At 56.5% G+C, this 57540-nt stretch carries 55 protein-coding genes and 2 pseudogenes (1 of these 57 only partly in view); 43 read left to right on the top strand and 14 right to left on the bottom strand.

Translation table 11 applies throughout. The features are described 5' to 3' along the window. Together GV764_RS19630 and murJ are read left to right on the top strand one after the other, a co-directional pair. Positions 1 to 379, top strand: partial view of a Gfo/Idh/MocA family protein gene (locus GV764_RS19630; RefSeq protein WP_161661567.1) — the final stretch only. It extends 545 nt beyond the left edge of the window; 379 of the gene's 924 nt are visible here — the last part of the coding sequence; its start codon lies beyond the left edge, outside the window; it ends in the stop codon at positions 377 to 379. A gap of 108 nt (positions 380 to 487) precedes the next feature. Then, positions 488 to 2023 carry a murein biosynthesis integral membrane protein MurJ gene (murJ, locus tag GV764_RS19625; RefSeq protein WP_161661566.1) on the top strand — a complete coding sequence of 512 codons (1536 nt, stop codon included), beginning with the start codon at positions 488 to 490 and terminating at the stop codon, positions 2021 to 2023. Positions 2024 to 2070: 47 nt separating this feature from the next. On the opposite strand, the gene flgN is transcribed toward murJ, so the two are convergent. From flgN to flgA, 3 genes are all read right to left on the bottom strand, one after another. After that, positions 2071 to 2493 carry a flagella biosynthesis chaperone FlgN gene (gene flgN / locus GV764_RS19620; RefSeq protein WP_161661565.1) on the bottom strand — a complete coding sequence of 141 codons (423 nt, stop codon included), beginning with the start codon at positions 2491 to 2493 and terminating at the stop codon, positions 2071 to 2073. A gap of 4 nt (positions 2494 to 2497) precedes the next feature. Continuing rightward, a complete protein-coding gene (gene flgM / locus GV764_RS19615) occupies positions 2498 to 2794 on the bottom strand; it encodes a flagellar biosynthesis anti-sigma factor FlgM (protein WP_144129210.1) in 297 nt (98 codons plus the stop codon). Positions 2795 to 2994: 200 nt separating this feature from the next. Further along, complete coding sequence (gene flgA / locus GV764_RS19610) at positions 2995 to 3651, bottom strand: flagellar basal body P-ring formation chaperone FlgA (protein ID WP_161661564.1); 657 nt, start codon at positions 3649 to 3651, stop codon at positions 2995 to 2997. A 153-nt stretch (positions 3652 to 3804) separates the two neighbouring features. Here flgA and flgB point away from each other — a divergent pair, with 153 nt between their 5' ends. The 11 genes from flgB to flgL all read left to right on the top strand — a co-directional run bounded on the left by flgB (position 3805) and on the right by flgL (position 13655). Next, the gene (flgB, locus tag GV764_RS19605; RefSeq protein WP_161661563.1) at positions 3805 to 4221 is read left to right on the top strand and encodes a flagellar basal body rod protein FlgB; all 417 of its coding nucleotides are present in this window, start codon (positions 3805 to 3807) and stop codon (positions 4219 to 4221) included. Positions 4222 to 4223: 2 nt separating this feature from the next. Further along, positions 4224 to 4628 (top strand): flagellar basal body rod protein FlgC, encoded by a 405-nt coding sequence (flgC, locus tag GV764_RS19600; protein WP_125292124.1) that lies wholly within the window; start codon positions 4224 to 4226, stop codon positions 4626 to 4628. A gap of 10 nt (positions 4629 to 4638) precedes the next feature. After that, complete coding sequence (gene flgD, locus GV764_RS19595; RefSeq protein WP_161661562.1) at positions 4639 to 5325, top strand: flagellar hook assembly protein FlgD; 687 nt, start codon at positions 4639 to 4641, stop codon at positions 5323 to 5325. Positions 5326 to 5349: 24 nt separating this feature from the next. Continuing rightward, the gene (gene flgE / locus GV764_RS19590; RefSeq protein WP_161661561.1) at positions 5350 to 6567 is read left to right on the top strand and encodes a flagellar hook protein FlgE; all 1218 of its coding nucleotides are present in this window, start codon (positions 5350 to 5352) and stop codon (positions 6565 to 6567) included. Between the two features lie 19 nt (positions 6568 to 6586). Beyond that, a complete protein-coding gene (locus GV764_RS19585) occupies positions 6587 to 7342 on the top strand; it encodes a flagellar basal body rod protein FlgF (protein WP_161661560.1) in 756 nt (251 codons plus the stop codon). Between the two features lie 12 nt (positions 7343 to 7354). Then, the gene (flgG, locus tag GV764_RS19580) at positions 7355 to 8137 is read left to right on the top strand and encodes a flagellar basal-body rod protein FlgG (RefSeq protein ID WP_125292120.1); all 783 of its coding nucleotides are present in this window, start codon (positions 7355 to 7357) and stop codon (positions 8135 to 8137) included. 55 nt (positions 8138 to 8192) lie between these two features. Beyond that, positions 8193 to 8891, top strand: a complete 699-nt coding sequence (gene flgH / locus GV764_RS19575) for a flagellar basal body L-ring protein FlgH (RefSeq protein WP_125292496.1) — start codon at positions 8193 to 8195, stop codon at positions 8889 to 8891. An 11-nt stretch (positions 8892 to 8902) separates the two neighbouring features. Continuing rightward, a complete protein-coding gene (locus GV764_RS19570; protein WP_161661559.1) occupies positions 8903 to 10000 on the top strand; it encodes a flagellar basal body P-ring protein FlgI in 1098 nt (365 codons plus the stop codon). 9 nt (positions 10001 to 10009) lie between these two features. After that, positions 10010 to 10957, top strand: coding sequence for a flagellar assembly peptidoglycan hydrolase FlgJ (gene flgJ, locus GV764_RS19565; RefSeq protein ID WP_161661558.1), 948 nt, complete (start codon positions 10010 to 10012; stop codon positions 10955 to 10957). Positions 10958 to 11033: 76 nt separating this feature from the next. Further along, on the top strand, positions 11034 to 12677 hold the full coding sequence (gene flgK / locus GV764_RS19560; RefSeq protein WP_161661557.1) for a flagellar hook-associated protein FlgK: 1644 nt from the start codon (positions 11034 to 11036) through the stop codon (positions 12675 to 12677). A 15-nt stretch (positions 12678 to 12692) separates the two neighbouring features. Next, positions 12693 to 13655 carry a flagellar hook-associated protein FlgL gene (gene flgL / locus GV764_RS19555; protein WP_161661556.1) on the top strand — a complete coding sequence of 321 codons (963 nt, stop codon included), beginning with the start codon at positions 12693 to 12695 and terminating at the stop codon, positions 13653 to 13655. Between the two features lie 91 nt (positions 13656 to 13746). Here flgL and GV764_RS19550 read toward each other — a convergent pair whose 3' ends face one another. From GV764_RS19550 to GV764_RS19540, 3 genes are all read right to left on the bottom strand, one after another. After that, positions 13747 to 14394, bottom strand: a complete 648-nt coding sequence (locus tag GV764_RS19550; RefSeq protein ID WP_161661555.1) for a ParB N-terminal domain-containing protein — start codon at positions 14392 to 14394, stop codon at positions 13747 to 13749. Beyond that, positions 14379 to 15623 carry a DUF3440 domain-containing protein gene (locus GV764_RS19545; RefSeq protein WP_161661554.1) on the bottom strand — a complete coding sequence of 415 codons (1245 nt, stop codon included), beginning with the start codon at positions 15621 to 15623 and terminating at the stop codon, positions 14379 to 14381. Before GV764_RS19545 ends, GV764_RS19550 begins: the two co-directional genes overlap by 16 nt. A gap of 661 nt (positions 15624 to 16284) precedes the next feature. Continuing rightward, positions 16285 to 17502 carry an MFS transporter gene (locus GV764_RS19540; protein ID WP_161661553.1) on the bottom strand — a complete coding sequence of 406 codons (1218 nt, stop codon included), beginning with the start codon at positions 17500 to 17502 and terminating at the stop codon, positions 16285 to 16287. Between the two features lie 114 nt (positions 17503 to 17616). On the opposite strand from GV764_RS19540, the gene GV764_RS19535 reads away from it, so the two are divergent. Continuing rightward, positions 17617 to 18564: a LysR family transcriptional regulator gene (locus GV764_RS19535; protein ID WP_161661552.1), complete on the top strand. Its 948-nt coding sequence runs from the start codon at positions 17617 to 17619 to the stop codon at positions 18562 to 18564. 19 nt (positions 18565 to 18583) lie between these two features. Here the strand turns inward: GV764_RS19535 and rne are convergent, their stop codons facing one another. Continuing rightward, positions 18584 to 21871 carry a ribonuclease E gene (gene rne, locus GV764_RS19530; protein ID WP_161661551.1) on the bottom strand — a complete coding sequence of 1096 codons (3288 nt, stop codon included), beginning with the start codon at positions 21869 to 21871 and terminating at the stop codon, positions 18584 to 18586. Between the two features lie 570 nt (positions 21872 to 22441). Between rne and rluC the strand changes: the two genes are divergently transcribed. Continuing rightward, complete coding sequence (gene rluC / locus GV764_RS19525) at positions 22442 to 23395, top strand: 23S rRNA pseudouridine(955/2504/2580) synthase RluC (protein ID WP_161661721.1); 954 nt, start codon at positions 22442 to 22444, stop codon at positions 23393 to 23395. A gap of 35 nt (positions 23396 to 23430) precedes the next feature. On the opposite strand, the gene GV764_RS19520 is transcribed toward rluC, so the two are convergent. Continuing rightward, complete coding sequence (locus GV764_RS19520) at positions 23431 to 24012, bottom strand: Maf family protein (RefSeq protein ID WP_161661550.1); 582 nt, start codon at positions 24010 to 24012, stop codon at positions 23431 to 23433. Positions 24013 to 24152: 140 nt separating this feature from the next. Between GV764_RS19520 and yceD the strand changes: the two genes are divergently transcribed. From yceD to ptsG, 14 genes are all read left to right on the top strand, one after another. Beyond that, positions 24153 to 24674, top strand: coding sequence for a 23S rRNA accumulation protein YceD (gene yceD, locus GV764_RS19515; RefSeq protein ID WP_125292109.1), 522 nt, complete (start codon positions 24153 to 24155; stop codon positions 24672 to 24674). A 50-nt stretch (positions 24675 to 24724) separates the two neighbouring features. Beyond that, complete coding sequence (rpmF, locus tag GV764_RS19510) at positions 24725 to 24898, top strand: 50S ribosomal protein L32 (protein ID WP_002435125.1); 174 nt, start codon at positions 24725 to 24727, stop codon at positions 24896 to 24898. Positions 24899 to 24971: 73 nt separating this feature from the next. After that, positions 24972 to 26069 carry a phosphate acyltransferase PlsX gene (gene plsX, locus GV764_RS19505; protein ID WP_201743270.1) on the top strand — a complete coding sequence of 366 codons (1098 nt, stop codon included), beginning with the start codon at positions 24972 to 24974 and terminating at the stop codon, positions 26067 to 26069. Positions 26070 to 26075: 6 nt separating this feature from the next. Continuing rightward, positions 26076 to 27029 carry a beta-ketoacyl-ACP synthase III gene (locus GV764_RS19500; protein WP_125292107.1) on the top strand — a complete coding sequence of 318 codons (954 nt, stop codon included), beginning with the start codon at positions 26076 to 26078 and terminating at the stop codon, positions 27027 to 27029. Positions 27030 to 27048: 19 nt separating this feature from the next. Further along, positions 27049 to 27978 (top strand): ACP S-malonyltransferase, encoded by a 930-nt coding sequence (fabD, locus tag GV764_RS19495; RefSeq protein ID WP_161661549.1) that lies wholly within the window; start codon positions 27049 to 27051, stop codon positions 27976 to 27978. A 13-nt stretch (positions 27979 to 27991) separates the two neighbouring features. Continuing rightward, positions 27992 to 28726, top strand: coding sequence for a 3-oxoacyl-ACP reductase FabG (gene fabG / locus GV764_RS19490; protein ID WP_161661548.1), 735 nt, complete (start codon positions 27992 to 27994; stop codon positions 28724 to 28726). A gap of 275 nt (positions 28727 to 29001) precedes the next feature. Further along, positions 29002 to 29238: an acyl carrier protein gene (gene acpP / locus GV764_RS19485; RefSeq protein WP_000103754.1), complete on the top strand. Its 237-nt coding sequence runs from the start codon at positions 29002 to 29004 to the stop codon at positions 29236 to 29238. Between the two features lie 83 nt (positions 29239 to 29321). Beyond that, the gene (gene fabF, locus GV764_RS19480; protein ID WP_161661547.1) at positions 29322 to 30563 is read left to right on the top strand and encodes a beta-ketoacyl-ACP synthase II; all 1242 of its coding nucleotides are present in this window, start codon (positions 29322 to 29324) and stop codon (positions 30561 to 30563) included. A 105-nt stretch (positions 30564 to 30668) separates the two neighbouring features. Beyond that, positions 30669 to 31475, top strand: a complete 807-nt coding sequence (gene pabC, locus GV764_RS19475) for an aminodeoxychorismate lyase (RefSeq protein WP_161661546.1) — start codon at positions 30669 to 30671, stop codon at positions 31473 to 31475. Positions 31476 to 31479: 4 nt separating this feature from the next. Beyond that, positions 31480 to 32514 (top strand): cell division protein YceG, encoded by a 1035-nt coding sequence (yceG, locus tag GV764_RS19470; protein ID WP_161661545.1) that lies wholly within the window; start codon positions 31480 to 31482, stop codon positions 32512 to 32514. Next, on the top strand, positions 32492 to 33127 hold the full coding sequence (tmk, locus tag GV764_RS19465; RefSeq protein ID WP_161661544.1) for a dTMP kinase: 636 nt from the start codon (positions 32492 to 32494) through the stop codon (positions 33125 to 33127). Before yceG ends, tmk begins: the two co-directional genes overlap by 23 nt. Next, positions 33127 to 34134 (top strand): DNA polymerase III subunit delta', encoded by a 1008-nt coding sequence (gene holB, locus GV764_RS19460; RefSeq protein ID WP_161661543.1) that lies wholly within the window; start codon positions 33127 to 33129, stop codon positions 34132 to 34134. The genes tmk and holB overlap by 1 nt, the downstream gene beginning before the upstream one ends. An 8-nt stretch (positions 34135 to 34142) precedes the next feature. Further along, positions 34143 to 34931, top strand: a complete 789-nt coding sequence (locus GV764_RS19455; RefSeq protein WP_161661542.1) for a metal-dependent hydrolase — start codon at positions 34143 to 34145, stop codon at positions 34929 to 34931. Between the two features lie 305 nt (positions 34932 to 35236). Continuing rightward, on the top strand, positions 35237 to 36670 hold the full coding sequence (gene ptsG / locus GV764_RS19450; protein WP_161661541.1) for a PTS glucose transporter subunit IIBC: 1434 nt from the start codon (positions 35237 to 35239) through the stop codon (positions 36668 to 36670). A 115-nt stretch (positions 36671 to 36785) separates the two neighbouring features. Here ptsG and fhuE read toward each other — a convergent pair whose 3' ends face one another. Further along, entirely contained in the window at positions 36786 to 38981 is a 2196-nt protein-coding gene (fhuE, locus tag GV764_RS19445) for a ferric-rhodotorulic acid/ferric-coprogen receptor FhuE (protein ID WP_161661540.1), read from the bottom strand. Between the two features lie 378 nt (positions 38982 to 39359). Here fhuE and GV764_RS19440 point away from each other — a divergent pair, with 378 nt between their 5' ends. The 9 genes from GV764_RS19440 (at position 39360) to GV764_RS19400 (ending at position 46667) form a co-directional block, all read left to right on the top strand. After that, positions 39360 to 40409: an NAD(P)-dependent alcohol dehydrogenase gene (locus GV764_RS19440; RefSeq protein ID WP_161661539.1), complete on the top strand. Its 1050-nt coding sequence runs from the start codon at positions 39360 to 39362 to the stop codon at positions 40407 to 40409. 186 nt (positions 40410 to 40595) lie between these two features. Next, on the top strand, positions 40596 to 40955 hold the full coding sequence (gene hinT / locus GV764_RS19435) for a purine nucleoside phosphoramidase (protein ID WP_125292095.1): 360 nt from the start codon (positions 40596 to 40598) through the stop codon (positions 40953 to 40955). 1 nt (position 40956) lies between these two features. Beyond that, entirely contained in the window at positions 40957 to 41331 is a 375-nt protein-coding gene (locus GV764_RS19430; protein ID WP_161661538.1) for a YcfL family putative periplasmic lipoprotein, read from the top strand. A gap of 12 nt (positions 41332 to 41343) precedes the next feature. Continuing rightward, a complete protein-coding gene (gene lpoB, locus GV764_RS19425) occupies positions 41344 to 41991 on the top strand; it encodes a penicillin-binding protein activator LpoB (protein ID WP_161661537.1) in 648 nt (215 codons plus the stop codon). Next, the gene (gene thiK / locus GV764_RS19420) at positions 41969 to 42793 is read left to right on the top strand and encodes a thiamine kinase (protein ID WP_161661536.1); all 825 of its coding nucleotides are present in this window, start codon (positions 41969 to 41971) and stop codon (positions 42791 to 42793) included. Before lpoB ends, thiK begins: the two co-directional genes overlap by 23 nt. A gap of 12 nt (positions 42794 to 42805) precedes the next feature. Continuing rightward, positions 42806 to 43831: a beta-N-acetylhexosaminidase gene (gene nagZ / locus GV764_RS19415; protein ID WP_161661535.1), complete on the top strand. Its 1026-nt coding sequence runs from the start codon at positions 42806 to 42808 to the stop codon at positions 43829 to 43831. Between the two features lie 33 nt (positions 43832 to 43864). Further along, entirely contained in the window at positions 43865 to 44407 is a 543-nt protein-coding gene (ycfP, locus tag GV764_RS19410; protein ID WP_161661534.1) for an alpha/beta hydrolase YcfP, read from the top strand. Positions 44408 to 44630: 223 nt separating this feature from the next. Beyond that, a complete protein-coding gene (locus tag GV764_RS19405) occupies positions 44631 to 45935 on the top strand; it encodes an NAD(P)/FAD-dependent oxidoreductase (RefSeq protein WP_161661533.1) in 1305 nt (434 codons plus the stop codon). A 192-nt stretch (positions 45936 to 46127) separates the two neighbouring features. Continuing rightward, entirely contained in the window at positions 46128 to 46667 is a 540-nt protein-coding gene (locus GV764_RS19400) for a glycine zipper 2TM domain-containing protein (protein WP_125292088.1), read from the top strand. Positions 46668 to 47357: 690 nt separating this feature from the next. Here the strand turns inward: GV764_RS19400 and GV764_RS19395 are convergent. Next, positions 47358 to 48890 (bottom strand): SpoVR family protein, encoded by a 1533-nt coding sequence (locus GV764_RS19395; protein ID WP_161661532.1) that lies wholly within the window; start codon positions 48888 to 48890, stop codon positions 47358 to 47360. A 324-nt stretch (positions 48891 to 49214) separates the two neighbouring features. Here GV764_RS19395 and GV764_RS19390 point away from each other — a divergent pair, with 324 nt between their 5' ends. After that, positions 49215 to 50513 carry a D-amino acid dehydrogenase gene (locus tag GV764_RS19390; RefSeq protein WP_161661531.1) on the top strand — a complete coding sequence of 433 codons (1299 nt, stop codon included), beginning with the start codon at positions 49215 to 49217 and terminating at the stop codon, positions 50511 to 50513. Positions 50514 to 50526: 13 nt separating this feature from the next. Beyond that, a pseudogene (dadX, locus tag GV764_RS19385) lies at positions 50527 to 51596 on the top strand (catabolic alanine racemase DadX). Between the two features lie 88 nt (positions 51597 to 51684). On the opposite strand, the gene GV764_RS19380 reads toward dadX, so the two are convergent. Beyond that, positions 51685 to 52536 carry a hypothetical protein gene (locus GV764_RS19380; RefSeq protein WP_161661530.1) on the bottom strand — a complete coding sequence of 284 codons (852 nt, stop codon included), beginning with the start codon at positions 52534 to 52536 and terminating at the stop codon, positions 51685 to 51687. A 30-nt stretch (positions 52537 to 52566) separates the two neighbouring features. Here GV764_RS19380 and GV764_RS22430 point away from each other — a divergent pair. Next, positions 52567 to 52722 (top strand): annotated as a pseudogene (locus tag GV764_RS22430) (hypothetical protein); the annotation flags it as partial. On the opposite strand, the gene GV764_RS19375 reads toward GV764_RS22430, so the two are convergent. Together GV764_RS19375 and ldcA are read right to left on the bottom strand one after the other, a co-directional pair. Beyond that, the gene (locus tag GV764_RS19375; RefSeq protein ID WP_161661529.1) at positions 52663 to 54393 is read right to left on the bottom strand and encodes a potassium/proton antiporter; all 1731 of its coding nucleotides are present in this window, start codon (positions 54391 to 54393) and stop codon (positions 52663 to 52665) included. The pseudogene GV764_RS22430 and the gene GV764_RS19375 overlap by 60 nt on opposite strands. A 96-nt stretch (positions 54394 to 54489) precedes the next feature. Continuing rightward, a complete protein-coding gene (gene ldcA, locus GV764_RS19370; RefSeq protein ID WP_161661528.1) occupies positions 54490 to 55425 on the bottom strand; it encodes a muramoyltetrapeptide carboxypeptidase in 936 nt (311 codons plus the stop codon). Between the two features lie 139 nt (positions 55426 to 55564). Here ldcA and emtA point away from each other — a divergent pair, with 139 nt between their 5' ends. Then, positions 55565 to 56176, top strand: coding sequence for a membrane-bound lytic murein transglycosylase EmtA (gene emtA / locus GV764_RS19365; RefSeq protein ID WP_161661527.1), 612 nt, complete (start codon positions 55565 to 55567; stop codon positions 56174 to 56176). On the opposite strand, the gene ycgR is transcribed toward emtA, so the two are convergent. Next, positions 56177 to 56908: a flagellar brake protein YcgR gene (gene ycgR, locus GV764_RS19360; protein ID WP_161661526.1), complete on the bottom strand. Its 732-nt coding sequence runs from the start codon at positions 56906 to 56908 to the stop codon at positions 56177 to 56179. It lies immediately after the preceding gene. Positions 56909 to 57128: 220 nt separating this feature from the next. On the opposite strand from ycgR, the gene GV764_RS19355 reads away from it, so the two are divergent. Continuing rightward, a complete protein-coding gene (locus GV764_RS19355) occupies positions 57129 to 57383 on the top strand; it encodes a GlsB/YeaQ/YmgE family stress response membrane protein (RefSeq protein ID WP_125292080.1) in 255 nt (84 codons plus the stop codon). Positions 57384 to 57540: the final 157 nt, after the last annotated feature.

Here is a 57540-nt window from a genome sequence, read left to right as displayed (position 1 = left end):
GCAAAGCGGCGTCCTGCAAACCAGCGATCGGGGCGAAATGCTGTATGCCGAGCACCACTTCGCCCATCAACAATTACAGATCACCACCAGCATGCATCGCCGGGCGGGCAGTCAGCGCGAGTGGGTGCAGGCGGTCACCGACGGCGGGCTGTATCAGGTCACCGATATGCGCGACTGGCGGGAAGAGCGTGGGGCAGGGGTGGTCACCCAGCCCATTCCCGGCTGGCAGAGTACGCTTGAACAGCGCGGATTTGTTGGTTGCGCGCAGCATTTTATCGACTGCGTGGCAAATCAGACCATTCCCGAAACCGCAGGCGAACAGGCGCTGCTGGCCCAGCGGGTGGTGGAAAAACTCTGGCGCGAGGCGATGGAAGAATAACCGCCTGTAACATCTGCCGCTAGAATTTCATCAGCGCTCGGGTAGACTAGGCGCTCGCTGAATACCTGACGCCTGCTTTGCAGGCGTCAGTGTTTGTGGAACGGAATAATGAACTTATTAAAATCGCTGGCTGCGGTCAGCTCGATGACCATGTTTTCCCGCGTGCTGGGTTTTGCGCGCGACGCCATTGTGGCACGGGTGTTTGGCGCAGGGATGGCGACCGACGCCTTTTTTGTGGCGTTCAAACTCCCCAATCTGCTGCGCCGTATTTTCGCAGAAGGGGCGTTTTCCCAGGCGTTTGTGCCGATCCTGGCGGAATATAAAAGCAAGCAGGGAGAAGAGGCCACGCGGCTGTTTATCTCCTATGTCTCGGGCCTGTTGACCCTGGCGCTGGCGATTGTCACGGTGCTGGGGATTATTGGTGCCCACTGGGTGATCCTGGTTACCGCGCCGGGCTTTGTGGACACCGCCGATAAGTTCGCGCTGACCGAACAGCTGCTGCGCATCACTTTCCCGTACATCCTGCTGATATCGCTGGCTTCGCTGGCCGGGGCGATCCTCAATACCTGGAACCGCTTCTCGGTCCCGGCGTTCGCGCCGACGCTGCTCAATATCAGCATGATTGGTTTTGCGCTGTTTGCCGCGCCGTATTTCCATCCGCCGGTGCTGGCGCTGGCCTGGGCGGTGACGGTTGGCGGCGTGCTGCAACTGCTGTATCAACTGCCGCACCTGAAGAAAATCGGCATGCTGGTGCTGCCGCGCATTAATCTGCGCGATGCTGGCGCGATGCGGGTGGTGAAGCAAATGGGCCCGGCGATCCTCGGCGTGTCGGTGAGCCAGATTTCCCTGATTATCAACACCATTTTCGCCTCCTTTCTGGTATCCGGTTCAGTGTCCTGGATGTACTACGCGGACCGCCTGATGGAATTCCCGTCCGGCGTGCTGGGCGTGGCGCTGGGCACCATCCTGCTGCCGTCGCTGTCGCGCAGCTTCGCCAGCGGCAACCATGATGAATACAACCGTCTGATGGACTGGGGGCTGCGGCTGTGCTTTTTACTGGCGCTGCCGAGCGCCGTGGCGCTGGGCATTCTGGCCGAACCGCTGATCGCCGCGCTGTTCCAGTACGGTAAATTTACCGCTTTCGATGCTGATATGACCCAGCGCGCGCTGATTGCCTATTCGGTGGGGCTGATGGGGCTTATCGTGGTGAAGGTGCTGGCGCCGGGGTTCTACTCCCGTCAGGACATCAAAACCCCGGTAAAGATCGCCATCGTGACGTTGATTATGACCCAGGTAATGAACCTGGCGTTTATCGGTCCGCTGAAGCACGCCGGGCTGTCGCTGTCTATCGGTCTTGCCGCCTGCTTAAACGCCAGCCTGCTTTACTGGCAGCTGCGTAAACAGAAAATCTTCCAGCCAGAGCCGGGCTGGGCGCGCTTTTTAATCCGGCTGATTATTGCGGTGCTGGTTATGGCGGGCGCGCTGATCGGCATGATGATGATAATGCCCGCATGGGACGTCGGCACCATGCCGTACCGTATTCTGCGTCTGCTGGCAGTGGTGATCGTTGGGGTAGTGGCCTATTTCGCGACCCTGGCGGCGCTGGGGTTCAAAATGCGGGATTTCGCGCGGCGAACGGTGTGAGTTGATTTAAAAACGGGCCCGACAGGGAGTCTGGCCCGGAAAACGGATTAAATAGAAATCTTCTTCCCGCCGCGCACGGAGTTCGCCGTCTGGCCATCCGCGCCGTACAGGGTGGGTTCCTGGTGCGGTTTCAGCACCTCCAGCGCCTGCTGATTACGGGCGATTTGCCCCTCCAGCAGCCAGCCGTTGTGCTGGTTCTGCGTGCGCAGCTGTTGCGTCGTCTCGGTTATCGCCTGCCAGCGTCCCGGCGCATCGTCATTGGCGCTGCGTCCGGCGTTCTGCTCCGCGCGGCGCTGTTGCTCCAGGTAATCCAGCGTGGCCAGCAGCGAGCTTTTTTGCTCGGTAATACGTTGCAACGCGCTGCCATTCACGTGGCCTGCTGATAATTGAAGTTGCTCGGCGTCCATCACCTCTTTCAGCGAGTTGAGGACAGCCGTCATTTGATCCAGCACTTCTGACAGACGACTCATACCATTATTTACTCTGCAGGAAACTCTGAGCTTCGTTAATTAGCGCATCGGCAATTTTGCCTGTGTCCATTTTGAGCTCGCCGTTTCGAATAGCGGTTTTGAGCGCTTCGACACGCTCCATATTGATATCACTGCTTCCAGCCTGCATCAGACGCGCCTGCGCGCCGCTGAAGGTCACGCTGGTGCTGGTGGCGGACGCGGTTTTATCCAGGCGATTAACGGGAACTTGTGCAGGCTCGGCCGCCTCGCGCGGTTGGACAGTGCCGATTGGTTTTAATGGCGATGTGCGTTCTATGCTCATGTTCAATCCTCATCGAGGGGGCTCGTGGCTGTGAGCCTGTCTTATCATTTGTTGATATTCTATCGGCAGCCGCAGCAAAATCTTTACACCCATCATTACGCTTACCCGCGAATAAATGACCAGAAAGAATGCTTTACTCTACGGTCCCGGCTACCGGCGCCAGCGATTACCCGCGCCTGGATGAGTGTAGAGGCAAGAGATTATAGCGTTATCAGAATATTCCCATCATTATCTACCGTTCCGCTGACCACCTGGCCGTTGGCCATGCGCACCCGGGCATTTTGCGTCACGGCGGCGTTATTTAACGCCTGGCCTTCACTGTTGACGCTGAACCCCTGGCCGTTGGCAATCACCATGACGCGCTGACCGGCTTTCACCCGCCAGGGCTGGCGCACCATTGACATCGTCAGGGTTTGCCCCGGCGCTAAATCGCGCAGCGTCTGGGACTGACGCGCCTGATCGAGCGACAGCATCGCCCGCGGCGGCAGTTGGTCCAGCCGACCGCGTTGCAGGCGCAGATTCCCGTCATTCAGCTCGCTGCCGCGAGCAACCGGCGCGCTCGCCACCACGTACTCGCCGTAAGCCTGAACCGTCACCTGTAAATAACGCTTATCGTTTCCGCAGCGCGCCAGCACGCTCAGGTTGCCCCACAGCCTGGCGTTGCCGGGCAGGCTGTAAGCCGGATTGTCACAGGCGGGCCAGTTGCTTTGCGGCGACTTGACCGTGACCTGAACCTCGTCGCTGATACCCGCCAGTCGTTGGGCGAAAAAATCCGTCAATCCTGCCGTCACATCGGCGTGAACCGATGCGCTAAGCAGCATCAAAGCGGTAGCAAGCGTGGCGGGTAAACGTTTCATCCGAGACTCCGGTAGCGCGATGGTGAAGATTTTACCGCGACTCGTGATGACTCAAGGCAACAAATAGCGACGCATTTTGCGCTTATTCCAACGATAAGGCGAGGTGGTCGCGCATTAAGCTGTCGCCATCACCATGCTATTCGCGGAGGAACCATGCTCGACAAACTCGATGCCGCGTTGCGTTTTCAGCAGGAAGCGCTCAATTTGCGCGCGCAGCGTCAGGAGATCCTGGCGGCGAACATTGCCAATGCCGATACCCCAGGCTATCAGGCCCGGGACATCGATTTCGCCAGCCAACTCAAACAGGTAATGGAGCGCGGACGGGCTCAAGGCAACACGGTTGCATTGACCATGACCTCCGCTCACCACATTCCCGCCCAGGCTTCCACGGCCCCATCCATGAACTTGCTGTACCGCATTCCCGATCAACCGTCAATGGACGGCAACACCGTGGATATGGACCGCGAACGCACCCAGTTTGCAGATAACGCGCTGAAATACCAGACGGATCTGACGCTGATGAGCGGGCAAATCAAAGGCATGATGAACGTGCTGCAACAAGGAAACTAATCATGGCGCTGCTCAATATTTTTGATATCGCCGGTTCAGCCATGACCGCGCAATCGAAACGCCTCAACGTGGCGGCAAGCAACCTCGCTAACGCCGACAGCGTGACCGGGCCGGACGGCCAGCCCTATCGCGCTAAACAGGTGGTATTCCAGGTGGACGCCCAGCCCGGCGCGGCGACCGGCGGCGTGAAGGTCAGCCAGGTGGTAGAAAGCCAGGCCCCGGACAAGCTGGTTTACGAGCCAGGCAATCCGCTGGCGGACGCCAACGGCTACGTCAAAATGCCAAACGTCGATGTGGTCGGCGAAATGGTCAACACCATGTCGGCGTCGCGCAGCTATCAGGCCAACGTCGAAGTGCTGAACACCGTGAAAAGCATGATGCTGAAAACGCTGACCATCGGACAATAAGGAGAAAACCATGTCCATTGCCGTTAACGTTAACGACCCAACGAATACTGGCGTCAGCGGAACCAGCTACTCCACCGGTTCCAACAGTCTGACCGGCAGCAGCGCGTCCGATCTCCAGAGCAGCTTCCTGACGCTACTGGTGGCGCAACTGAAAAACCAGGACCCCACCAACCCGCTGCAAAACAACGAACTGACCACCCAGCTGGCGCAAATCAGCACCGTGAGCGGGATCGAAAAACTCAACACCACGTTGGGCGCGGTCTCCGGCCAGCTTGATAACAACCAGTCGTTGCAGGCCAGCGCGCTGATTGACCGTGGCGTGATGATCCCGGGCAGCACGATCCTCGCCGGGAAAGAAACCACCACTCCGTTCGGCGTTGAGCTACAGCAGGCGGCGGATAAAGTCACCGCCACCATCACCAATAAAGAGGGTGTGGTGATGCAAACCCTGGACATCGGCAAGCTGAGCGCGGGCGTTCATACCTTTAGCTGGGATGGAAAAATGACCGACGGCACCGCCGTGCCGGACGGCGCGTACAACGTGACGATTTCGGCAAGCTCTGCCGGTACGCAGCTGGTGGCGCAGCCGCTTAATTTCGCTTTAGTCAACGGCGTGACGCGCAGTAACGGCAGCACGCTCCTGGACCTGGGCACCTACGGCACTCTCGCAATCAGCGAAGTGCGACAAATTATCTAACGCTTGCACTTACAGGAGTAAGACATGGGCTTTTCTCAAGCGGTCAGCGGCCTGAATGCTGCGGCCTCCAACCTGGACGTGATTGGTAACAACATCGCCAACTCCGCCACTTACGGTTTTAAATCCGCTTCCGTTTCTTTTGCGGATATGTTCGCCGGCTCTAAAGTGGGCCTCGGCGTTAAAGTCGCGGCGGTGACCCAGGACTTTAGCGACGGCATCACCACCAATACCGGTCGTGGCCTCGACGTCGCCATCAGCCAGAACGGGTTTTTCCGTCTGGTGGACAGCAACGGTTCGGTATTTTACAGCCGTAACGGCCAGTTCAAACTGGATGAAAGCCGCAACCTGACCAATATGCAGGGCATGCAGGTAACCGGCTATCCGGCAACCGGCACGCCGCCGACCATTCAGCAGGGGGCCAACCCGGTTGGCCTGACCATCCCTAATACCCTGATGCCGGCTAAAGTGACCACCACCGCGTCAATGGTGGTCAACCTGAACTCCTCGGATAAAACCATTGCCGCGGACGTGGCGTTTAACCCGGCCAATGCCGATAGCTACAACAAAAAAGGCAGTGTCACGGTATTCGATACCCAGGGTAACGCCCATGACATGAACGTCTATTTCCGGAAGAACGCCGACAGCAGTTGGGCGGTGTACTACCAGGACAGCAGCGTGGCGGGCAGCCCGGTGTCTGCGCCGACCACCATGAGCTTCGACGGTAACGGTAATCTGACGGCACCGGCCAACCCGGCGACGATTGCGATGACGCCTGGCTCGCTGAACGGAGTCGCGCCAACGCCGTTTACCCTGGATTTCACCGGTTCAATGCAGCAGAACACCGGCTCCAACAACATCGTATCCACCGAGCAGAACGGCTATAAGCCGGGCGACCTGGTGAGCTACCAGATCAACGATGACGGCACCGTGGTCGGCAACTACTCCAACGAGAAGCAGCAGCTGCTGGGCCAGATCGTGCTGGCAAACTTCGCGAACCCGGAAGGGCTCTCATCCCAGGGCGATAACCTGTGGGAAGCGAGCAACGCCTCCGGCGTGGCCCTGCTGGGCACCGCAGGCAGCGGCAACTTCGGCCAGTTGACCAACGGCGCGCTGGAAGCCTCTAACGTCGATCTGAGTAAGGAGCTGGTCAACATGATCGTGGCCCAGCGTAATTACCAGTCCAACGCCCAGACCATCAAGACTCAGGACCAGATCCTGAACACGCTGGTTAACCTGCGTTAATGCCTGACGGGACGGCCTAATGGATCACGCAATTTATACCGCTATGGGGGCTGCCAGCCAGACCCTGAACCAACAGGCGGTCAATGCCAGCAACCTGGCGAATGCCTCCACGCCGGGTTTCCGCGCCCAGCTTACCGCGCTGCGTGCGGTGCCGGTGGAAGGCTTATCGCTGCCGACCCGCACCCTGGTGGCGGCCTCCACGCCTGGGGCCAATTTGTCCCAGGGCGCGCTGGATTACACCTCGCGTCCGCTGGACGTAGCGCTGCAGCAGGATGGCTGGATTGCCGTACAGAGCGCGGCGGGCACTGAAGCCTATACCCGTAACGGGAATATCCAGGTCACTGCCGGGGGGCAGTTGACCATTCAGGGTAATCCGGTGATGGGCGACGGCGGCCCGATTGTGGTGCCGGAAGGGGCGGAAATCACCATCGCGGCGGACGGCACCATTTCGGCGCTTAATCCCGGCGACCCGCCAAACACCGTCGCGCCGGTCGGCCGGCTGAAGCTGGTGAAGGCCGATGGGAATGAGATTGTGCGCGGCGATGACGGATTATTCCGCTTAAGCGCCGCCGCACAGGCGCAGCGCGGCCCGATGTTGCAGGCCGACCCGAGCATCCGCGTGATGTCCGGCGTGCTGGAAGGCAGTAACGTCAAACCCGTCGAAGCGATGACCGATATGATCGCCAACGCCCGACGCTTCGAGATGCAGATGAAAATCATCTCCAGCGTCGATGAAAATTCTCAGCGGGCTAACCAGCTGCTGTCGATGACTTAATAAGGGCACTTTATGATTAGCTCATTATGGATTGCGAAAACCGGCCTTGACGCCCAGCAAACCAATATGGACGTGATCGCCAACAACCTGGCGAACGTCAGCACCAACGGCTTTAAGCGCCAGCGCGCGGTTTTTGAAGATCTGCTGTATCAAACCATCCGTCAGCCGGGGGCGCAGTCATCCGAACAGACCACGCTGCCGTCCGGCCTGCAGATCGGTACCGGCGTCCGTCCGGTCGCCACCGAGCGCCTGCACAGCCAGGGCAACCTGTCGCAAACCAGCAACAGCAAAGACGTGGCGATCAAAGGCCAGGGCTTTTTCCAGGTGATGTTGCCGGACGGCACCTCTGCCTATACCCGCGACGGTTCGTTCCAGGTGGATCAGAACGGCCAGCTGGTGACGGCGGGCGGTTTCCAGGTTCAGCCGGCAATCACGGTTCCGGCGAACGCGCTCAGCATCACCATCGGGCGTGATGGCCTGGTGAGCGTGACCCAGCAGGGTCAGGCCGCGCCGGTTCAGGTCGGGCAGTTAAACCTGACCACCTTTATGAACGACACCGGTCTGGAAAGCATCGGTGAAAACCTGTACATCGAAACCCAGTCTTCCGGCGCGCCAAACGAAAGCACGCCGGGGCTGAACGGTGCCGGACTGCTGTATCAGGGCTATGTGGAAACCTCGAACGTTAACGTGGCGGAAGAACTGGTGAATATGATCCAGGTACAACGCGCTTACGAAATTAACAGTAAAGCGGTCTCCACTACCGACCAGATGCTGCAAAAACTGACGCAACTCTAACGTGCTCCCGGCGCGGTTCACGCCGCGCCGGGCACGAATACTGAAGATGAAAGCAATGCAAAATACCGGTGCGCAATATCGCCCTCTTTTCATCGCCCTGATGGTGACGTTATCCGGGTGTGCCTGGGTCCCCTCGAAGCCGCTGGTGCAGGGCGCGACAACCGCGCAGCCCGCGCCAGGCGCCGCGCCGGTGGTCAATGGTTCTATTTTCCAGTCCGCCCAGCCGATTAACTACGGCTACCAGCCGCTGTTCGAAGACCGCCGCCCGCGCAATATCGGCGATACCCTGACGATTGTTTTGCAGGAAAACGTCAGCGCCAGCAAGAGTTCCTCGGCCAACGCCAGCCGCGACGGCAAAACCAACTTCGGCTTTGACGCCGTGCCGCGTTATCTGCAGGGGTTATTCGGCAACGACCGCGCCACCGTGGACGCTTCCGGCGGCAACAGCTTTAACGGCAAAGGCGGCGCTAACGCCAGCAACACCTTCAGCGGCACGCTCACCGTGACCGTCGACCAGGTGCTGGCGAACGGCAACCTGCACGTGGTGGGCGAAAAACAGATCGCCATTAACCAGGGCACAGAATTCATTCGTTTCTCCGGTGTCGTGAACCCACGCACCATCAGCGGCAGCAACACCGTTCCGTCCACCAACGTGGCGGACGCGCGTATCGAATATGTCGGCAACGGCTATATCAACGAAGCGCAGAACATGGGCTGGCTGCAGCGTTTCTTCCTTAACTTATCGCCGATGTAAGCGAGGTGACTATGTTGAAATCACTCCTCACAATCGGGTTGCTGCTGGTGGCGTCTTTCGCCCAGGCCGACCGTATTCGTGACCTCACAAGCGTACAGGGCGTACGGGAAAACTCCTTGATTGGCTACGGCCTGGTCGTCGGCCTGGACGGAACGGGCGACCAGACCACCCAGACGCCGTTTACCACCCAGAGCCTGAATAACATGCTCTCCCAGTTAGGCATTACCGTGCCGCCGGGCACCAACATGCAGCTGAAAAACGTCGCTGCGGTGATGGTGACCGCGTCGTTCCCGGCCTTTGCCCGCCAGGGGCAGACCATCGACGTGGTGGTGTCCTCAATGGGTAACGCCAAAAGCCTGCGCGGCGGTACGTTGTTAATGACCCCGCTAAAAGGCGTGGACAACCAGGTTTACGCGCTGGCGCAGGGGAACATTCTGGTCGGCGGCGCAGGCGCGTCGGCGGGCGGCAGCAGCGTGCAGGTTAACCAGCTGAACGGCGGCCGCATCACCAACGGCGCGGTGGTGGAGCGTGAGTTGCCCAGCCAGTTCGGCAGCAGCAACACGCTGAATCTGCAGCTAAATCAGGAAGATTTCACCCTGGCGCAGCAAATCACCGACACCATTAACCGTGCGCGCGGCTACGGCAGCGCCACGGCGCTGGACTCCCGCACCATCCAGGTGCGCGTGCCGACTGGCGGCAGTTCCCAGGTGCGTTTCCTGGCGGATATCCAGAACCTGGAAGTCAGGGTCGCGCCGCAGGACGCCCGGGTGATCATCAACTCGCGCACCGGCTCGGTGGTGATGAACCGGGAAGTGACGCTGGACAGCTGCGCGGTGGCGCAGGGCAACCTGTCGGTGACCGTAAACCGCCAGCTTGACGTCAGCCAGCCGGATACGCCGTTCGGCGGCGGCCAGACGGTGGTGACGCCGAACACCCAGATCGACATGCGCCAGAGCGGCGGTTCGCTGCAAAGCGTACAGTCCAGCGCCAGCCTGAACAGCGTAGTGCGGGCGCTTAACGCGCTGGGCGCGACGCCGATGGATTTGATGTCGATTCTGCAATCGATGCAAACAGCGGGCTGCCTGCGCGCCAAACTGGAAATCATCTAAGGCGTTATTATGCTGAACGACACCAAACTGCTTTCCAGCGCCGCGTGGGACGCGAACGCGCTGAACGATCTGAAAGCCAAAGCGGGGCAGGACCCGAAAGCGAACGTTAAAGCGGTGGCCCAGCAGGTGGAAGGCATGTTTGTCCAGATGATGCTGAAAAGCATGCGTGAGGCGCTGCCGAAAGACGGTCTGTTCAGCAGCGATCAGACGCGGCTTTACACCAGCATGTATGACCAGCAAATCGCCCAGCATTTGTCTGGCGGCAAAGGGCTGGGCCTGGCGGACGCGATGGTCAAACAGATGACCAGCGAATCTCAGGAGCCCGCCGGGACGCCGGACCAGGTGCCGCTGAAGTTCGATCTGGAAACCATTAACCGCTACCAGACCCAAACCCTGGCGCAGACCGTGCGCCAGGCGGTGCCGCGCGCGCCGTCTCAGGAAGCACCGCTCAGCGGCGACAGTAAAGACTTCCTGGCGGCGCTGTCGTTGCCCGCCAAACTGGCCAGCGAGCAGAGCGGCGTGCCGCATCACCTGATTCTGGCCCAGGCGGCGCTGGAATCCGGCTGGGGACAACGGCAGATTTTAAAAGCCAACGGCGAGCCGAGCTTCAACCTGTTCGGCATTAAAGCCAGCCCTGGCTGGAAAGGCGAGGTAGCGGAAATCACTACCACCGAATATGAAAACGGCGAAGCCAAAAAAGTGAAGGCTAAATTCCGCGCCTACGGCTCTTATCTGGAAGCGCTGTCGGATTACGTCAGTTTGCTGACCCGCAATCCGCGCTATGCCGCCGTGACCAGCGCGGCGACGGCGGAGCAGGGCGCGACGGCCCTGCAGAACGCCGGTTACGCCACCGATCCTCACTACGCCCGCAAGCTGACAACCATGATTGGCCAGCTGAAAGCGATGAGCGAAAAAGTGTCCAAAGCCTATAGCAACGATATTTCGACTTTGTTTTGAAAATGCCTCAAGTCCGGGAGCGCGCTGCCGATAACGGTATGCAGGAACCGAGTCTGAACGTTCATAAGGAACCTCCATGTCCAGTAGCTTAATTAACAGCGCAATGAGCGGCCTTTCCGCGGCTCAGGCGGCACTGAATACTGTCAGTAACAACATCAACAATTACAATGTTGCGGGCTATACCCGTCAGACGACGGTGCTTTCTCAGGCCAACAGTACGCTGGGTGCCGGTGGATGGGTGGGCAATGGCGTTAACGTCACCGGTGTACACCGTGAATATGACGCGTTTATTTCCAATCAGTTACGCGCCGCGCAGAACCAGAGCAGCGGCCTGACGACCCGCTATGAGCAGATGTCAAAAATCGACAATATGCTCTCCAGCAGCACCAACACGCTGTCGTCCACCATGCAGGATTTCTTTAAAACCATGCAGACGCTGGTGAGCAACGCGGAAGATCCGGCGTCACGCCAGGCGTTGTTAGGCAAGGCGGAAGGGCTGGTTAACCAGTTCCGCGTCACCGACCAGTATCTGCGCGATCAAAATAAAGAAGTGAATGGCTCGATTAGCACCAGCGTCAGCCAGATCAACACCTACGCGAAGCAGATCGCCAACCTGAATGACCAGATTTCGCGCCTGACCGGCGTGGGCGCCGGGGCTTCGCCGAACGATCTGCTGGATCAGCGCGACCAACTGGTAAGCGAACTGAACAAAATCGTCGGCGTGGAAGTCACGGTTCAGGACGGCGGCACCTACAACGTCACCGTGGGCAACGGCTACACCCTGGTGCAGGGCAGCACCGCGAACCAGCTGGCGGCGGTGGCCTCAAGCGCCGATCCGTCGCGCACCACGGTGGCGTTTGTCGATAAGACCGCGGGCAACGTGGAAATCCCGGAAAAGTTACTCGGCACCGGCAGCCTCGGCGGCCTGATGACGTTCCGTGCCCAGGATCTGGACCAGACGCGTAATTCTCTGAACCAGATGGCGCTGGCGTTCGCCGGTGCCTTCAATACCCAGCATAAAGCGGGTGTGGATGCCAATAATGAAGGCGGCACCGATTTCTTTAGCTTCGGCAAGCCTGAAGCGCTGAGCAATGCGAAAAACAGTAAACCGGGCGCCACCTTTGAGGTGAGCTTCGCGAACACCTCTGAAGTGCAGGCGTCGGATTATAAGGTTACCCGCGTCGGCGGCGAATGGCAGGTGACGCGTTTGTCTGACAATGCCAGTGTGAAGCTGACCGACAACGGCGACTCCATTGAATTCGACGGGCTGAAAATCGATATTACCGGTACGGCGGCAAACAATGACTCGTTTATGGTGAAACCGGTCACCAACGCCATTATCAACATGGAAGTAAAAATCAAAGACGAGTCGCAGATTGCGATGGCGAGCGCCAAAGACAGCGGCGAAAGCGACAACACCAACGGCCAGAAACTGCTCGACTTGCAGAACACGAAAATGGTCGGCGGCAATAAAACCTTTAACGACGCCTACGCCAGCCTGGTGAGTGACGTCGGCAACAAGACCAGTACGCTCAAAGTCACCAGCACCACCCAGAACAACGTGGTGGTGCAGTTGACCAACCAGCAGCAGTCCATCTCCGGGGTCAACCTCGACGAAGAGTACGGCAATCTGCAACGTTTCCAGCAATATTACCTGGCGAATGCCCAGGTGCTTCAGACGGCATCCACGCTGTTTGATGCGCTGCTGTCCATCCGCTAACGGGAGAATTGATCGATGCGTATCAGTACTCAAATGATGTACCAGCAGAATATGCGCGGCATTACCAACGCGCAGACCGAATGGCTGGGTTACGGGGAGCAAATGTCCACCGGCAAACGGGTGAACAAAGCGTCGGACGATCCGATTGCCGCCGCGCAGGCGGTCGTGCTGTCCCAGGCGCAGGCCGAAAACAGCCAGTACACTCAGGCGCGTTCGTTCGCCACCCAGAAAGTCTCGCTGGAAACCAGCGTGCTGACCCAGGTGACCACCGCGATCCAGACCGCGCAGGAAAAAATCGTCCAGGCAGGCAACGGCACGCTGAGCGATGACGACCGCGCGTCGCTGGCTACCGATTTGCAGGGGATCCGCGATCAACTGCTGAATCTGGCGAACAGCACCGACGGCAACGGTCGCTTCATTTTTGCCGGTTACAAAACCGATGCCGCCCCGTTTCAGGGCGAAGCGGGCAATATCGAATACAAGGGCGGTGCCGAGCAGATCACCCAGAAGGTGGATTCGGCGCGTACCATGGTGATCGGCCATACCGGTGATTCGGTGTTTATGAACGTCACCAGCAATGCGGTGCCGGAGCCGGAAGGCAGCACGCAGGAGAAGAGCCTGTTTAACATGCTCGACACCGCTATCGCGGCGCTGAAAACCCCGAAAGCGGGAGCCACGGAAGAGGAACAGGCTGCTCTGGATGCGGCAGTAGATAAAACCAACCGCGGTCTGAAGAACTCGCTCAATAACGTGTTAACCGTGCAGGCCGAGCTGGGTACACAACTGGCCGAGCTGAGCAGCCTGGATACCCTGGGCAGCGATCGCGCGCTGGGCCAAACGCAGCAGATGAGTAACCTGATTGATGCGGACTGGAACTCAGTGATTTCATCCTATGTGATGCAGCAAGCCGCGCTTCAGGCCTCTTATAAAACCTTTACCGATATGCAGGGCATGTCGCTGTTCCAGTTGAACCGCTAAGGCGAAAGATTTGAGCATATTTTGAAACTGGATATGCTTTCTGCCCGCTTCCGCACCCCGGAGCGGGCTTTTTTTTATCTCCCCGCGACCGCTAGTCCACCGTCCAGGCTTCTGAGTATTTACGGCTGGCGAACATCTCTTTCAGGCCTGCGGTTTGTTTCAGACGCAGCACTTCATCGGGCTCCATCCCCAGCTCACGGGCGATGCGACCGTCGTCCCACCCATAATGAGACAACTCCATCACCAGCGCTGACATGGCGGGCACCTGATGTTTACCTCTGGCGCGGTTATGACGCACGGTAGAGGCCATGTTGTCTCCACGGCTGGCCTGTTCCGCCTTCAACAGTACGACCGGTACATAGCCGCGAAGCCGGGACGATAACGTACGATCTTTTATTCCCGCCCGGAACCGGTGGGCGCCATCCACCAGATTTAACGCGTCTTCGGCGCCAGGGGTTGCCACAACCGGCTGAGTGTATCCATCCTGAATTAAAGAATGCACCAGCAGCTTGCGTTCAGTCGCCGCCATAACGTTCGGGTTATAGTTGTTTTCGTTAAGCCGGGTGGTTTTGATCCATAGTACGCAGTCCACAGGCTCTTGCTGAAAAGGACTCACGGCATGCAGCGCTTTCTTTATCGTGTTTAACGCATCAATGCGTTTGACCTCGGGTTGGCGCTGTAACCACTCTGTCAGAGGGGATAACAGCGCTGCCAGGGTCTCATTCATATCACTTGCCATAATTTACGTTTCTCCTGAACACGTTTTTTCCAACGCTCATAATGGTGCGTACGGGTCGGGCTGAATGAGAGCGACCGGCACCAGTAATCGTTGCGTAAAAGCGTCCTGCAAATACGTCGCCAGGACGGAATATCTCTGCTGCCGGTGTCTTTATCCTGAAAATCAGGTATGTCCTGGGGATACTCGCGTTGTCGATACCACTGGAGATAGACGGCAATCTTATTGCGATAATGTTCTGCGGTTGACGACGGCATGCTGTCGAGCAAAAACAGCGCGTAGGCTTTCCAGGTCATCTTGTCCGGTTTTGTCAGTTGCCCCTGACCATAAAATCCGTTGCGTTCGGCGGCATACAGCTCGCCAGTATGCGCGCCGCTGACCCGCTGGCAGACGCGATCCCATAAATGGGGTTCCAGCACATGATACAGCCACAGCCCGGCACGTTGTTCAGGCCCAAAAGGCTCACAGATCCGCATATAGCGCGGCTTAACCCCCGCCTGAAACATTAGCTGGTAAAGCGGATTACACTGGGCATCGCTGCGGGCGAACCAGGACCAGATGTCTGCTGTTTTCCAGTCATACAGCGGAGCGACGGTACAGGCGCCAGAAAGCATACTCGCCGTTGTCCAGGGTTTATCGGGGCTGTAACGCGCTTTGCGACGGTCGCAAATGCTCTGAAAGCGCAGCAGTGATTCATCGGCGCGCATGCCGGTAAGAATGGCGGTGGGGGTGACCGGCGTTCGCCTGGCGAGCCAGTCGTTAAAAGAGGGCACAAAATCTTCAAACGTCATGCCGGCGGTGTAAAACGCGAAGTACTGCGGATCGACGATGGCCTCAGCCGGTGGCTGGCGTACCCATTCAACGCCGGGCTCCCAGGCCGTCCATTCCGGCTGGCACGCGGAAGTACCGTTCACGGTGGTCAAGGGTAAAGCCACCCAGTAAAACGCGTCGGTGCAATCCTGATAGAGCGCTTTCATCGTCGTGACGTGATTGATGGTGTATTCAAACTGCACTTCCCAGTCGATAAACAGAACGCTGAATGTTCTGCCGCGTCGTCGGGCTTCCTTCGCGGTTAAGTGGAAAAGCAGCGTGGAGTCTTTACCGCCGGAAAAGGAAACGCAAACGCGAGAAAAGGAATCGAACACCCAGGATATCCGCTCTGTTGTGGCTTCATAGACATTCATATTGAGCGGTATTTTACGTTCCGATGCGCCAGCAGGCTGGTAGCTCATAACAAATCCTTTTTTGGTTTCATAATGAGGGCATCATTTGCGCCTCAAAAACACGCGATAACATCGCGTGGATTATTACGGGTTCTTATTATTAATAAATGGCTGCTCAAAACAGACTCGACGAGCAAAATGAATTTTACCGCATAGTGAGCGGCGCGGTGATAAAGAAAACGCTGACCAGTGGTCAATTAAATAAAAACTTTGGGAAACATTTAATCAGCACCATAAACGAACGAGGTATGGATATATTTTGGATCCCAGGCGTTTATCAAAAGTACGCATTATCAGAATGCGAGGGTTGCTGTGCGTAGCTTTTCGCAGGGGATCGGCAGCAGAGGCTTTTCTGTTGAATTGTAAGATTTTTTGTTCTTTTCATTATAATGTTCATTTTATTGCAGGTTGAAATCGACAACGTCTCAGGGTGTTTATGTTTCCTGAAAACGTTTCTAATAATGTTGTGGTTATATGGGCAACAGAATTAAGCGATGTTTAAGTAAAGTCCATAACGGCAAGCCTGATAATAATTGGCGTTCTATATTATCTCAGAAAAACCCTGGTTAAGAAAATATAGTGGGATTTTAAGAATTCATTAAGGTTATGGGAGTGAAATTGATTAACCCGCCATCAGTTATTCTATTCTCATGGCGGGCAGGTATAAGTATTAATTGTTATGCGAAGCAAATTCAGCATGAGGCGGGCGGCGGCGCTCCGCGATACGAACCATAAAACTGGCTGCGCTGACGCAAGTGGCAAGTATAACCACGCCCATCCAGCCATATTCTTCCCACATTGCACTGCCCAGAATCGAACCTAATGCCATACCAATAAATACACCGGTAAACAGCAGGGCATTCAGACGGCCCCGCGCCTGCGGATCGAGCCGGTATACCAGCGTCTGGTGCGCCACCAGCGAAGATTGTAGGCCCAGGTCAAAACCAATAGCACACAGCGCAATCGCTATAAGCTGCCAGAAAGGTGACAGCAGCGGCAGAAATATCATTAAGCCAAATGACACGGTGGCCAGTGCAGCGGCATATTGGGTAACCCGGTTGGCCCCCAGTTTGTCAGCCAGCGAACCTGACAATGGGGCCGCCAGCGCGCCCGCAGCCCCGGCGATACCGAATGCGCCAGCAACGGCGCTGCCCATATGAAATTGCTGGCTTAACATTACGGCGAGCATTGACCAGAAGGCGCTAAAGCCAATCGAGAGCAGCCCCTGCGCCAGCGCGGCGCGACGTAACGCAGGATGACGGAGCCATAGCCCAACCATTGACTTCATCAGCGACGGGTAACCCAGTTCCGCTTGCGTGGCGAAACGCGGCAGTACACGCCACAGAGCCAGGCCGATCAGGGCAATGCTCAGCGCCGCCAGCTGATACATGACGCGCCAGCCAAAAGCCGCGCTCACCAGACCGCTCACGGTACGGGATAACAGGATCCCCAACAGTAAGCCGGTCATTACCATACCCACCGCTTTGCCTTGCTTACCCGAAGCAGAAAGAATGGCGGCCGCCGGGACGATATCTTGCGCCACGGTGGCGCACGCGCCCAGCAGCAGGCTTAACGCCAGCAGGCTGTGCTCGCCGGTAGAAAAACTATACAGAACCAGCATCAGGGCCAGGGCGAAAGATTTCGCCATGATAATAATACGCCGGTCGAAACGGTCGCCGAGCGGCAGCAAAAATAAGATCCCTGACGCATATCCAGCCTGGGTCAGCGTAGGGATTAACCCCAGGCTGCCGATGCCGAGATGTAAATTATCGCCAATCAGCGGCAGTATCGGCTGCGCGTAATAAATCGATGCCACGCTGAAGCCAGCAGCGGCGGCAAGCACCAGTAAAGTACGCATCAGCGCTGAAGAAGAAAGGGACGTTGTCATGGATAAAGCCTCACGCTCTGGAAGATGTGAGGATTGTCGGTTACAGCAGGCTGGTGCGGTAGCGGGACATTTGATAAAACGGTTATACGCCAAACGTATGTCAGAGAAAATTATATGGCAAATGAACGTATAGACAGAATTGAGTTGATGAACACGTTTATCCGCATCATTGAAAGCGGATCGCTCAGCGCGGCGGCAGTACAGCTCAACACCACCCAGGCGACCGTCAGCCGGCGGCTGAAATCGCTGGAAGAGATGTTGGGCTGCAAACTGCTGCTGCGCACCACCCACGCCATGAAACTGACCGACGATGGCGAACGCTGCTATCAGCATGCTAAAACCGTGACGGGCCACTGGATGATGCTGGAAGACGATCTGCGCAACGCCGGGGATGAACCGGTGGGCACCTTGCGGGTGCGGGCACCGCACGCGTTTGGTCAGCAACAGTTGATTGCGCCGCTGACGCAGTTTCTTCGCCAGTATCCGCAGATGAACGTAGAGTGGATGCTGAACGATAAAGCGCCGCTGTTCGTTACTGAGAATATCGATTGCGCTATCCACCTTGGCGCGCAGCCTGATCCGTCCACTATTTCGGTGCTACTGGCGGAAGTGCCGCGCATCGTGGTCGCCGCGCCGGAATTGCTGGCGGGTTATCCGCAGATTAACCAGCCTGAGGCACTGGCGGCGCTGCCCTGGGTGGCCTTAAACCTGTTCTATCAACAGGAAGTGACGTTAAGGCAGATTGAAGGCAACGAAACGCGCTCACTCGCCATTGCGCCGCGCCTGAGCACTGACAGCCTGTATGCCGTCAGAGAAACGGTGCTGGCCGGGTTGGGCGTGGGTATCGTCTCAGCGTGGATTGTGGCGCAGGATCTGGAACAGGGCAAACTGGTGCATGTTCTGCCGCAGTGGCAGGCCGCGCCGCTGCCGGTCTGGCTGGCTTATCCCTATAGCCGCTACTATCCCGCGCGCTTGCGTAAATTCCTCGAACTGATGCGGGAAATTCTGCCCGGATTAATGGGGATGCGGCCGCCGGAGAGGCGAAAAAAAAGCCGGTCATAATGACCGGCTTATGGGGAGGTTACTCAGCCTGACCCGGGCGGGTGGCCGGTGCGGTAGCCTGGTGGCTGGCGCTGTGGCCGCCCGCTGAGCCTTTACCGCTAAAATTAAACGGTTCACGCACCCAGTCGCTGTGACGCGGCGCTTCCGGCACGTATTCCGGGGCCGGGGCGCGCGTCATCGGCGCGCTGACAACCGGTTTTGCGGCAGCTGGCTGCGCTTCAGGCTGCGGCTCAGCGTGTACGGGCTCGGCGGCTTTGACTGGCTCAGCGGCTTTGACCGGCTCAGCGGCTTTGACTGGTTCAGCGGCTTTGATTGGCTTTTCGGCTTTGACCGGTTCAACAATCGGTTCGGCAGCGTCTGCGTCCGGCGTCTCAACCACTGCTGGCTGCTGCTCAGCGTCACGCGCGGCAGGTTGTTCCTGCGGCGCATCGGCGATGCTTTCTTCCGCAACAGGCTCAACCACCACGGCTTCCTGAGCCGTTTCCTGCACGGCTTCAGCCGCTGGCGCAGAGTCTACCGGTTTGGCTTCTTCAGCAACCTGCTCAGCAACCGCTTCATCCTGCGGCGCGATGATTTCCGGCTGGGCATCGACCGGCGCGGCAATCACTTCCGGATGGGTCGTTTCGACCGGTGCGGCTTCAGCGACGTCGGCTGCCCCGGCAACAACGGGCGCAATCTGGATCGCCTGCTGTTCCACCGGTGCTTCAACAGGTTGTTCCTGCTGTTCAACCACTGGCGCCTGCGCGACCGGGTAGCGGATCCAGACTTTGCCGGACGCCATTTCCGGCGAAGCGCATGCTACGGTCAACGGCATCGGCGACGCGGTTGGGTAGCGCTCATCGCGATAACGGCGGCGGCGCTGACCGCTCACGCGCAGGTGTCGCGGTGAACGGCGGGAGCGACGCGGCATACCGTTGGCGTCAGCGCGAGTTTCGGCGCTTTCTTCCGGTTCGGCTGTCTCGTTTTCCACCACCGCAGGCAGCGGAATGGTCGCCAGCTCGGTACGCTGTACCGGCGCGGTTTCCTGCGGCTCTACGTCGACAATGGCTTCTGACTCAACCACATCGTTAGTGAAGCGAACTTTCTGGGTCAGCTGGCGCTGTTTACGGCGCGGCATCACCTGAACGCGTTCTTCCTGTTCGGCTTCCTGCTCCGGACGCTCTTCGCGGTTCAGTGCTTTAACGTCCTGCTGCGCCTGGCGCTTGTCTTCAGAGCGGCGGCGGCTTCTTTCACGACGCGGTTGCTGCTCATCACGGCCTTTGGTTTGTTCGGTCTCATCCACGGCGATGTCGCGGACTTCACGCGCCTCAGCGGTTTGCTGCTGGGCCTGACGACGGTTGCGGCGATTCTCATCGCGCGGCTCACGCGGCTCACGCGGCTCACGCGGTTCGCGAGATTCACGCGGTTCACGATTATCGCGGCTGTCGCGTCCCTGGCGATCGTTACGATCGCGACGGTTATTCTGGCGACGGTTATTACGGCGATCGCCACGCTGTTTCTCTTCACCCGCTTCTTTCTTCGGCTCTTCAACAACCGGGGCAGGCGCGGCTGGCTCACCGGCGAACAGGGATTTCAGCGCGTTGATAAAGCGGCTAAACAGGCCCGGCTGGGACGCCTGAGACGCGGCAGGCTGCGGCGCGGCCTGTACTTTTGCCGGGGCTTCCTGAACGGCTTTGGTCTCTGGCGGCGCAGGCGGGATATCCGGCATGGCGAAGGTGGCTAACGCGGGCTCTTCCGGACGCTTGCGTTCGGCTGGCTCATCGTCAGACGGCATTGCCATCGCTTCTTCATGCAGCTTCGGCAGCATGTAGCTCAGGGTTTTGGTCTCTTCGCCTTTACGCACGCGCAGCACGGAATAATGCGGGGTTTCCATCTGGTCGTTCGGGACGATCACCGCGCGCACGCCGCCCTGGCGGGTTTCGATGGCGGTAATGGCGTCGCGTTTTTCGTTCAGCAGATAGGAAGCGATCGGCACCGGAACGATGGCGTGAACTTCTTTGGTGTTCTCTTTCAGCGCTTCTTCTTCAATCAGACGCAGAATCGACAGGGACAGGGATTCGTTGTCGCGAATGGTGCCGGTGCCGCTACAGCGCGGGCACACGTGATGGCTGGATTCGCCCAGCGACGGGCTGAGGCGCTGACGGGACATTTCCAGCAGGCCGAAGCGTGAAATATGGGAAATCTGGATGCGCGCGCGGTCCTGACGAACGGCTTCGCGCAGGCGGTTTTCCACCGCGCGCTGGTGGCGTACCGGGGTCATATCGATAAAGTCGATAACAATCAGACCGCCGAGGTCGCGCAGGCGCAGCTGGCGGGCGATTTCATCCGCCGCTTCCAGGTTGGTGTTGAAAGCCGTTTCTTCGATATCGCCGCCGCGGGTCGCGCGGGCGGAGTTGATATCGATAGCGGTCAGCGCTTCGGTGCTATCAATAACGATAGAGCCGCCTGACGGCAGGCGCACTTCGCGCTGGAATGCCGATTCAATTTGCGATTCGATCTGATAGTGGCTGAACAGCGGGATTTCACCGGTGTACAGTTTGATTTTGCTGCTGAAATCCGGGCGGCCCAGCGCAGAGATGTGCTGGCGCGCCAGCTCCAGCACTTTCGGGTTGTCGATCAGGATTTCGCCGATGTCCTGGCGCAGATAGTCGCGGAAGGCGCGGACAATGACGTTGCTTTCCTGATGGATCAGGAATGGCGCAGGGCGGCTCTCAGCGGCTTTTTTGATGGCTTCCCAGTGTTTCAGGCGGAAGCTTAAGTCCCACTGCAGCGCTTCGGCGGATTTGCCCACGCCCGCGGTACGCACGATAAGACCCATGCCGTCCGGCAGTTCAAGACTGGCCAGCGCTTCTTTCAGTTCGGTACGGTCGTCGCCTTCGATACGGCGAGAGATGCCGCCCGCGCGCGGGTTATTTGGCATCAGAACCAGGTAGCTGCCTGCCAGACTAATAAAGGTAGTCAGGGCCGCGCCTTTGTTACCGCGCTCTTCTTTATCGATCTGAACGATAACTTCCTGGCCTTCGCGCAGCACATCTTTGATGTTCGGACGACCATGGGAAGCATAGTTAGCAGGGAAGTATTCGCGGGCGATTTCTTTAAGAGGGAGGAAACCGTGTCTTTCAGCGCCGTAATCAACAAAAGCGGCTTCAAGACTGGGTTCAATGCGGGTGATTTTTCCTTTGTAGATGTTCGCTTTTTTCTGTTCGTGTCCTGGGCTTTCAATGTCCAGGTCGTACAGGCGCTGCCCGTCCACAAGGGCGACACGCAACTCTTCTTGCTGAGTCGCGTTGATTAACATTCTTTTCATCGTAACTTACTCATTATTCTTACATTGACGACTAAGCTGCGGGCAAGATATCGCCTTTCCGGGTATGAACCGATGGCCTCGTGACTATTCACGTCGCCAACCTCACGGTTGTCGCTCGCTTAAGAGGCGCAGAGTGTCGGTAGCCTGTATTTCATCTGGAAATACAGCGCAATTATCAGGGGAACTGCCTGGGATGTTTCGCCAGAGAAGCTTCCATTTACCGGTAAGGACTGCAACCCGCAGCCCGCTAACTGCCTGAAGGTTCAATACGTCTTACGCCATTGCTGCGTGGATGAACGGTCAGGCAAAACTGGTAATTCCGCAAAGTTCCTTGTCTCAACAAGATTTAACACGGAAAACAGCAGCATTATTCCATTGCTAAGCTTGTTATAGCAAGATGACTTTTGCCATTTATCACCCGGTTACTCACAGTTTCTTAACCACAAATTACCGATTGTTGTTATATCCACCAATCCGGTGATTCATAAGCCGTCAGAATCCGGGTGACAGTAAGTATAAGCATATAAAAATGAGTGGCGCTAATGAATGTCGATAATTAGAATCGCCACCATGAAAACTGAGACCCCAGCCGTAAAAATCGTTGTCATTACCGCTGATGAAGCGGGGCAGCGTATCGATAACTTTTTGCGCACCCAATTAAAGGGTGTGCCTAAAAGCATGATTTACCGCATCCTTCGCAAAGGCGAAGTGCGGGTGAACAAAAAACGCATTAAGCCTGAATACAAACTCGAAGACGGCGATGAAGTGCGTATTCCTCCGGTTCGCGTCGCCGAGCGCGAAGAAGAGGCGGTATCCCCGCATCTGCAAAAAGTCTCCGCGCTCACCGAGGCGATTTTGTATGAGGATGATTATATCCTGGTGCTGAATAAGCCCTCCGGCACCGCCGTACACGGCGGCAGCGGATTGAGCTTTGGCGTAATCGAAGGTCTGCGCGCCTTGCGCCCGGAAGCCCGCTTTCTGGAGCTGGTCCACCGTCTCGACCGCGACACGTCCGGCGTCCTGCTGGTGGCGAAAAAGCGTTCGGCGCTGCGTTCGCTGCATGAACAGCTGCGCGGTAAAGAGATGCAAAAAGATTACCTGGCGCTGGTGCGCGGGCAGTGGCAGTCGCATGTGAAAGTGGTACAGGCGCCGCTATTGAAAAATATTCTGCAAAGCGGAGAGCGCATCGTGCGGGTCAACAGTGAAGGCAAGCCATCGGAAACGCGCTTTAAAGTGGAGGAGCGTTATGCGTTCGCCACGCTGGTACGCTGTAGCCCGGTAACCGGTCGCACCCACCAGATTCGCGTGCATACTCTGCATGCCGGTCATCCTATCGCTTTTGACGATCGTTATGGCGACCGTGAATTTGATAAGCAACTGGCGAATACCGGATTAAGCCGCCTGTTCCTGCATGCGGCGGCGCTGAAATTCCAGCACCCCAATACCGGCGAGACGATGCGCGTCGAAGCGCCGCTCGACAATGCGCTTAAACACTGTCTGAACGTGCTGCGCAACGGTAAGTAACGGCAATGGCCCGGTTTGATACCGGGCTTTTTTTGTTACGCCAGCGGGTTTACCCCTTCATTACGCAGCATCTGGCCCAGGGCGATTAACGGCAGGCCAACCAGCGTATTCGGATCGCGTCCGCTTAAGCGATCAAAAAGCGTAATGCCGAGCCCTTCGCTTTTAAAGCTGCCCGCGCAATACAGCGGTTGTTCTTTCTTTACATAACCAGTGATTTCTTCGGCGCTGAGATGACGAAAGTGCACGTCAAACGGCTCGCATTCGGTTTGCAACTGGCCGTTGGCGGAATTATACAGCGCCAGTCCGGTGTAGAACGTGACGACGTGACCGCTGGCTTTGGTCAACTGCCAACGCGCGTTTTCTTCAGTCAATGGCTTGCCGGTTATATTGCCATCCAGCACGCATACCTGATCGGAACCGATGATCAAATGATTCGGAAAACGGCCTGCCAGCGACTGCGCTTTTTGCTGCGCCAGACGCACCACCAGATGGCGGGCATCTTCGTTCGCTAACGGCGTTTCATCGCAGTCCGGCGCGGCGGTAATGAACGGAATCCCCAGTTTTTCAAGCAAGCTCTGACGGAAGGGGGAGGTTGAAGCGAGTACCAGTTGAGTCATTTTTTTCTGCCATCATTCGCGAAACTTATTATGACATCTTAAACTGTGGACAATGCTGTGTGTGATTTATTAGCAAATGGCATGTTGATACCGCCTTTTCCTTTGACTCTATGACATTACGACGTTAATATGCGCGCCCTATGCAAAAGGTAAAATTACCCCTGACTCTCGATCCGGTTCGTACCGCTCAAAAGCGCCTTGATTATCATGGCGTGTACACCCCTGAACAGGTGGAGCGCGTCGCCGAATCAGTTGTCAGTGTGGACAGCGATGTGGAATGCTCCATGCGCTTCGCCATCGATAACCAACGTCTCGCGGTGTTAACCGGCGATGCGAAGGTGACGGTGACGTTGTCATGTCAGCGTTGCGGGAATCCGTTCTCCCATCAGGTCCACACAACGTATTGTTTTAGTCCGGTTCGTTCAGACGAACAGGCTGAAGCACTCCCGGAAGCGTATGAGCCGATTGAGGTTAACGAATTCGGTGAAATCGATCTGCTGGCGGTAGTCGAAGATGAAATCATCATCGCGCTGCCGGTGGTTCCGGTGCATGATCATGAACACTGTGAAGTGTCCGAAGCGGACATGGTATTTGGTGAACTGCCTGAAGAAGCGCAAAAGCCAAATCCGTTTGCCGTATTAGCCAGCTTAAAGCGTAAGTAATTGGTCTTCCCCGCGCAAACGGGGTAAACCGTAATTGAGGAGTAAGGTCCATGGCCGTACAACAGAATAAACCAACCCGTTCCAAACGTGGCATGCGTCGCTCTCACGATGCACTGACCGCTGTAACCAGCCTGTCTGTTGACAAGACTTCTGGTGAAACCCACCTGCGTCACCACATCACTGCCGACGGTTACTACCGCGGTCGCAAGGTTATCGCTAAGTAATCACGCGCAAGCGTGATTAAACTTAGCGTCGTTTCCCCGTTTACGCGGGGATATAACGTCGCCCGTCGATACCTTGACACGTCTAACCCTTGCGTTAGATGCCATGGGTGGGGACTTTGGTCCCTCCGTGACAGTGCCTGCAGCCTTGCAGGCACTGAATTCTAATTCGCAACTGAATCTCCTTTTAGTCGGCGATCCCGACGTCATTACTCCATTACTCGCCAAAGCTGATTTTGAACAACGTTCGCGTTTGCAGATTGTTGCATCCCAGTCGGTTATCGCCAGTGATGTCAGACCGTCTCAGGCCGTGCGCAACAGTCGCGGCTCCTCCATGCGCATGGCGCTGGAGCTGGTGAAAGAAGGGCGGGCCCAGGCCTGCGTCAGCGCCGGTAATACTGGCGCGTTGATGGGGCTTGCAAAGCTGCTGCTCAAACCGATTGACGGCATAGAACGCCCGGCGCTGATGACGGTGTTGCCGCATCAGCAAAAAGGCAAAACCGTGGTGCTGGATTTAGGCGCCAACGTGGCCTGCGATAGCACGATGCTGGTACAGTTCGCCATTATGGGTTCAGTGATGGCTGAGGAAGTCCTTGGCATCCAGACGCCACGCGTGGCGTTACTGAATATCGGCGAAGAAGAAACGAAAGGTCTCGACAGTATTCGTGACGCGGCGGCACTGTTAAAAACCATGCCGTCGTTGAATTATATTGGCTATCTTGAAGCCAATGAATTATTAACCGGCAAAACGGACGTGCTGGTGTGTGATGGTTTTGTAGGTAATGTCACACTCAAGACCATGGAGGGCGTTGTACGAATGTTCCTTTCTCTGCTCAAATCGCAGGGAGAGGGGAAAAAACGGTCGTGGTGGTGGCGTTTATTAAAGCACTGGTTACAAAAAAGCCTCTCAAGGCGATTCAGTCACCTCAACCCCGACCAGTATAATGGCGCCTGTCTGTTAGGATTGCGCGGCACCGTGATTAAGAGTCACGGCGCGGCCAATCAGCGCGCGTTTAGCGTGGCGATTGAACAGGCAGTGCAGGCGGTGCAGCGGCAGGTTCCACAACGGATAGCCGCTCGCCTGGAATGTTTATATCCCGCAGGTTTCGAATTGCAGGACGGCGCAAGCGCCCCGGCAATGCCACCGGCAGGTATATTACCCAAGAGTGACTGAGCGTACATGTATACGAAGATTATTGGCACAGGTAGCTACCTGCCTGAGCACGTGCGGACTAACGCCGATCTTGAAAAAATTGTGGAAACGACTGACGAGTGGATTGTCACCCGCACAGGCATTCGTGAGCGTCGTATCGCCGGTCCTGACGAGACTGTTGATTCCATGGGCTATCAGGCTGCGCTGCGCGCCATTGAGATGGCCGGTATCGATAAAGAACAAATCGGTATGGTTGTGGTGGCCACAACCTCCGCGACCCATGCCTTCCCGAGCGCCGCATGCCAGATCCAGGGCATGCTGGGCATTAAAGGCTGCCCGGCGTTTGATGTCGCTGCGGCCTGCGCGGGCTTTACCTATGCGCTGAGCATTGCCGATCAGTACGTGAAATCCGGCGCGGTGCAGTATGCGCTGGTGATCGGCTCCGACGTGCTGGCGCGCACCCTTGATCCGCAGGATCGCGGCACGATTATTCTGTTCGGTGACGGCGCGGGCGCTGTGGTGCTGAGCGCGTCTGAAGAGCCGGGCATTATTTCGACTCACCTGCACGCTGACGGCAGCTACGGTGAGTTGCTGACGCTGCCGAACCACGATCGCGTGGTGCCGGAAAACCCTATCTATTTAACCATGTCCGGTAACGAAGTATTCAAAGTTGCTGTGACTGAGCTTGCGCATATTGTTGATGAAACGCTGGCCGCGAATCAGCTCGACCGCTCCTCGCTGGACTGGCTGGTGCCGCACCAGGCGAACCTGCGTATTATCAGCGCAACCGCCAAAAAACTCGGCATGTCGATGGATAATGTGGTGGTGACCCTGGATCGTCACGGCAATACCTCCGCCGCGTCCGTGCCCAGCGCGCTGGATGAAGCGGTGCGCGATGGCCGCATTAAGCCCGGTCATTTAGTGCTGCTTGAGGCCTTTGGCGGCGGCTTTACCTGGGGCTCGGCGCTGGTTCGTTTCTGATAAACAAGGATTAAAAAACATGACGCAATTTGCATTTGTGTTTCCGGGGCAGGGCTCCCAGGCTGTGGGCATGCTGGCAGATGTTGCCGCGCAATATCCCGTCGTCGAAGAGACCTTCGCCGAGGCTTCTGCCGTTTTAGGTTACGATCTCTGGGCGCTGGTTCAGCAAGGCCCCGCCGAAGAGTTAAACAAAACCTGGCAGACCCAGCCTGCGTTGTTGACCGCTTCGGTGGCGTTATACCGCGTATGGCAGCAGGAAGGCGGTAAAGCCCCTGCGATGATGGCGGGCCACAGCCTTGGCGAATACTCCGCGCTGGTATGTGCGGGCGTCATCGCGTTCAGCGATGCGGTCCGTCTGGTGGAGCTGCGCGGTAAACTGATGCAGGACGCGGTTCCGGAAGGCACCGGCGCTATGTCGGCAATTATCGGTCTGGATGATGAGTCCATCGCCAAAGCCTGTGAAGAGTCGGCCCACGGCCAGGTGGTATCGCCGGTCAACTACAACTCGCCGGGCCAGGTGGTGATCGCCGGTCATAAAGAAGCGGTTGAGCGTGCAGGCGCAGCCTGTAAAGCTGCGGGCGCTAAACGCGCGCTGCCGCTACCGGTGAGCGTGCCGTCGCACTGTGCGCTGATGAAACCCGCCGCAGAAAAACTGGCGGTAGAGCTGCAGAACATTACCTTTAACGCGCCGGCGATCCCGGTGGTGAATAACGTTGATGTCGCCTGTGCCACCGATCCGGATGAGATTCGCAATGCGCTTGTGCGCCAGCTTTACAGCCCGGTGCAGTGGACTAAGAGCGTTGAGCTCATGGCTTCACGTGATATCACCCATCTTTACGAAGTTGGTCCAGGCAAAGTATTGACCGGCCTGACTAAACGCATCGTGGACAGCTTAACCGCCTCCGCGATCAACGAGCCGGCAAGCCTGGCCGCAGCACTCGAGCAATAAGACGAGGAATACCATGAGTTTTGAAGGAAAAGTCGCGCTGGTTACCGGCGCGAGCCGCGGCATTGGCCGCGCAATTGCTGAAACCCTTGCGGCGCGCGGCGCGAAAGTTATCGGTACCGCCACCAGTGAAAGCGGCGCGCAGGCGATCAGCGACTATCTGGGCGCGAACGGCAAAGGTCTGATGCTTAACGTCACCGACCCGGCCTCTATCGAATCCGTGCTGGAAAATATTCGTGGCGAATTTGGTGAAGTGGATATTCTGGTTAATAATGCCGGTATCACTCGCGATAATTTACTGATGCGCATGAAAGAAGAAGAGTGGAGCGACATTCTCGAAACCAATCTTTCATCCGTATTTCGTCTGTCAAAAGCAGTAATGCGAGCTATGATGAAAAAACGTCATGGGCGTATTATTACTATCGGTTCTGTGGTTGGTACCATGGGAAATGCGGGTCAGGCCAACTACGCTGCGGCGAAAGCGGGTCTTATCGGCTTTAGTAAATCGCTGGCGCGCGAAGTAGCGTCTCGCGGTATTACAGTGAACGTTGTTGCTCCGGGCTTTATTGAAACGGACATGACGCGTGCGCTATCTGACGATCAGCGTGCGGGTATCCTGGCGCAGGTTCCTGCGGGTCGCTTAGGCGACGCGAAGGAAATCGCCAGTGCGGTTGCATTCTTAGCTTCTGATGAAGCGGGTTACATCTCTGGTGAAACTCTGCACGTCAACGGCGGGATGTATATGGTTTAACCATGCTTATACCTCTCGCCGCCAGAGGCAGGAAAAGCCGCTGAACAGATTCTCGTCTGCACAGTCTACTCTGTGAGCAAGAATGGTCAGAGATGGCTTAAAACCTGCCGTCTGAATGGAGAGGGGTATAAAATTATTTGCGTTATTAGGGCGATTGCCCGCAAAATAGCGTAAAATCGTGGTACGACCTGCCGGGATTTAGTTGCAACTTTTTCAACATTTTATACACTACGAAAACCATCGCGAAAGCGAGTTTTGATAGGAAATTTAAGAGTATGAGCACTATCGAAGAACGCGTTAAGAAAATTATCGGCGAACAGCTGGGCGTTAAGCAGGAAGAAGTTACCAACAATGCTTCTTTCGTTGAAGACTTGGGCGCTGATTCTCTTGACACCGTTGAGCTGGTAATGGCTCTGGAAGAAGAGTTTGATACTGAGATTCCGGACGAAGAAGCTGAGAAAATCACTACTGTTCAGGCTGCCATTGATTACATCAACGGCCACCAGGCGTAAGTGAACATCTCCAGGCGGTCACTCGACCGCCTGAGTTTTTTTATCCCACGAATCCCTTTTTTATCCCTCCCTGGAGGACAAACGTGTCTAAGCGTCGTGTAGTTGTGACCGGACTGGGCATGTTGTCTCCTGTCGGCAATACCGTAGAGTTTACCTGGAAAGCTCTCCTTGCCGGTCAGAGTGGCATCAGCCTGATCGACCATTTCGATACTAGCGCCTATGCAACGAAATTTGCTGGCTTAGTAAAGGATTTTAACTGTGACGACATCATCTCGCGTAAAGATCAACGCAAGATGGATGCCTTCATTCAATATGGAGTTGTTGCCGGTATTCAGGCCATGCAGGATTCTGGTCTGGAAGTGACGGAAGAAAACGCAACCCGATTCGGCGCCGCTATCGGTTCCGGCATTGGCGGCTTAGGTCTTATCGAAGAAAACCACACCTCGCTGGTGGCCGGTGGCCCGCGTAAGATTAGCCCGTTCTTCGTCCCGTCTACTATCGTAAACATGGTGGCAGGTCATTTGACTATTATGTTCGGCCTGCGTGGACCGAGCATCTCTATCGCCACGGCCTGTACTTCTGGCGTTCACAATATCGGCCATGCGGCGCGCATGATTGCCTATGGTGATGCGGACGCAATGCTTGCGGGCGGCGCTGAGAAAGCCAGTACCCCGCTGGGCGTGGGTGGTTTTGGTGCCGCTCGAGCACTCTCCACTCGTAACGACAATCCGCAAGCGGCAAGTCGTCCGTGGGATAAAGAGCGTGACGGTTTCGTCCTCGGCGACGGCGCGGGCATTATCGTGCTGGAAGAGTACGAGCACGCGAAGAAGCGCGGCGCAAAAATTTACTGCGAAGTGGTCGGTTTCGGCATGAGCAGCGACGCTTATCATATGACCTCACCGCCAGATAACGGCGCGGGCGCGGCGCTGGCGATGACCAATGCCCTGCGTGATGCTGGCATCGAAGCGGGCCAGGTTGGCTACGTCAATGCACACGGCACCTCGACCCCTGCGGGCGACGTGGCGGAAGCGCAGGCGGTGAAATCAGTATTTGGTGACTCGGCCCATCGCGTGATGGTCAGTTCCACTAAATCGATGACCGGTCACCTGCTGGGCGCGGCGGGCGCGGTAGAGTCCATTTTCTCTATCCTGGCGCTGCGCGATCAGGCCATTCCGCCGACCATCAACCTGGATAACCCGGATGAAGGTTGCGACCTGGATTTCGTTCCGCACGAAGCGCGCCAGGTTTCCGGTATGGATTATGCCCTGTGTAACTCCTTCGGCTTCGGTGGCACCAACGGTTCCTTGATCTTCAAAAAGATCTAACCGATTCTTTTTAAAGGCCCCTCTGTGGGCCTTTTCATCAGACTTCTCCTCTTGCCCCTCGCTTTACATCCTGCGACACTAGCGCGCTATCGGTAAGGAGCCCTCATGTTCTTAATCAATGGCACATGGCGACATACGCTGGCGGCTAACGATCGGGCGATCCAGTTTGGCGACGGGTGTTTCACCACGGCGCGGGTGATCGACGGTCAAATTCAGCTTGTTGATGCGCATCTGCAACGGCTGGCGCAGGCATGCGACAGACTGGGCATCGCTTTTCCTGATGCCGCCGTGCTCGGTGAAGAGATGCGCGACATTGCCCGGACGCAGCAACAGGCAGTCCTGAAGGTCATTATTAGCCGGGGCGCGGGCGGGCGAGGGTACAGCGCCGCAGGCTGCGATTCGCCGACCCGTCTGCTGTCCGTTGCGCCTTACCCGGCGTTTTATACCCAGTGGCGGGAGCAGGGCATAACCCTCGCCCAAAGCCCGGTGCCGCTCGGGCGTAATCCCTTTCTGGCGGGCATCAAGCACCTCAACCGGCTGGAACAGGTGTTGATTCGACGCCATCTGGAACAAACGGATGCTCAGGAAGCGCTGGTGCTGGACAGCGAAGGCTGGCTGACGGAATGCTGCGCCGCCAATCTGTTCTGGCGCAAAGGTCCGCGCGTATATACGCCAAAACTGGACCAGGCGGGCGTCAACGGGTTGATGCGCCAGCATATCCTGAACCAGCTCAGCCACAGTGCCTGGCACGTGGAGGAGGTCCGCGCCTTACTGAGCGATCTGGACACGGCGGATGAAGTGTTTATCTGCAATGCGCTAATGCCACTTGTTCCGGTGAATCAGGCCATGCACACTCGCTACGCTTCCCGCGATCTTTACCACTATTTAGCCCCTCTTTGTGAGCCGAATTGAACCAATGAAGAAAATGCTGCGTTTTGTTTTGCTGATTATTGTTGGGTTGGCGATTGCCGCAGGCGTTGGCTACTGGAAAGTACGCCAACTGGCGGACAGCCGCCTGCTCGTCAAACAGGAAACCATTTTTACCCTGAAAGCGGGTACCGGCCGGCTGGCGCTGGGCAATCAACTCTCCGACGAAAAAATCATTAATCGCCCACGGGTATTCCAGTGGCTGTTGAAAGTCGAGCCCGCGCTGTCGCACTTTAAAGCGGGCACCTACCGTTTTACCCCAGAAATGACCGTGCGCGACATGCTCAAACTGCTGGAAAGCGGTAAAGAAGCCCAGTTCCCGCTGCGGTTTGTTGAAGGCACCCGTCTGAGCGACTGGCTCAGCCGTCTGCGCGAAGCGCCTTACATCAAACATACCCTGAAGGACGATGAGTATGCGACGGTGGCCGAGGCCCTCGGGTTCGACAGCGCCAAATCCATAGAAGGCTGGTTCTACCCGGATACCTGGCTGTATACCGCCAATACCACCGACGTGGCTTTGCTAAAGCGCGCGCACCTGCGTATGGTAAAGGCCGTTGATAAAGCCTGGGATGAGAAAGCGGCGGGGCTGCCGTATCAGGACAAAGAGCAGTTGCTGACCATGGCCTCGATTATTGAGAAAGAGACCGCCGTCGCCAGCGAACGTCCTGAAGTCGCTTCGGTGTTTGTGAACCGCCTGCGGATCGGCATGCGGCTGCAAACCGATCCCACCGTGATTTACGGGATGGGTAAAGATTATGACGGCAATCTGACCCGCAAAGCGCTGGATACCCCTACGCCGTATAACACCTATATTATTAACGGCCTGCCGCCGGGCCCGATCGCCATTCCGGGCGAAGCCTCATTGATGGCAGCGGCGAAGCCGGCGAAAACGCCTTATCTATATTTTGTCGCTGACGGCGATGGCGGGCACACGTTTAATACTAACCTCGCGGACCATAACAAGTCGGTGCAGGATTATTTGAAAGTCATGAAGGAAAAAGATGGGCAAGTACATTGTCATTGAGGGATTAGAAGGAGCAGGGAAAACCACGGCGCGCAATGTGGTGGTGGAGACGCTGAAATCGCTGGGCATTGAGGATATGGCCTTTACCCGCGAGCCTGGCGGCACCATTCTGGCGGAAAAACTGCGCAGCCTGGTGTTGGATATTAAATCCGTCGGCGACGAAGTCATTACCGATAAAGCAGAAGTGCTGATGTTTTACGCGGCGCGGGTTCAACTGGTGGAAACCGTGATCAAACCGGCGCTGGCACGCGGCGCGTGGGTGATCGGCGATCGTCACGACCTGTCGACCCAGGCCTATCAGGGCGGCGGGCGCGGTATTGATGCTCATCTTCTCAGCACCTTGCGCCAGGCCGTGTTAGGCGATTTCGCCCCGGACCTGACGCTTTATCTGGACGTCGATCCGGTGATTGGCCTTAAGCGTGCCCGCGCGCGCGGCGATCTGGATCGCATTGAACAAGAGTCGTTTGATTTCTTTCATCGCACCCGCGCTCGCTATCTGGAACTGGCGGCGTCGGACAGCCGTATCCGCACCATCGACGCGACGCAATCGCTGGAGGCAGTGACGCAGGCGATTCGTGACACGGTGACGCGCTGGGTTAAGGAGCAAGCGTAATGAAATGGTATCCATGGCTGCGTCCTGCCTATGAGCAGCTGGTGGCGAACCATCAGGCTGGCCGTGGTCACCATGCGTTACTGGTTCACTCCCTGCCGGGCATGGGAGACGACTCGCTGATTTACGCCCTTGGCCGTTGGTTGATGTGCCAGCAGCCGGACGGTCAGAAAAGCTGCGGGCAATGCCGCGCCTGCCAGCTGATGCAGGCCCAGACGCATCCCGATTACTATCTTATTGAGCCCGAAAAAGGCAAAGCGACGCTGGGCATTGACGCGATCCGCGACGTCACCGAAAAACTCTACGATCGCGCCCGGCTGGGCGGTGCGAAAGTGGTGTGGATCAAAGATGCCGCGCAACTGACGGAAGCTGCCGCCAACGCGCTGCTGAAAACCCTCGAAGAACCGCCGGAAAAAACCTGGTTTATGCTGGGCTGCCGCGCACCGGAGCGCTTGCCCGCCACGCTGCGTAGCCGCTGTTTATACTGGCACCTGTCCCCGCCGGAAGATCGCTGGGCGGAAGCCTGGCTGGCGCGTGAAACCGATGTGCCTCAGGATCAGCGTATAGCCGCCTTGCGGTTAAGCGGCGGCGCGCCTGCGGCGGCGCTGGAGCTGCTGCAAACCAGCGGCTGGGCGCAGCGCCCGGTACTGGCGGAACGGCTGGAACAGGCCATTGCCGCACGCGATGCGCTGACGCTGCTGGCCGACCTGCATCACGATGACGCGGCGATGCGCCTGCACTGGCTGGCGGCGCTGCTGCTGGACGCCATTAAGTGCCAGCAGGGGGCAGGGGGGTATAGCACCCACGTGGATTTATCCGCGCACAGCCAGCGGCTGGCGACGTTGCTGCCCACTGACCGGTTACAGTCGATGCTGAATTTGCTGCTGCCGTGCCGCGAACAGCTTCTCTCGGTCGCGGGACTTAACCGCGAACTGATGCTCACTGAACTACTCTTAAACTGGGAGCAGGTATGGCGCACTGGCGCACCGCTCCCGCATTCCCCTCTCTGAGAGACATTATGTTTTTAGTTGATTCACACTGCCACCTTGACGGGCTGGACTATAAGACGCTGCACGCCAGCGTTGACGATGTACTGGAAAAAGCCGCCGCGCGCGACGTGAAGTTTTGTCTGGCGGTAGCCACCACGTTGCCGGGCTACCGGGCGATGCGCGATCTGATTGGCGAGCGGGATAACGTGGCGTACTCCTGCGGCGTTCATCCGCTGAATCAGGATGAGGACTGGGAAGTCGAGCAGCTGCGCCAGCTGGCGGCGGACCCGCGCGTGGTCGCCATGGGCGAAACCGGCCTCGATTATTATTACACCCCGGAAACCAAACCTCAGCAGCAGGAATCGTTCCGCAACCACCTGCGTATTGGCTGCGAGCTGAATAAACCGGTGATTGTCCACACCCGCGACGCCCGTGAAGACACGCTGGCGATCCTGCGCGAGGAAAACGTGACGGAATGCGGTGGCGTACTACACTGTTTTACTGAGGACAAGGAAACGGCAGCGAAGCTTCTTGATATGGGAATGTATATCTCGTTTTCCGGTATCGTGACGTTTCGTAATGCAGAGCAACTGCGCGACGCCGCGCGGTATGTACCGCTCGACCGTTTATTGATCGAAACGGATTCCCCCTGGCTGACGCCAGTGCCTCATCGCGGCAAAGAGAACCAGCCAGCGTTAGTGAGAGATGTCGCTGAGTACATGGCTGTGCTTAAAGGGGTTTCTGTCGAGGAACTGGCGCGTATCACCACGCGTAATTTCTCCGATCTCTTCCATCTCGACCTCTCCCACCTCGCCTGATCCGCAGGCTCTCGCAGTTATTTTAAAGCTCGTAATTAATATTTAAAGCGAGTAAAGTTCACCGCCTGAAAAAGGGCGGTGACGCAGCGTTTAGACACATTCTGACATCACTAATGTAAAGATATGCAAGTTTTTACTCTGCGCTTTGCTGAAACGTGATAGCTGTCAAACAATGTTGAGTCTATTTATTTTACTCTGCGTAATAAATAAAGGGCACTTAGATGCCCTGTCTATGGCCTGTCTCTCCCCACAGGCTGATGCGTTAAACGCGTAAAAAGCACTAATACTCAGGAGCACTCTCAATTATGTTTAAGAATGCATTTGCTAACCTGCAAAAGGTGGGTAAATCGCTGATGCTGCCGGTATCCGTACTCCCGATCGCAGGTATCCTGCTGGGCGTCGGTTCCGCCAACTTCAGCTGGCTGCCAGCGGTGGTTTCCCATGTAATGGCAGAAGCGGGCGGGTCAGTTTTCGCCAACATGCCGCTGATTTTCGCCATTGGCGTCGCGCTTGGCTTTACCAATAACGATGGCGTTTCCGCGCTCGCCGCTGTGGTGGCTTACGGTATCATGGTGAAAACCATGGCTGTGGTTGCGCCGCTGGTTCTGCATCTTCCACCGGAAGAGATCGCGGCGAAACACCTGGCCGATACCGGCGTGCTTGGCGGGATCATTTCGGGTGCGATTGCCGCCTACATGTTCAACCGTTTCTACCGCATCAAGCTTCCTGAGTACCTGGGCTTCTTCGCCGGTAAGCGTTTCGTGCCGATCATCTCTGGTCTGGCCGCGATCTTCACGGGCGTTATCCTGTCCTTTATTTGGCCGCCGATTGGCTCCGCCATCCAGACCTTCTCCCAGTGGGCTGCGTATCAGAACCCGGTAGTGGCGTTTGGTATCTATGGCTTCATCGAGCGCTGCCTGGTACCGTTTGGTCTGCACCATATCTGGAACGTTCCTTTCCAGATGCAGATTGGCGAATACACCAACGCCGCAGGCCAGGTGTTCCACGGCGATATCCCGCGTTACATGGCAGGCGACCCGACTGCGGGCATGCTGTCCGGTGGCTTCCTGTTCAAAATGTACGGTCTGCCTGCTGCTGCGATTGCCATCTGGCACTCTGCTAAGCCGGAAAACCGCGCTAAAGTCGGCGGTATCATGATCTCCGCTGCGCTGACCTCGTTCCTGACCGGTATTACCGAGCCGATCGAGTTCTCCTTTATGTTCGTTGCGCCGATCCTGTACGTTATCCACGCGATTCTGGCAGGCCTGGCATTCCCGATCTGTATCCTGCTGGGTATGCGTGACGGCACCTCGTTCTCTCACGGCCTGATCGACTTTATCGTTCTGTCCGGCAACAGCAGCAAACTGTGGCTGTTCCCGATTGTGGGTGCAGGCTACGCGGTGGTTTACTACACCATCTTCCGCGTGCTGATCAAAGCGCTGGACCTGAAAACCCCGGGTCGTGAAGATGCAACCGAAGACAGCAAAGCCACCGGCACCAGCGAAATGGCGCCGGCTCTGGTTGCCGCCTTCGGCGGTAAAGAAAACATCACTAACCTGGATGCCTGCATCACCCGTCTGCGCGTCAGCGTGGCCGACGTGGCGAAAGTCGACCAGCCTGGCCTGAAGAAACTCGGTGCGGCAGGCGTGGTTGTTGCAGGTTCCGGCGTTCAGGCGATTTTCGGTACTAAATCCGATAACCTGAAAACTGAAATGGATGAATACATCCGTAACAGCTAAGCGTTGTTCGGGGAGACTGAGGGAGCCGCAAGGCTCCCTTTTTTATTGTCTGCAATCCAGACGGGGAAGGGACGTAAAAAGACGGGAACGCGCTAACGTTCCCGCCAGAGAGGCATCAGAAACGGTAGTTCGCGGTCACCGAGACGTTACGCGGCGCGCCGTAAACCCCATAGGTGTCCAGATAGTCGTAATACTCTTTATCAAAGACGTTGTTCAGGTTGGCCTGAACGGCAAAGTCTTTTGTCACCTGATAACGGGTAAATACATCCACCACCGCATAACCGTTCTGGGATACGCGCGAAACGCCATTCGGACCGTTGTCGATAAGGTTCCAGGTTTTATTCTGCCAGCGAACGCCACCGCCTACCGCTAACTCAGGCAGCATCGGCAGCTGATAGCGGGTAAACAGTTTAGCGGTAGTACGCGGCTGGGACGGGTTCACCGCATCGCCGTTTTCGTCTTCGGCGATATAGCGGCTGGCGCCAAAGGTTAACTGCCAGTTATCCGTCAGCGCGCCGTTCAGTTCAAACTCCACGCCTTTGCTGACCGTACCGTCCACGGATTTGTACGCGGTTTGCCCGCCGGAACCGGGAATGGCCTGACCAGTGGATACCGCGACCTTATCCTGCTCGGTACGGAATACCGACAGAGAAGCCGTCAGGCGCGTGTTGTCCCAGTCCCCTTTGATGCCCGCTTCATAGCTTTTACCGGTAGTAGGATCGAGGAATTCGCTATTGGCGTCACGTTGGCCGCTCGGCTGGAAGATTGAGGTATAGCTGGTATACGCCGACCAGGTATCGTTAATGTCGTAAATCAGGCCCGCATACGGCGTGACATCGTCGAATTGGGTGTGACGAATTTCGTCGGGTTTACGCTCCAGGTTGTACTTCGCGCTCCACTCGGTATAACGCGCGCCCAGAATCAGGTGCAGCGGGTCGGCAAGCGACAGGCGGGTTGCTGCGTACACGGCTTTTTGGCGGATCACGTCGCGCTGGTAAAGCGCCCACGGTGACCATTGCGGATCGGCCAGGCTGCCGTTGTAGTCATAAATACTGCCCACGTCCATCAGACCGTAATTGTCGTTAACCGGGAACGAGTTATCGTAATTATTACGCTGGCGGCTATAGCTGCCGCCAAACATGACTTCATGCTGGCGCCCAAACAGGTCGTAACCACCGCGAACAAAAGCATCAACAGAATCCTGCTTACGCTCGCCACGGTTCCAGCCGCCCCATGCGCCCTGGAATTGCGATGCGTCATACAGACCCGTGGCTTTGTCCGGGTAGCCGTCGATATACATCAGCTTGCCGTCAAAATTGGTTTCGGCATGCATGGCGTTAATCTTCGCTTCCCAACCGTCGCCAAAACGTTGGGTCAGGTTTGCAAAGACTTTGGAAGAATCGCCATTGGAATAAGCCCAGTCGGCAGCCGTGTTGAAACCACGACGAAAATCAGTGCGGCTACCGTCGCTGAATAATGACGGGAAACCGCCCCACGTCGGGCTATCTTCTTCATTTTCCTGATAGTCGTAACCCAGATAGAGCGTGGTAGAGTCGGTGATATCTGCATCAACCACCCCATAAACGAACTTTTTACGGTAGTGGTTACGCTCCAGCCAGGAGTCATTATCCTGATAACCGGCGATCACGCGTCCACGTACCGCACCCGACTCGGTCAGGGGTGCCTGAAGGTCCATCACATAGCGCTGTTTATCCCAGCTGCCGTAAGTCGCGGAAACCGAGCCTTTGAATTCTTTGCTGTCGGCATGCTTACGGACCATATTGACATAAGCAGAAGGGTTGCCCGTACCGCTCATCAGGCCAGCCGCGCCGCGCACCACTTCAATTTTTTCAAAAATGGCCGTGTCGCCTGCGGTATCGCCAAAGTTCCAGCGGTTATCCAGGAAAGTCGGCATATCTTCATACGCAAAGTTGCTGATGAAGAAGCCACGTGCGAAGAAGTTAGTTCGATGGCTGTCAATACGCGAAGCGCTGACTCCGATGGTGTTATCCAGCACTTCACCGATGGTGTTGAGTTCCTGATCCTGCATACGCTGCTGACTGATCACACTGACAGACTGCGGAATATCGCGCGGAACCAGCAGCAGTTTGGTGCCGGTCGTCGTGGTTTTCACGCTGTAGTCCTGGCTCTCTTCAGCCTGCGCGTTATCAGCAGAGGCTTCTACCAGTACGGTATCTTCTGGTTGCGGCGCAGCGAACGCGCTGCTCACCGGCAGGGCGGCACAAATGCACATCGCCAGTAGCGAGCGGTGCGGCGGAACATTTTTCCTGGTATCAACAACAAAAGACATGATTAACCCTTAATAAAAGACGCAAATTTTGCTGCGCGGCCCGGTTTTTATGAGGGCGCGTAGCTGTTGTGGGTGGTGGATATTTCAGAGATACGAATAAAAATGAGAACTATATGCATTTGAGTTGTTGATGTAAACAAATGTAAGAGAGAAACTGAAACAGGATTCCATAAACAGTGATAACGATCGCGCTGAAGGCCTGGCCCGTTAACGTCATTGATCCCGCCATATCACTAATCCACCATATAAACAGTCGGCTACACGCCGGAAACCGGTGTGATCCATGGCTGGACGTGGGGCGTTTTTTTTCGCGTAGTGGTTATCAGCAGGGGGTGGGTCTACAGTGAATAGGTCTGTCCACAGCGAGAGAGAACAAAGATGAAAGTTTCAGGTTATGCAGCGCTTTCCCCCACTGAACCGTTAGCGCCTTTCCAGGTTGAACGCCGTACCCCGCGCCCCGATGACGTGACGCTGGAGATCCTTTATTGCGGCGTGTGTCACTCCGATCTCCATCAGGCCCGTAACGACTGGGGCTTCAGTCAGTATCCGCTGGTGCCAGGCCATGAAATCATTGGCCGTGTTACGGCGGTGGGCGACAAGGTGACCAAATTTAAACCCGGCGATCTGGCGGGCATCGGCTGTATGGTCGATTCGTGTCGCGAGTGCCACCCCTGCAAACAAGGGCTGGAGCAGTACTGCGAAGAAGGCAATATCCAGACTTATAACGGTCAGGATCGCGTCGATCATCGTCCCACGTTTGGCGGCTACTCGCAGGCCATTCTGGCCAGCGAAGATTTTGTGCTGCGCATCCCGGAAGGCCTGGATTTAGAAGGCGCCGCGCCGCTGTTGTGCGCGGGCATCACTACCTGGTCGCCGCTCAAACGCTGGAATATCGGCGAGGGCAGTAAAGTGGCGGTGGTCGGCCTGGGCGGATTAGGGCATATGGCGCTCAAGCTGGCGAACGGGCTGGGCGCGGAGGTCACGCTGTTTACCCGCTCGCCGGGCAAGGAAGAGGATGCGCGTCGGCTCGGAGCCCATCACGTGATTATTTCTACCGATCCGTCGCATATGGAACAGGTGAAAAACCAGTTCGACCTGATTATCGACACCGTGCCCTATACCCATGACATTAATCCCTATCTGCCGACGCTGACCCTCGACGGCACGCTGGTGTTTGTCGGCCTGCTGGGCGAACTGCAACCCTACGTCAACACTGTGCCGTTGATCCTGGGCCGCCGTTCCGTAGCGGGGTCGTGCATAGGCGGGATAGCGGAAACCCAGGAGATGCTCGACTTCTGCGCGCAGAAAGGCATCGTTTCCGATGTGGAAGTGATTAAAATCCAGGAGATCAACGAGGCTTACGAGCGGATGTTGAAAAGCGACGTAAAATACCGCTTCGTCATCGATATGGCCTCTCTCACGGCGTAATCAGGCGGTTTGTTTTGCTGGCGCGCCGGCGAAACAAACCGATGTCCCCCACTGAATAGCACGCAACCCATTGATTAAAACCAGTGTTTCATTTGTGGCAATCAATGGGAGTGATATACTGAATGCACAGATGCTTACTCGTTTACTGCGCTTAATACCGCCGCAGCGTTAAATAAGGATACGGTCATGGCTGAAGAAACTATTTTTAGCAAAATCATTCGTCGCGAGATCCCAGCCGACGTCGTGTTTCAGGATGAGCTGGTTACCGCGTTCCGCGATATCTCTCCGCAAGCGCCGACCCATATCTTAATCGTCCCCAATATTCTGATCCCTACCGTCAATGACGTCACGGCGGAACATGAGCAGGCGCTGGGCCGGATGCTGACCGTGGCGGCGAAAATCGCCGAGCAGGAAGGCATCGCCGAAGACGGCTACCGCCTGATCATGAACTGCAATCGCCACGGCGGGCAGGAGGTTTACCACATCCATATGCACCTGCTGGGCGGACGTGCGCTGGGGCCGATGCTCTCCCATAAAGGGCTGTAATATGAAACGTGCGTGCCTTCTTGCATTGTGTTCTCTGATGGTGCTGGCAGGGTGCAGCTCGCGCCCGGAAATTCCGGTGAACGACAGGCAAACGCTGGTGATGGAGACGTCGGTGATGGCGGCAGGTGTGATGGCTGAAAAACCAGAATTATCCAGTCAATCCGGCAAGCTCGTCGCCACCAGTACGCTTTACAATGAAAAGGATGTGCCCGTAACGCTGAACTATCAATTTTACTGGTACGAAGAGAGCGGGCTGGAATTGCATCCACTGGATAAGTCCGCCACGGTAATTATACCTGCGCACAGCCGTACCGTGCTGAATGCGGCGTCGCCATTTCTGGGCGCCAGCCAGGTTCGACTCTATCTCTGGTTATAAGGGGTGATATTAATGAGGGCAATGCCTCGTTTTTGGCTGCTGGCGACAGTAGCGTTAATACTTTCCGGGTGTGTAATGCGTGGGCAACAGGAGCCAGCGCCAGTGGATCAAGCCACACCTGCACCGCAGCAACCGGTGCCGGCGCCTGAGCCGGTGCCAACCGTGCCGTCGGTGCCTTCAGTGCCGTCGCAGCCGGGCCCGATTGAACATCAGGAACCAACGCCCGCCGAGCCGAAAGTGCGTCAGTATGACTGGAGCGGCGCGGTGCAGCCAATGGTCGGCAAGATGTTGCAGGCGGGCGGCGTGAATGCGGGCAGCGTGCTGCTGGTGGATTCGGTCAACAACCGCACTAACGGTTCGCTGCAAACCGGTCCGGCCACCGAAGCGTTGCGCAATGCGCTGGCGAACAACAACACCTTCACGCTGGTGTCCGCGCAGCAGCTGTCGATGGCGAAGCAGCAGCTTGGCCTCTCTCCGCAGGACAGCTTAGGAACGCGCAGTAAGGCGATCGGCATTGCCCGTAACGTTGGCGCGCACTATGTGCTGTATACCAGCGCCAGCGGCAATGTCGGCGCGCCAACCCTGCAAATGCAACTGATGCTGGTGCAAACCGGCGAAATTATCTGGTCAGGTAAAGGTGCGGTTTCCCAAATCCAGTGATGCGGCATTAAACGCACTGCTACAATCCCGGTTTCCGGCGGCTCAGGCCGCCGGTTCTGTTTCTCCGCTTCCCGGCTCCAGCGGCCAGAGCCTGCGTCTCGAATGGGCTGGCGTCCCGGTGGTTGCCCGGCGCGATGTCGGTAACCTGCAATCCGGCGTCAGCCTGCGTCGCCACTATCGCGCGCTCAGGCGTCTCGCGCCCGGTCTCGGGCCAAAACCTTATGCGCTGGGCGACGGCTGGCTGATCAGCGAATTTATTGCCGGCGATGTGGTCGAAACCGTACCGGATGCGGGTGAGCTGGCCGCGCTGCTGTATACTCTCCATCATCAAAGACGATTCGGCTGGCGTATTCAGCTGTTACCGCTGCTAATGTGCTACTGGCAGCAGAGCGATCCGGCCCGACGCACGCCGCTATGGTTGCGCACTTTGCAACGGCTGCGCGCGCAGGGCGAACCGCGCCCGCTGCGCCTCGCGCCGCTGCATATGGATCTCCATGCGGGTAATATGGTACGTAGCGCAGGCCAGCTACGGCTGATCGACTGGGAATACGCCGGAGACGGCGATGTGGCGCTGGAAATCGCCGCCGCCAGTCTGGATGAAAACGAACGGCAAACATTAATCGGCGACTATGCGCAGCGCGCCGCGCTTGACCCGCAGCAGCTGGTGTTACAGGTTGCGCGCTGGCAGCCCTGGACCGTCGCCCTGATGGCGGGCTGGTACGAGCGCCATTTCTGGCAAACGCGCGATAGCCAGTTTATTACACTTGCCAATGACGCCTGGAACAGGCTTAAGACTAATTAACCGGAGGTTGATGTGGGACCAGTAATGCTGGATGTGGCGGGCTTCGAGCTGGATGCCGAAGAGCGCGAGATGTTAAACCATCCGCTGGTGGGCGGACTGATCCTGTTTACCCGCAATTACCACGATCCGGCGCAGTTGCGCGAACTGGTGCGGCAAATCCGCGCGGCGTCCCGCCATCGTCTGGTGGTGGCGGTGGACCAGGAGGGCGGGCGCGTCCAGCGGTTTCGCGAAGGTTTTACCCGCTTGCCCGCGGCGCAATCCTTCGCAGAACTGTACGGCGAAGAAGAGGGCGCGAAACGGGCGTTTGACGCCGGATGGCTGATGGCCAGCGAAATGATCGCCATGGATATCGATATCAGCTTCGCGCCGGTGCTCGATCTCGGTCACCTCAGCGCCGCCATCGGCGAGCGTTCATTTCATGCCGATCCGGCGATTGCCCTGCGTGTCGCGGAGCAGTTTATCGACGGGATGCACAGCGCCGGGATGAAAACCACCGGCAAGCATTTCCCCGGCCACGGTGCGGTGCTGGCGGACTCGCATAAAGAGACGCCACGCGATCCGCGTCCGGAAGAGGAGATCCGCAGCCACGATATGTCGATCTTTAAAAACCTGATCCTTGATAACAAACTCGACGCCATCATGCCCGCCCATGTGATTTATCCGGAAGTAGATGACCGCCCGGCCAGCGGCTCGCCGCACTGGTTGAAAACGGTGCTGCGCGGCGAATTAGGCTTTGATGGGGTGATTTTCTCCGACGATCTCTCTATGGAGGGCGCGGCAATTATGGGCAGCTATGCCGTGCGCGGTCAGGCCTCGCTGGATGCAGGCTGTGACATGATCCTGGTTTGTAATAATCGTGAAGGCGCGGTTAGCGTGTTAGATAACCTGTCGCCGATCAATGCGGAACGTGTTACGCATTTGTATCATAAAGGTTCATTTTCGCGCAGCGAACTGCTTGCCTCAGCGCGCTGGAAGCAGGTGAATCGCGCGCTGGAAGCGCAGCATGAGCGCTGGCAGGCCCATAAAGCAGGGCTGTGATCGTTTATCGGTAAGCGGCAGGGTGAGGTCACGATGATAATTTATTTACACGGTTTCGACTCCAGCAGTCCGGGTAACCATGAAAAAGTGTTGCAACTGCAATTTATCGATCCGGACGTGCGGCTGATCAGCTACAGCACGCTGCACCCCAAACACGACATGCAACATCTGCTGCGTGAAGTGGACAAGATGCTACAGTTAAATGCGGATGAGCGGCCGCTGATTTGCGGCGTCGGGCTTGGCGGGTACTGGGCCGAGCGGGTGGGGTTCCTGTGCGATATCCGCCAGGCCATTTTCAACCCGAATCTGTTCCCCTATGAAAATATGGAAGGGAAGATCGACCGCCCGGAAGAGTACCAGGACATCGCCACCAAATGCGTGGAAAACTTCCGGGAGAAAAACCGTGACCGCTGTCTGGTGTTGTTATCCCGTAATGACGAAGCGCTCGACAGCCAGCGTTCGGCCCAGGTGCTGCTTCCGTATTACGAAATCGTCTGGGACGAGCAGCAGACCCACAAGTTTAAAAACATTTCGCCCCATTTGCAGCGCATCAAGGCGTTTAAAACCCTCGGATAAGCAATGAAGCGGTCAAAAATGTTAACGGGTCAGCCATGTGCTGGCCCTTTTTGTTGAAGTTTTCGGCAGAAAAATTGATTCATATCAAATTTGGTATGACCATTGACCCGTTCATGTTATTCTTTGGTCAACAGGATGAAGAAACGCGGGTAACTCTTTGTTAATTAAAAGCTATTTATATAACTTTTAGTTAACAATTGGTTAATAATTTAAGGGGGTCACGTTGACTACGCCATTGAAAAAGATTGTGATTGTCGGCGGCGGTGCTGGCGGGCTGGAGCTGGCGACGCAGCTGGGTAAAAAGCTGGGTCGCAGTAAAAAAGCCAAAATCACCCTGGTTGATCGCAATCACAGCCATCTGTGGAAACCGCTGCTGCACGAAGTGGCTACCGGCTCCCTCGACGAAGGCGTGGATGCGCTGAGCTATCTGGCTCACGCGCGAAACCATCATTTCCAGTTCCAGCTGGGTTCGGTGGTAGACATCAATCGCGAAAACAAAACCATCACCCTGGCGGAGCTGCGCGATGAGAAGGGCGAACTGCTGGTGCCGGAGCGCAAACTGGCTTATGACACGCTGGTGATGGCGCTGGGCAGCACCTCGAATGACTTCAACACGCCGGGCGTGAAAGAGCACTGCATTTTCCTGGATAACCCGCACCAGGCGCGGCGTTTCCATCAGGAAATGCTTAACCTGTTCCTGAAATACTCTTCCAACCTTGGCGCCAGCGGCAAAGTGAATATCGCGATTGTCGGCGGCGGGGCGACGGGCGTTGAGCTGTCTGCCGAGCTGCATAACGCGGTGAAGCAGTTGCACAGCTACGGTTACAAGGGCTTAACCAACGAGGCGCTTAACGTCACGCTGGTAGAAGCGGGTGAACGCATCCTTCCGGCGCTGCCGCCGCGCATTTCCAGCGCCGCGCACAGCGAACTCACCAAACTCGGCGTGCGCGTGTTGACCCACACCATGGTGACCAGCGCGGAAGCCAACGGCCTGAATACCAAAGACGGCGAGTTTATCAAGGCGGATCTGATGGTCTGGGCCGCAGGCATCAAAGCGCCGGACTTTATGAAGGATATCGGCGGGCTGGAAACCAACCGTATCAATCAGCTGGTGGTTGAGCCGACATTGCAAACCACGCGTGACGCGGATATTTTCGCCATTGGCGACTGTGCCTCCTGCGCCCGTCCGGAAGGCGGATTCGTCCCGCCGCGCGCCCAGGCAGCGCACCAGATGGCCTCCCTGGCGCTGGACAACATTCTGGCGCAGTACAAGGGTAAGCCGCTTAAAAACTACGTCTATAAAGACCACGGTTCGCTGGTGTCGCTGTCTAATTACTCCACCGTGGGCAGCCTGATGGGTAACCTGATGCGCGGCTCAATGATGGTGGAAGGGCGTATCGCGCGCTTCGTGTACATTTCTCTGTACCGTATGCACCAGATTGCCCTGCACGGTTACATCAAAACCGGCCTGATGATGCTGGTAGGCAGTATTAACCGGGTGATTCGCCCGCGCCTGAAGCTGCATTAATCCTTCTTACCCTCCCGCATATCGCGGGAGGTTTTTCGCATAAATCAGCGCAGTTTCGCTTAAGTCACATCGGACTCCTCTGAAACCCCCGTCTTGCGCCGATTAATCCCCAATTTTACGCCTTCGTCTGATGTTTTCTCCTTACATCCGGTTGCACAATTGTTATGAATAACACAGCCAGGAGGATGTCCTGTGAACAAATCAATGTTAGCGGGTATAGGGATTGGCGTCGCAGCCGCGCTGGGTGTGGCTGCAGTAGCCAGCTTAAATGTATTCAATCCTGCGCCAAAGTACGCGCAGGTGGTTTCCGCCACGCCGATAAAGGAAACGGTTAAAACGCCGCGTAAGGAGTGTCGCAACGTCACCGTGACGCACCGTCGTCCGGTGCAGGATGAAAACCGTCTTGCCGGGTCGGTACTGGGCGCGGTGGCCGGCGGCGTGATTGGCCATCAGTTCGGCGGTGGACGCGGCAAAGACATCGCCACGGTTGCGGGCGCACTGGGCGGCGGCTATGCGGGTAACCAGATCCAGGGTGCCATGCAGGAGCGCGACACCTACACCACCACGCAACAGCGTTGCCAGACGGTCTATGACAAGTCCGAGAAGATGATCGGCTATGACGTCACCTACAAAATCGGCGATCAGCAGGGCAAAATCCGCATGGATAAACAACCCGGCGAAACCATCCCGCTGGACAGCAACGGCCAGCTGATTTTGAATAACAACGCGTAAAACAGACGTACATATTGATTAGCCCCTCTGGCGCTCAGGCGGAGGGGCTTTTTTTGCCTGCTGGAGAAAATGGCGTGACGCACTTTGCCCACTCGCGAAAGCCACACGCTTTCATTCGCGATGTCGCCTGCAGCGCGCAGTGAACAAAGTGGTGACGAAAACGCCTGAGAAGCATCAGGCTGGTCTAGATGATGTTATGTTGTCTGATTAACAATAAGCCGGTGATCAGAACCGACACAAAGGCGAAAAGTACCGTACCGCCCAATAACACCCAGAGACCGCACAACACCGTAATGACTATTAACACTTTCAGTAAAGGTAATAGCATGATCATATTATTTTCCTTCTGCAGGTGTAGCCAGATGGTGGAACACACTCCTGTTTTATCGTGTTGCAGTGCTCAAATCGAAAAATCCATGTGAATTCGTCGTCCTGTCGGGATGTTCTCCTCTGTAAAGCTGTGTCAACGCTAATCATTAGCTAACGAATAATCCGTGTTGATGCTAAAAATTCTAGTCACACCCGGTAATATATTTATAAGCTTTCACCTATCGTTGATATAGGTCTTGCCTATCACAGAGGCGGGGCGAGAAAAGTTGAGACATTACGCAAGGTTATAGCCCACCCGCGCACTCAATAAAAAACCTGGCGCGACAGAGCGTCAACGCCAGGTTTAATGGAAGAATAAATTTACAGCGTATTCATACGCGGCGGGCAGCGATCCAGCAGTTCCACGCTTCCGTCTTCATTTTGCTGCTCAAGCATCACGTCGAATCCCCACAGGCGGTGCACATGCTTCAGCACTTCCCGGCGGCCTTTATCCAGCGGTGCGCGGTTATGCGGAATATAACGCAGGGTTAACGAACGATCGCCGCGCAGATCCACATTCCACACCTGAATATTCGGTTCCAGATTGCTCAGGTTGTACTGGGACGAAAGCTTATTGCGAATTTCGCGGTAGCCCTCTTCATTGTGGATGGCGGAAATTTCCAGATAGTTATTGCGATCGTCATCCAGCACAGTAAACAGGCGGAAATCGCGCATCACTTTCGGCGACAGGAACTGGCTGATAAAGCTCTCGTCTTTGAAATCGCGCATCGCGAAGTGCAGCGTATCCAGCCAGTCCGCGCCGGCGATATCCGGGAACCAGTAGCGGTCTTCTTCGGTCGGCGACTGGCAGATCCGCTTGATATCCTGGAACATGGCAAAGCCCAGCGCATACGGGTTAATGCCGTTATACCAGGGGCTGTTATAGGGCGGCTGAAACACCACATTAGTATGGCTGTGCAGGAATTCCAGCATAAAGCGTTCGGTCACTTTCCCTTCATCATAAAGATGATTCAGGATGGTGTAGTGCCAGAACGTTGCCCAGCCTTCGTTCATCACCTGGGTCTGTTTCTGCGGATAAAAATACTGGCTGACCTTACGCACGATGCGCAAAATTTCACGCTGCCACGGCTCCAGCAACGGCGCGTTTTTTTCCATAAAATAGAGCAGGTTTTCCTGTGGCTCGGAAGGGTAGCGGCGTGCGGCTTCCACCGTTTTTTCCTCTTCCCGGCGCGGCAGGGTGCGCCACAGCATATTCACCTGGCTTTGCAGATACTCCTCGCGGCTTTTCTGGCGCGCTTTCTCCTCCTGGAGCGAAATCTTCTGCGGGCGTTTGTAGCGGTCCACGCCGTAATTCATCAGGGCATGGCAGGAGTCCAGCAGCCGCTCCACTTCATCCACGCCATAGCGTTCTTCGCACTCGGTGATATAACCGCGAGCAAAGATCAGGTAATCGACAATCGAGCTGGCATCGGTCCAGCTGCGGAACAAATAGTTATTTTTGAAGAACGAGTTATGCCCGTAGCAGGCGTGGGCCATTACCAGCGCCTGCATGGTAATGGTGTTCTCTTCCATCAAATAGGCGATACAGGGGTTGGAGTTAATAACGATTTCATAAGCCAGCCCCTGCTGACCGTGCTTATACAGCCTTTCGGTCTCGATGAACTTTTTACCAAACGACCAGTGCGGATAGTTAATCGGCATCCCGATGCTGGAATAGGCGTCCATCATTTGTTCGGAGGTGATGACTTCAATTTGATGCGGGTAGGTGTCGAGCCGGTACAGCTTCGCCACTCTGTCAATTTCAGCGAGATAGATATCCAGCAGATCGAACGTCCAGTCTGGCCCATCGCTCAGGCGACGGGAATCCCTTGTTTCGGAATCAATAATAGCCATCAGCGCGCCCTCATTGTTGGCGGAACCCTCTGCACGGGGAACCTTACCTACAAAGCATAGAACACAGCGGAAAAATCCGTGGCTTAACGAAATTTTTTTCTCCGCGATTTAGTGATCCGGAACAGGGGATTTGCCGCCGGGCATCAGCATTTTATCTTGCAGAATTTTACGCCAGAGCAGGAGATGCTATTTTCCAGCATCCTGTGCTGGCTGAGCAAGATGTGAGGTTAGTCACCATAAAAAAAGCCTATGTTGAATAATATTTTCTTCTGAGTTATCAATTTGTAATCAGAAGATTATTCTTTCGGTTAAATCGGAGTGGATATGCGAGTCGTTGTGCTGGGAAGTGGCGTGGTGGGCGTGACCAGCGCCTGGTATTTACGTCAGCAGGGTCATGACGTCACCGTCATCGACAGAGAGCCGGATGCGGCGCTGGAAACCAGCGCGGCCAACGCCGGGCAAATCTCGCCGGGTTACGCCGCCCCCTGGGCCGCGCCGGGCGTCCCATTGAAAGCGATCAAATGGATGTTCCAGCGCCATGCGCCGCTGGCGATCAGCCTTGACGGCTCCAGCTTTCAGCTTAAATGGATGTGGCAGATGTTGCGTAACTGCGATACCCGCCACTACATGGAAAATAAAGGCCGCATGGTGCGTCTGGCGGAATACAGCCGCGACTGCCTGAAAGAACTGCGCGCCAGTACCGGCATCGCCTATGAAGGGCGGCAGGGCGGCACGCTGCAACTGTTTCGCACTGAACAGCAGTATCAAAGCGCGGCAAAGGATATTGCGGTGCTGGAAGAGGCGGGCGTGCCGTATCAACTGCTGGAATCCCATCGGCTGGCGGAAGTGGAACCGGCGCTGGCGGACGTGGCGCACAAGCTGACCGGCGGTTTACAGCTGCCGAACGATGAAACCGGCGATTGTCAGCTGTTCACCCAGCGGCTGGCGCGCATGGCCGCCGACGCGGGCGTGGTGTTCCGCTACAACACCCCGGTAGACAGCTTGTTGTATGAAGGCAACCAGATTTACGGCGTTAAGTGCGGCCAGGAAGTGGTCAAAGCCGACGCCTACGTTATGGCCTTTGGCTCGTATTCCACCGCAATGCTCAGGGGCATTGTCGATATTCCGGTCTATCCTTTGAAGGGCTACTCTCTGACGATCCCTATCGCCGAAGAGAGCGGGGCGCCGATGTCGACGGTTCTCGATGAGACGTACAAAATCGCCATTACCCGCTTTGATTCCCGTATCCGGGTCGGCGGCATGGCGGAGATTGTCGGCTTCAATACCGCGCTGCTGCAACCGCGCCGCGAAACCCTCGAAATGGTGGTGCGCGATCTCTATCCGCGCGGCGGGCACGTAGAGCAGGCCACGTTCTGGACCGGGCTGCGGCCCATGACGCCGGACGGCACGCCGATTGTCGGGCGTACCCCGTATAAGAATTTATGGCTGAACACCGGGCATGGCACCCTGGGCTGGACCATGGCCTGCGGCTCCGGCCAGTTGATCAGCGATCTGATTTCCGGGCGCACCCCGGCGATTCCTTTTGACGATCTTGGCGTGGCGCGTTACTCCTCCGGATTCCGCCCCACGTCATCCCATCGTTTACACGGGGCGCACCAATAACACAGGAGTTGTCATGGCTCGTCCAATTGTCGCGCGTCTCGACTTGCAAGCATTGCGGCAAAATCTTCAGGTGGTGCGCTCAGCCGCACCCCATTCCCGGGTGTGGTCGGTGGTTAAAGCGAATGCCTATGGACACGGTCTTGACCGCGTCTGGTCAGGCCTGTCCGGCACAGACGGTTTCGCGATGCTCAATATTGAAGAGGCGATTTTACTGCGTGAGCGCGGCTGGAAAGGTCCGATTCTGATGCTGGAAGGGTTTTCCATGCCGATGAGCTGGCGCTGTTTGACCGCTACCGTTTAACCACCAGCCTGCACAGTAACTGGCAGGTGAAAGTGTTAGCCAATGCCCGGTTGAATGCGCCCATCGACGTGTATCTTAAAATCAACAGCGGGATGAACCGGCTGGGCTTTACGCCGGATCGGGTGCAGACGGTATGGCGGCAGTTGCGCGAGCTGAAAAACGTCGGCCAGTTGACCCTGATGGCGCATTTCGCCGACGCCGAACACCCGGAGGGCATTGCCGAACCGCTGGCGCGCATCGAGCAGGCGGCAGAAGGGCTGGACAGCCCGCGCTCGCTGGCCAACTCCGCCGCCACGTTATGGCACCCGGAAAGCCATTTCGACTGGGTGCGCCCGGGGATCGTGCTGTATGGCGCATCGCCGAGCGGGCAGTGGCGCGATGTCGCCACCTCCGGCATTAAACCGGTGATGACCCTGAACAGTGAAATCATCGGCATTCAGAACCTGAAGGCCGGGGATACGGTGGGTTATGGCAGTCTTTACAAGGCCAGCGGCGAACAGCGTATCGGGGTGGTGGCCTGCGGCTACGCCGACGGCTATCCGCGCCAGGCGCCAACCGGTACGCCGGTCATGGTGGATGGCGTGCGCACCCAACTGGTGGGACGGGTGTCGATGGATATGCTGACGGTGGACCTAACCCCGTGCCCGCAGGCGGGCATCGGCAGTTCGGTGGAGCTGTGGGGCGACAACATTAAAATTGACGATGTCGCCGCGCCCTCGGGGACCGTCGGTTATGAGCTGATGTGCGCGCTTGCGCCGCGCGTGCCGGTGGCCATCTTATGACGAAGCAAAATTAAGCCTGGATACTCACTCGCCATCAATGTGAGCTTTTTAAACGGTAAACCTGACAGCAAGGTCAGGTTTACGGCTTTTAAGCATTAACGGGTTGTGTTTTTTGACATGCCTGCAAAATATTTTGACGTTCCGCCTCGCTGAGATCGAGCCGTTTTAAATGCTCATCTATGATCCAGACAAACGCTAACCCCTCTGCTGTTATGGCTAACGCGTGCTGATTATCTAACATTAAGGGTTCACCTTTAACAAATATAGATTTGAACTTTTTCTTACTCCCGGGGATGCGATAAGTGATGGTCTTATTTCCATACGCAACGTGACGAGAAAGGATCTCTACAATAACAGGCTGGCTCACCTGCTGTGAAAGCCGCTTAATATTGTTGCGAAGTTTAATATTTGAGAAAATAAGAAAAGGCCCTAATGCAATAAAGATGATGCCGACTAAGTAGGTCAACCACATAAGAATGATTCTGTCAGTGATATGATTGATAGCCAGATCGACGCTAATCATGTCTGGTTTGGAGGCTGAGCGAACGGGCGTGACGGAATAGTTGCCAAAACTAAAGTCTATAAATGCGATATCATAGGTACGGGTATTGCCACGTACATTTAAATGCGTGTCCTTGATGGTAATTTTACAGTGAGTAAGGATGACTCTGGTATTGCATTTACCCTGAATGGCGTCATCGCTTTGATAATGAGCGGCGTTTCCCCGCGGTGAAAAGGGCTCGAAGGGTTCGGCATCTTTAGCTATTTCCTGGTCATAGACAATATCCGCTTTTGTGGAATTACCTAACCAAAATAAACTCATGCTAATTAATATAAAGAGAAAAGTGAGGATTACAGACAAACCTATTGCGCTTCGCTCAGGTTTGGCTATTTTGATTGCTCGTGCCGGAAATGCCGATTTTATTGCGCGGATCATCATGAATCATCCTTGTAAATTAAAGAATAAAGCATGATGAACCCGCTTTGTGTCTGCAAGTCATCCTTTTATAATCAGAAATCACCCCGGGGTAATATTCTGTTATCTGTTTACTCTGTACATCCTCGCTTATTCCGCCTCCGGTTCCGGTACCCGCAGGCCCACCTTGCGGATCTGGTTATCCTCTTTCTCGGCCACGGTCCAGGTCATCCCGGCAAACTCAATCTGATCGCCCACCACGGGCGCAGCACCCAGTTGCGCCAGCATCATTTCGCCGATGGTTTGCTGGGCATCATCGGCGTCGTTGGCTTCCAGACCATAAATAAAGGCCACATCGGCGAATTTAGCGCTGGCTTCAAGGATAAAGTCGCCGAAGAAGCGCTGATCCAGTTCCACCGGCGGCGACTGGCTGAACAGCTTACCAAGCGCCGGTAAATCGCGTTCACGGCCAATCACGCACAGAATATCTCCTTCCTGAAGCCGGGTACTGCCATTGGGGTGCAGCAACTGATTATTGCGAAACAGCGCCGCGATGCGGGTCTCTTTCGGCATATGCAAATCACGCAGCGCCGCGCCCACGCACCATTTCTCTTCGCTGAGCTGATACACAAACTGCTCCCACGGGTTTTCCGGATGGATATCCAGCCCGACGCGGGAAATCGGCACGCCCACCGGCGGCACCACCACTTTGGCTTTTTTGGCCGCCCAGCTCAGGGACGTGCCCTGCAACAACAGCGACACCAGCACCACAAAGAACGCCACGTTAAAGAACAGCCGCGAGTTCTCAAGGCCCGCCATCATCGGGAACACGGCGAGAATAATCGGCACCGCCCCGCGTAGCCCCACCCAGCTAATAAAGATCCGCTCGCGCAGATTAAAGCCGCGGAACGGCAGCAGGCCCAGGAACACCGATAGCGGACGGGCGAACAGGATCATCCACAGCGACAGCAGCAGCGCCGGAATAGCGATAGCCAGCAAATCCGACGGGTTGACCAGCAGGCCCAGCACCAGGAACATGCCGATTTGCGCCAGCCAGGCCAGGCCGTCAAAGTTTTGCAGGATGGCGTAGCGGTTGCGGATTGGGCGGTTGCCCAGCAGGAACCCGCACAGGTACACCGCCAGAATGCCGCTGCCGTCTATCGCGGTAGTAATGGCGAAGATCATGATGCCGCCGCTGAGCGCCAGCAGCGGATACAGCCCCTGGGGCATGGAAATACGGTTGATCATTTGCAACAGCAGGAAGCCGCCGCCGAGACCGATGATAATGCCGAGCCCGAACTGCTGGACGATTTCCCAGGCGAACATCCAGCTCAGCGTGCTGGTGTGGTGCTGGATCATTTCAATCAGGGTGATGGTCAGGAACACCGCCATCGGGTCGTTGCTGCCGGATTCAATTTCCAGCGTCGCGCCCACACGCTCGTTCAGCCCCTTGCCGCCGAGCAGGGAAAACACCGCCGCCGCATCCGTCGAGCCGACAATCGCGCCAATCAGCAGGCCTTCCATAATCGGCAGGCCGAACAGCCACGCCGCCGCCATGCCGGTCAACCCCGAGGTGATCAACACCCCCACGGTCGCCAGCGACAGCGCCGGACCCAACGCCACGCGAAACGAACTCGCCTGGGTGCGCATCCCGCCATCCAGCAGGATCACCGCCAGCGCCAGGTTACTGATCAAATAGGCGAGAGGGTAGTTATCAAAAGGAATGCCGCCGACGCCGTCGATCCCCGCCAGCATGCCGATGGCCAGAAAGATAACCAGAATTGGGATACCGAGACGGGAAGAAAACGAACTTAATAAAATGCTACAGGTAACCAGCACCGAACCCAGAATAAACAGACTAAAAATCGCCCCGCCGTCCAACGTTATCGTTCTCCTTCATCATGCTGTTATCAGGGCGGCGTCACGCCGCCGGGTCTATTTTGGTATACCACAATTAGGCCGTGAATGAGGGACTAATTAACGATGCGAATGATTATTTCCGGAATTATTCACCACGGGATGACCTTTGACGGTGAGCGTTACCTGACTGGCGTCACAAATAAGGTTACCCGTCGCCCCCAGCGGCAGCGTCACGGTGCGCTGCTCATGGCCGAAATCCAGGCCGGTAATCACCGGGATCGCCAGACGCTGGCGCAGGGTCTCGACCATAACATCTAGATCGTAGCCGTTATCGTAATCGTTGGGTTTGCTGGCGCTGAAACTGCCGAGCACCAGCGCGCGCTGCTGGTTGAGGATCCCTGCCTGGTGCAGTTGCATCAGCATCCGCTCAATGCGGTACGGGTGTTCGTTAATGTCTTCGACGACCAGAATGCCGCCTTCAATATCCGGCATCCACGGGGTGCCCAGCAGCGAGCACAGCATTGCCAGGTTGCCGCCCCAGATTGTGCCGCGAGCCTGACAGTCTGGCGCGCTGGTTTGCCACTCCAGGGTAAATTCCGGTGAGGCTATGGCCTGCCAGAAGTGGTGCCACGTAAACGCGTTCATTTCCGGCGCGCCAAAATTGCCCGCCAGCATTGGCCCGCTGAAGGTGATGACATTTTCGGTGGCCAGCAGCTGTAGCTGCATGGCGGAAAAATCGCTGTGCCCGCAAATAACCAGCGGGTTGCGGCGCTGACGCGCGGCGATTGCGGAATAGTCTATATTTTCCAGCAAGCGCGTGACACCGTAACCGCCGCGCACCGCCAGCACGATATCGGAATTCGTTAATGTCGCCAGTTGATTAATATCGTAAAGGCGTGCCGCGTCATCCCCGGCAAACCGTTGAAAACGCCGGGAAATTACCGCCTGGTTGGTTACCTGATGGCCCGCTTCGGTAAGCCGTTGCACGCCGCGCTGCGCGGCTTCCTGTGCAACGCAATAACCGGAGGGAGCGATAAGATGGATGCGGGACATGGCATTTCCTTGCTGATTTATTACATAGAATGGTTATCATGCCGCTAACATTGAGGGTTGTCATCCGTCGAATGGTGGGTGAAGCACCCTCCCGGCGGGGTTTTGATGCCGGTTTGGCACAACAAAAAGGATAGTTTGCGTGAATTTTAAATGGCTGATTGTACTGGTCCTGTTTCTGGCAGGATGTTCCTCTACTCCCGACTATAAAAATCCACCGTGGAACCCCGAGGTTCCCGTCAAACGCGCCATGCAGTGGTATCCCATCAGCGAAAAGGCCGGTGCGGCCTGGGGCGTGAGCCCGCGTCTGATCACCGCCATCATTGCCATTGAATCCGGCGGCAATCCCAACGCGGTCAGTAAATCCAACGCCATCGGGCTGATGCAGCTCAAAGCTTCCACGTCCGGGCGCGATGTCTATCGCCACATGGGCTGGAGCGGGCAGCCGTCCGCCAGTGAATTGAAAAACCCCGAGCGTAATATCTCCATGGGAACGGCGTACCTGAGCATTCTCGAACACGGCGCACTCAAGGGCATTCAGGATCCTACGACCATGCAATACGCGCTGATGGTGTCGTATGCCAACGGCGCAGGCGCGCTGCTGCGCACCTTCTCGTCGGATCGCCGCAAGGCGATTGATAAGATTAACGATCTTAGTCCGGATGAATTTGTCGAGCATGTGCAAAAAAACCATCCGTCGCCGCAGGCCCCCCGCTATATCTGGAAAATGCAGCAGGCCATGAACGCGATGTGATCAGCGGACTTTATTTGCCTTTTCGCGCGCGATGCGCTCCAGCGCGAAGATAATCCGTTGCAGTTCCCGCTCCGCCGCCGGGTTGATGTTAAGAAAACGGAAACTCAGGCGGGGCGTCACAATCGTCTCGTTTTTACTGCTCACCGTCAGGCGTTCGGAAATGGTGATCAGCTGCATATCGAAGTGAAACGTTCCCCATTCGCCCAGTTCAATTTTCACCTGGGAAAACAGCTGCCCTTCCTGAAGCCCTTCGGGAACCGGGCCGTCAACCAGCGCGCCCATGCCGCCGAGGGATAAATCCGCCAGTCGAAAGCGAAAGGCGCTACCGCTGGTCAGCGTGGCTTCGCAGTAAAAAATCGGCGAAAGCGGGGCGGGGATGCGGAAATACTCGCGACGCTGCACAAACCACAGGGAGGGCGGAAGTTGGGTGACGAAGGCCGGAAGACGCTGATAATCGCCCGCTTTCAGTTGCGGTAAATTGAACTCAATCTTCGCGCCCTGGGTCTCGGCGGAAATCTGGATATCACTCGCTTCCTGCACCGATTTGTTTTCATGGCTCTGACTGCCGAAGTCCATCACCAGCTGGCTGGCATCCACATCGAGAATGCGGCTGATCAACTGCTGGTTGCCCCAGGAGATACGGATCGGCACGCGATTCTTATGCAAATCCCGTAAAACGCCCAACACGGCCAGCGGATGATGTTTCAGAAACTGCTCATTATAGGTACTCACGTCCCCGATCCCTGCTCTGTACAAAGTGATGGCAAGAATATCGGCAACGCGGCAAAAAAACTTAATACAAATTCCAGGGGGGAATCGGCAAAAAGACGATTAAGCGTGTGACCTTCCTCACCTTTTTCCAAAAGTTGCCTATACTTGAACTGTCTTTCACTAATAAGAGTACCCCGCCAGTGGCGGGTCATGTTTTCAGCGAAGAATAAGGAGCCACACGATGGGTATTTTGTCCTGGATTATTTTTGGATTGATAGCAGGTGTGATTGCCAAGTTCATTATGCCGGGCAGAGACGGGGGCGGATTTATCCTCACCTGTGTTCTCGGGATTGTGGGTGCGGTTGTGGGTGGTTGGCTGGCGACATTCTTCGGCATCGGCGGAGATGTTACGGGCTTTAACTTACAGAGTTTCCTGGTCGCGGTGGTGGGTGCCATCGTAGTGTTGTTGATTTTCCGCATGTTGCGGAGGGATTAACTTCAGGGGGCAGGTTTAAGGTTTTAGTCCTTAGACTTCAGAGTAAAGAGAAAACGGCCTTTTGGGCCGTTTTTTTTGGTTATAAGGTGGGGGGTGATGGAAGGGTTCCGTTCAGTGGAATTGTTCTGTTCAGTGGAATGGTTCCGTTCGCCCGGGC

This window comes from Atlantibacter hermannii, from assembly GCF_009907385.1.
In the GTDB taxonomy this organism is placed as follows: Bacteria; Pseudomonadota; Gammaproteobacteria; order Enterobacterales; family Enterobacteriaceae; genus Atlantibacter; species Atlantibacter hermannii_A.
Note: the sequence above shows the minus strand (reverse complement) of the source record. Positions and strands in the feature narration are given on the sequence as shown.

Coding starts and splice junctions, on each gene's coding strand:
- flgM (WP_144129210.1), bottom strand. CDS start 2,794: ATGAGCATAGAACGCACATCGCCATTAAAACCAATCGGCACTGTCCAA.
- yceG (WP_161661545.1), top strand. CDS start 31,480: ATGAAGAAAATGCTGCGTTTTGTTTTGCTGATTATTGTTGGGTTGGCG.
- GV764_RS19440 (WP_161661539.1), top strand. CDS start 39,360: ATGAAAGTTTCAGGTTATGCAGCGCTTTCCCCCACTGAACCGTTAGCG.
- tmk (WP_161661544.1), top strand. CDS start 32,492: ATGGGCAAGTACATTGTCATTGAGGGATTAGAAGGAGCAGGGAAAACC.
- hinT (WP_125292095.1), top strand. CDS start 40,596: ATGGCTGAAGAAACTATTTTTAGCAAAATCATTCGTCGCGAGATCCCA.
- acpP (WP_000103754.1), top strand. CDS start 29,002: ATGAGCACTATCGAAGAACGCGTTAAGAAAATTATCGGCGAACAGCTG.
- rluC (WP_161661721.1), top strand. CDS start 22,442: ATGAAAACTGAGACCCCAGCCGTAAAAATCGTTGTCATTACCGCTGAT.
- GV764_RS19500 (WP_125292107.1), top strand. CDS start 26,076: ATGTATACGAAGATTATTGGCACAGGTAGCTACCTGCCTGAGCACGTG.
- GV764_RS19355 (WP_125292080.1), top strand. CDS start 57,129: ATGGGTATTTTGTCCTGGATTATTTTTGGATTGATAGCAGGTGTGATT.
- GV764_RS19380 (WP_161661530.1), bottom strand. CDS start 52,536: ATGATGATCCGCGCAATAAAATCGGCATTTCCGGCACGAGCAATCAAA.
- GV764_RS19455 (WP_161661542.1), top strand. CDS start 34,143: ATGTTTTTAGTTGATTCACACTGCCACCTTGACGGGCTGGACTATAAG.
- GV764_RS19430 (WP_161661538.1), top strand. CDS start 40,957: ATGAAACGTGCGTGCCTTCTTGCATTGTGTTCTCTGATGGTGCTGGCA.
- lpoB (WP_161661537.1), top strand. CDS start 41,344: ATGAGGGCAATGCCTCGTTTTTGGCTGCTGGCGACAGTAGCGTTAATA.
- flgK (WP_161661557.1), top strand. CDS start 11,034: ATGTCCAGTAGCTTAATTAACAGCGCAATGAGCGGCCTTTCCGCGGCT.
- ycfP (WP_161661534.1), top strand. CDS start 43,865: ATGATAATTTATTTACACGGTTTCGACTCCAGCAGTCCGGGTAACCAT.
- GV764_RS19535 (WP_161661552.1), top strand. CDS start 17,617: ATGGCAAATGAACGTATAGACAGAATTGAGTTGATGAACACGTTTATC.
- ldcA (WP_161661528.1), bottom strand. CDS start 55,425: ATGTCCCGCATCCATCTTATCGCTCCCTCCGGTTATTGCGTTGCACAG.
- GV764_RS19545 (WP_161661554.1), bottom strand. CDS start 15,623: ATGAGCTACCAGCCTGCTGGCGCATCGGAACGTAAAATACCGCTCAAT.
- holB (WP_161661543.1), top strand. CDS start 33,127: ATGAAATGGTATCCATGGCTGCGTCCTGCCTATGAGCAGCTGGTGGCG.
- fabD (WP_161661549.1), top strand. CDS start 27,049: ATGACGCAATTTGCATTTGTGTTTCCGGGGCAGGGCTCCCAGGCTGTG.
- flgJ (WP_161661558.1), top strand. CDS start 10,010: ATGCTGAACGACACCAAACTGCTTTCCAGCGCCGCGTGGGACGCGAAC.
- murJ (WP_161661566.1), top strand. CDS start 488: ATGAACTTATTAAAATCGCTGGCTGCGGTCAGCTCGATGACCATGTTT.
- flgD (WP_161661562.1), top strand. CDS start 4,639: ATGTCCATTGCCGTTAACGTTAACGACCCAACGAATACTGGCGTCAGC.
- pabC (WP_161661546.1), top strand. CDS start 30,669: ATGTTCTTAATCAATGGCACATGGCGACATACGCTGGCGGCTAACGAT.
- GV764_RS19570 (WP_161661559.1), top strand. CDS start 8,903: ATGTTGAAATCACTCCTCACAATCGGGTTGCTGCTGGTGGCGTCTTTC.
- fabG (WP_161661548.1), top strand. CDS start 27,992: ATGAGTTTTGAAGGAAAAGTCGCGCTGGTTACCGGCGCGAGCCGCGGC.
- GV764_RS19550 (WP_161661555.1), bottom strand. CDS start 14,394: ATGGCAAGTGATATGAATGAGACCCTGGCAGCGCTGTTATCCCCTCTG.
- GV764_RS19520 (WP_161661550.1), bottom strand. CDS start 24,012: ATGACTCAACTGGTACTCGCTTCAACCTCCCCCTTCCGTCAGAGCTTG.
- fhuE (WP_161661540.1), bottom strand. CDS start 38,981: ATGTCTTTTGTTGTTGATACCAGGAAAAATGTTCCGCCGCACCGCTCG.
- rpmF (WP_002435125.1), top strand. CDS start 24,725: ATGGCCGTACAACAGAATAAACCAACCCGTTCCAAACGTGGCATGCGT.
- flgE (WP_161661561.1), top strand. CDS start 5,350: ATGGGCTTTTCTCAAGCGGTCAGCGGCCTGAATGCTGCGGCCTCCAAC.
- GV764_RS19585 (WP_161661560.1), top strand. CDS start 6,587: ATGGATCACGCAATTTATACCGCTATGGGGGCTGCCAGCCAGACCCTG.
- flgN (WP_161661565.1), bottom strand. CDS start 2,493: ATGAGTCGTCTGTCAGAAGTGCTGGATCAAATGACGGCTGTCCTCAAC.
- rne (WP_161661551.1), bottom strand. CDS start 21,871: ATGAAAAGAATGTTAATCAACGCGACTCAGCAAGAAGAGTTGCGTGTC.
- flgG (WP_125292120.1), top strand. CDS start 7,355: ATGATTAGCTCATTATGGATTGCGAAAACCGGCCTTGACGCCCAGCAA.
- flgH (WP_125292496.1), top strand. CDS start 8,193: ATGCAAAATACCGGTGCGCAATATCGCCCTCTTTTCATCGCCCTGATG.
- flgL (WP_161661556.1), top strand. CDS start 12,693: ATGCGTATCAGTACTCAAATGATGTACCAGCAGAATATGCGCGGCATT.
- ptsG (WP_161661541.1), top strand. CDS start 35,237: ATGTTTAAGAATGCATTTGCTAACCTGCAAAAGGTGGGTAAATCGCTG.
- GV764_RS19395 (WP_161661532.1), bottom strand. CDS start 48,890: ATGGCTATTATTGATTCCGAAACAAGGGATTCCCGTCGCCTGAGCGAT.
- yceD (WP_125292109.1), top strand. CDS start 24,153: ATGCAAAAGGTAAAATTACCCCTGACTCTCGATCCGGTTCGTACCGCT.
- flgA (WP_161661564.1), bottom strand. CDS start 3,651: ATGAAACGTTTACCCGCCACGCTTGCTACCGCTTTGATGCTGCTTAGC.
- flgC (WP_125292124.1), top strand. CDS start 4,224: ATGGCGCTGCTCAATATTTTTGATATCGCCGGTTCAGCCATGACCGCG.
- GV764_RS19540 (WP_161661553.1), bottom strand. CDS start 17,502: ATGACAACGTCCCTTTCTTCTTCAGCGCTGATGCGTACTTTACTGGTG.
- flgB (WP_161661563.1), top strand. CDS start 3,805: ATGCTCGACAAACTCGATGCCGCGTTGCGTTTTCAGCAGGAAGCGCTC.
- GV764_RS19390 (WP_161661531.1), top strand. CDS start 49,215: ATGCGAGTCGTTGTGCTGGGAAGTGGCGTGGTGGGCGTGACCAGCGCC.